Genomic DNA, 42,099 nt, shown 5'->3' on the forward strand with positions numbered 1-42,099 from the left:
AAGTAGTAGTGTTACAGCTACCTTCATATCTTACAAAATAAGTGGTGTTAGTAGTTGGAGAAACATTAATACTGCTTCCAGTTCCAACAAGAGTCCCGCCACACGAACCAGAGTACCATCTTGCAGTAGCTCCCGTACCAGCCGAACCACCATTTAAAGTTAAGGTAGTAGACCCGCCATTGCAAATAGTTGTTGTGCCTGTAATGTTAGTAGGAGCAACAGAGATTCCATTAACAGTAACGCTTATTGGATAAGTTGTACTAGTGCAGGAAGGAGAGTAAGTAATCACAGTTAAATTTCCATTATATGTGCCAGTTGCAATACTATATGGGACGTTAATAGTAATTGAACCTGAAGTGCCACTCAAGCTATTAGTTTGATCGCTAAAGCCCGCAGCATTTGCAGCAGCATTAAAATCGATACTCCATTGTGCTGGATTTCCAGTTGTAGCAGTATAGGGGAGTGATGCAGTTGTAGTTGTTTGACAAACCGTAGGGTTTGTACCTAGTGTTATAGTCAATGCAGGATTAACTGTTACCGAAAAAGCAGAAGAATAAACAGAGCTGCAATTGCCGCTTCCTACTAAAGCTCTGTATTCCCAAGTACCCGCAGTTGAGGGGGATTCAGAATAAGTTGTTGTCGTGTTTGCAATGTTGGTCCAAGTACCGCTATTCAATCTTTTTTCCCAGCGTACAATATTACCTACATATCCTCCTCCTAATGTCATAGTGCCTGTTGAGCTATTTAAGCATATAGGAGTTGTACCGTTATAAACACCTCCTCCAACAGGGGTGGCATCAACGGTAACTGTTTTAACAGCTGAATAAGTTAATGCGCAAGAACCACTTTGGATGATAGCTCTATATTGCCAAATTCCTGAAGAGTATGGTGTTTCAGAGTAGGTTGTGCTGCCACCATTACCTACATTAGACCATCCTGCTCCATTTAGTTGTCTTTCCCAATTTACAATTGTACCAGTATGCCCTGACAAAGTCATAGTTCCAGTTCCAGTTCCTTGACAGATAGAAGTAGAAGGTCCTCCTGAAATGCTTCCGCCAACACTTGTAGGGCTAACGGTTACTGTAACGGTATTAGAATTAACGGATGTACAACTGCCACTTGTTACAACTGCACGATAATATCGGGTTGCAGTCAATGATCCCATTTGAGCGCTGCTCAAAGTTGAAGATGTGGCTCCAGATATATCAGTAAATGAACTGCTGTTTGTTGAAACCTGCCACTGAATTGTTCCCGTATAACCTGATAAAGTAATGTTAGAGGGAGAGGTGCCACTACAAATAGATTGATTTGAGGACGCTGTTCCCCCTACACTAGTTGGGCTTACTGTTACTGTTACAGCTTTTCTAGGAGTAGTATAGCCACTATAAACTGCTTCAACATAATAAGTGGTTGAAGTACTTATGTACGGGGAGTAAGTATCTGTTCCTGAATTTGTTGTTCTAAATGCCGATCCTCCTGATGAAGTTGTATACCACTTAATTGTTGCACCAGTGGTAGGTGATGCCGTTGCACTAAAAGTATAGTTGCCTGCCCCACAGGCGGTCCCTGAGGTTGGAGTTGCATTTAATATATAATATCCACCATTAGTCATTATCTCGGCAAAAGTAGGTGTTGAATTTCCGCCTCCTGCACATACAGCTACTTCCACTGTGCCAATAAATAAAGAATTATTATTACTACAATCTCCAATTAAGCCTCCCGTAGTAACTTGGACGGGAGTACTTGCAGGTAGTTTTATGTCAGATTTTTTGTTAAAATCTATTGAGCCTAAAGAAGATGTGACAATTAATGATGTTGTATTAATTACATGACTTGTGTCATCTTGTAATACTAATTGACCACTAATAGTAAATTGACCAAAAGAATTTGGAATTGTTGCAAGATTTAACGTTATGATATGTGTTGATTGAATCAAGACCGCTCCAGTTCCAGTATTCTGTCCAGGATAGCCCTGACCTGAGGTAGGAGTTACCCATGAAGTACCATTGTACCGTTGCCAACTTGAAAGCGTTGTCCAGTTGCCATTTCCAGCGCTTCGATAATCTCCAGAGTTTTGTGAAAATGCAAGAATACTTATAAATAATAAAACAATTACAAAAATATTTTTGGAAAAGGTAGGTTTCATAAAAGGGCTTTGATTTCGTGGTTAACCAATTTTTTTTTACACTGCAAAAGTACGGTTTCTTTAGTATTAACGAATTAAAGACGATAACGGTTTTTTTTTAACGATTAAATACATAATTTAACTGTTTTAGTGCTTTTTTTAAATCCAAATTGGTATAGATGCGGTTGATTTTTAACTTTTTATATGGAATGTGTAAGGAGTTAAAAATTGAGTTTGAAGGTTATGGTCTTTTATAGCTTGATAAGCCTAGTTTTGTTTGTGATACAAATGGTTAATAAGGGTAAGTTGGATTTATAATGTTATTTGTTCGGACTGTTTTTTTGTTTAAAGCAGATTATATCCATGGAGATAGAAAAAGGAATTTAAATTTTTATCCGATAAATTGAAAGTGAAGTAATAGAGTGAACCGTCTATCTTAATGCTTTTGTAATTGTAGATATAGCTGCGTTTGAAAATTATACCTAGAGCATAATTTTCGATTAAGAAAGTGTTTTTATATGTCCGTTGGAGAGCTTGTTATAGAATAAGTTTTTTGCAATGACTTATGCCATTATTGCAGGTCACTTTAGCTAAAACAATTTTTTGTGAAATAGGTGTGACGTTAATTTCAGTTTTATTTTTTTGTATGTTTCTTTGTTGAAGGAGTATTTTTCCAGAAACATCAAACAATGTTACTTCTTGAATGAAATCAATAGGGGATTGAACTAAAATTTGATTATTAGTACAGGATATAATAAGGTCATCTATAGGTTTTTCTTCGTTTAATGGGTCAGGTGTTGTGGTTGTTTTGTAACGAATAACAAAGCGATTATCAAAAGTTCCTTTGCTGGTGGTAAAGGTATAAGGCGCATTTTTTAAATTGTGAATAGTTTGAGTCCATTTGTCTTCTAAGTAAATATTTTTAGCGCTTAACAAACCATCTGTTTTGTCAATAGATATAGTAAAAGTATCTTGGATACTAGAACGATAACCTAATGAAATAGTGTCGTTTTCTACAAAAGGTAAGGCTCTGCCTTGTATTGTTAGTTTGGTTGTGTCAAGTAAGGTGTAAAAATCAATGAAACTGTTTCCATCGTAACTTACACCGTCATACCCTCTGTCATAATCATTGCTCGCCCCAGTAAGGTATCCAATAAGGGTTTGTTTAAAGGCACCTTCAGCATTGGTAAGATTGAGCCATATTCTATTTTTTTCCTTAGGGATCGTTTGAGGTTTATTAGTTTTAATTGAGGATTTGAAGAACTGCGAATTATCAAATGCTGATCCATTAGTATCTACTCGCATACTATTCGTAAAGTAGGCATTTCCAGTAGTATAGCCTGTTGCCATAAAACCTTGTCCCGCAGCTATTTTACCATTAGGAGTTACTTCTCCAGTTTCAGCAGGCAATGAGGTGCTTGTACTTCCTGTGAGGTTGTAAGTAGCATAATCATCAGAGGTATAAGCAAATTTTCCGCTACCAGCTGATTCGTTAGTAATATTTGTAGCCAATTGAATAGCGGTATTGTGAGTCCAAAAATATAAAGTTCCTTCAAGGATTGATTGATTTGCAAGTATAAAAGCATCGGCATCAATGGCAGATGGATATGGGTTTCCTATAAGATTGGAGGCATTGGCACCAACAATTCCTGTGCTGATAATGCCGTTATGAGGTTTTTCAAAAAAAGAGGCGTTTACTGTAACAGTACCACTGTTAAAACCCGTGCCTTCTCCTCGAACAATATATCCTTGACCAGCCGTCATGATTGTTGAAGAATTTCCTTTGTTCCAAGAATTTCCTGCGGCGTTAAACATATAATAGAGAGTGCCTGTTTTTATACCACCCAATGTGAAATTTTCTACCGGAGATGACCAATAAATATAATCTGTTTTTAAAACAGGAATTGTACTTCTTATGTAAGTAATACTGCCTGTATTTGTAGCAGCATCATTGATTTGGATTAAATTAGCGGTGTTTTCAAAAGTGAGTGTGCCAATTACTTTTATTTCGTTGGCTATTTTCATGGTTCTACCTGAACGTATTGTGACATTTGCACCACCTGAAACAATACAGGAGCAACCTATAATGTTAACATTAGGATCTATTGCAGGGGGATAATCACCTGAAAAAACGAGTTTGTCATTTAGCGAAGTTGGAATACCAAAACTCCACGAAGTTCCATTCCAAGTGTTAGTTCTTGAAGCATGAATAGTTATGGATGTACTTGGATTTGAAGTGCAGTTTGCACTGTTAGCTGCAAAATTATAGCTGCCTTCACTCAGGCCTGAAATAACCATTGTAGTGCCTGTTATGGCATAGGTATTCGCTACAGTGCCTGTTTGATAAATAGTGCCTGTTGCTGGCAAATTAGTTAGGGTTATACTGCCTGTGTTGTTAATGCAATTGGGTTGTTCGACTGATTCAATGGTTGGTGTTGCAGGTGCAAGACAACTATAAGTGATTCTAATTTGTCCTTTGCCGCCATTGCCTCCTTTAGCATCTAATAAGAGGTTTTTTCCAGCACCACCACCGCCACCACCAGGTGTATTGCCAGAATTTCCGTCTTTGGAAATTTCTAATGCTAAAACTTGACCACTTCCTCCATTTCCTCCACTTCCACCATTTCCACCGTTTCCACCATCTCCTCCCATGAAGTAGAGTAATTCTAAACCTCCAATGTTTAGGATAGAAATCTTGCCATCATTGCCCTTTTGTCCATTTGTGGTTGTGCCTGTTCCTCCATTTCCTCCGTTACCAGTGGGAGATAACCAAGTAGCCCTTTTGCCTCCATTTCCACCATTCGCCGTAATGGTGCTAAAAGTGGTAGTTCCTCCATTTCCACCATCATTATAACCGCCTATGCCACCATCTCCTATTGTATAATTAATTGTAGCCCCTGGTGTTACCGAAATGACACCGGTAGAGTAGCCACCACCACCGCCACCGCCCGCTGCTTTTTCTACTAAAAGACCTGTTACACCACCTCCTGCACCACCACCTCCCCAACATTCTACTGTAATTGAAGTAATGCCGCTAGGTACAGTAAAAGCTCCTGAACTTGTAAAAGTTTGTGTTTGTGTCTGACTGTATGTAAAAATACACCACAGTAATAATCCGCAAATAAATGTAGTTTTATACATAAAAGAGTAGGTTAATATGAAAATAGAGACTTTGGGATGTCAAATTTCATCAAATTACACTAACTGTAAATATAAGATTTTTATTAGAATAATTTCTTGATAGTAAACAAAATATTACAGAAAAATAACATGAAAAACATCTATGTCCTTTTGTTTGTCTATCAATATGTTGGCATTCTTTGTGTTTTAAGAACAAATCTTAGTAGTTTTACTTTATGAAAGACTTTTACACCATCAAAGAAGCGCTCCGTAAAATCGAACAGTATTGCGCTTATCAAGACCGTTGTCACGAAGAGGTGATGGCTAAATTGCGTGAAATGAAAATGGATACTAATGAGATAGAACAAATTATAGCGCAATTAATCGCTGATAATTTCCTAAATGAAGAGCGTTTTGCACGCAGTTTTGCCAGAGGAAAACACCGCATCAAACATTGGGGTAAAAACCGTATTGTCAACGAATTAAAACTCCGTAAAATCAATCAAACACTTATTAATCTGGCTTTAAACGAAATCAGTCCTGAAGAATACGAAGAAAATTTTAACACTTTTACATTCAAACATTGGAATTCCCTAACCGAAACCAATCAAATGAAAAAAAGGAAGAAATTTTGCGATTATTTTTTAAGAAGAGGATTCGAAAGTTTTTTGATATACGATAGGATGAAGGAGTTGGAGAATTTGTAACCGCAAAGGATTCAAAGTTTTTTACCGCTAAGACGCTAAGTCACTAAGAATTGTTTCAGCCTAAACGGTATAAATCCTTTTTTATCCGCGTCCCATTAATTTAACCGCAAAGTTCACAAAGTTTTTCGCATAGTGCGCAAGGTTTTTTACCATAAACAGACACAAAGAAGACACGGAGGTTCAAAAAGTTTTTTACCGCTAAGACGCTAAGTCACTAAGAATTGTTTCAACCTAAACGGTATAAATCCTTTTTTATCCGCGTCGCATTAATTTAACCGCAAAGTTCACAAAGTTTTTCGCATAGTGCGCAAGGTTTTTTACCATAAACAGACACAAAGAAGACACGGAGGTTCACAAAGTTTTTTACCGCTAAGACGCTAAGTCACTAAGAATTGTTTCAACCTAAACGGTATAAATCAGTTTTATCCGTGTTTTGGCTTTAGCCGATCCGTAACATCCGCGGCCTAATTACCCACAAAGCAATTCAAAGATTTTAAAAATTTCTATAATCAGTGTTCCAGAAAAAATTAAATAGTCAATAAAACACTCACTGCATTTCCACCAAAACCAACGGCATTTACCAGTACTTTACGAATCGATTTACCTGTATTTTGTGGTTTAGCAAAAGGAACTTTAATGAATTTATTGTGTTGCATCATCATAATCGCTAACTCTATGCTTAGCATGCCTGAACTGCCAAAAGTATGGCCTATTTTCCATTTATTTGAGGTCAATAAGGGAAGGTTAGAACCAAAAATTTTTTCAATGGCACGGAATTCAGTACTATCTCCTTTGATAGTTCCAGGAGCGTGCATAACAATCGCATCTACCGAAGCCAAATCGATATCTTTGAGTGCCATCGTCATCGATTTTTGGAAACAAACCGCTTCCGCTGAAATCGAAATATTGTGTTCCAAAATTTCAGTTGCGTACCCAATGCCTTCTACATACGCCAAAGCGTTTTCTTTTTCACCCAATTCTAAACAACAAACAGATGCGCCTTCACCCAAAATCATGGTATTTCTTGTTTTATCTAAATCCAAAGCACGATTCGGATATTCATCCTCAAGTTGCGAATAGATTTTCAAAGCTCGCATTTGTCCAATAGTGAAATCCGTTAGAGGAGCTTCGCTACCGCCCACTAAAAACTGTTCTGCCATTCCTGAACGCAACCAAGCCACACCATTGAGCAATGAATGTAAAGCCGTGGAGCAGGTAATGGAATGAGAAATTTCAGGACCCGACGTTTGTAAATCATGTGCTACCCAAGAGGAAATGTTGCCTAATGTTGTAGTAGGTGAAGCGAGGGTTTGTGCTTTTCCATTTTCTAAGTATTCTTTGTAATGCTTTTCAAATAAGTCGGTAGCACCACGTGAAGAACCTATATTTATTCCAAAAGACGAACCTTTTTTCCAGCCTGCTTGCGCTATTGCTTCTCGTGAAGCTGCCATGGCTAGCAAAACACTTTTGTCTAACGATTTGTATTTTAAATCAGATTGCCGTAATTCTTCCAACAACAGTTCGTCTTCAGCAGAAAGGGCGCCAACAATAGTTTCTTGATGGTCTAAAAACTGTTTCGAAAAACAAGCTGTAGTATGGAGGTAGTTATTCCAAATCAACTCAGGTTCAGAGCCCAAAGGAGAAACAGACGCAAGGGCAGTAATCGCTATTTTTTGTGACAAAATATTTTTGTTTTATGAGTAATAATAATTTTAAAAAGACTAACCATGTGGATAAAAAAATAACCGCAAAGTTCACAAATTGATTTTTTATATTTCTTCAATTTATCAAATACGTGTTCCTTAAAATCAACCGCAAAGTTCACTAAGTTTTTTGTAAAGAAGGTGAAGTTTTTTCAAAGTTCTCAAAAGAGATTTCTTCAATTTTTAAAATCAGTGTTCCTCCAGAATTTTAAACAATTTCCAGTACATTTTCAATCACTTGATACACTTTATCGAGTTGTTCATCAGTCATCACATACGGTGGCAAAACATACACGATATTCCCCACGGGTCGCAATATAACACCATTTTTGATAAAAAAATCATACAATAGCGTACGCATCGAACCATAGTAGGTTTCTTGTATGGCTGATTTGATTTCGAGTGCCAAAATTACCCCTAAAACTCGAGTTGTTTTTATTTTAGGATGTGATTTTATTTTGGATTCAAAATCCAAATGGCGTTTATTGATTCGCTTCAAATTTGCTTGCATTTCTGCTGATTGCAACAATTCTAAACTCGCTAAGGCAGCTGCACAACCCGTTGGGTTTGCTGTAAAGGTATGACCATGAAACAAGGCTTTATTAGTGTCATCATCATAAAAACCATCAAAAATTTCTTGAGTAAAAGTGGTAATCGCCATTGGGATAGCACCTCCTGTTAGTGCTTTCGAAATACACATCATGTCTGGCATTTCAGTCAGATAATCACAGGCAAAATTTTTACCAGTTTTACCAAACCCCGTCATGACTTCATCTGCAATGGTAAATACCTTGTGTTTTTTACAAAGTGCGATTAATTGATTTAAAATTTCGGGGGCATACATCACCATTCCTGCTGCACCTTGCACCAAAGGTTCAAAAATAAAAGCAGCACATTCATCAGTAGTAACTAATTCGGTTAAGGCCTTCAGTGACGCTTCTTCATTTCCTTTTGTAGGAACAGGAATTCGCACTACTTCAATCAACGAATCCTTAAACGCTTCAGTAAAAAAGGAAATTCCACTCGCGGCCATAGCACCAAAGGTATCCCCATGAAAGGCATCTTCAAAGGCGATGATTTTAGTTTTCTTGATGCCTTGATTAAAAAAATATTGCATACTCACCTTAATCGCAATCTCCACTGATGTCGAACCATTGTCGGAATAAAATATTTTATTTTGATTGTCAGGCAGAATCGCCATCAATTTTTCCGAAAGCACCACTGCAGGTTCATGCGTAAAACCACCAAAAAGAACATGCTCAATCGTTGTCAGTTGTTTGTAAATAGCATTGGCAATAACAGGATTAGCGTGTCCATAAGGATTTACCCACCACGAGGCAATTGCGTCAAGGTATTCTTTCCCATTTTCATCCCATAACAAAGCACCCTCGCCTTTGACAATTGCAATGGGGATTGGAGCGGTTTTGTGTTGCGTATAAGGATGCCAATTGTGTTTTTGATTTCGTATTGCTAGGGTCATGATGGTATTTTTGAGTCACAAAGATACGCAGTCACATAAAAAAGACTTAAATTTTTAACAATTATTCCTGTCCAATGAATGATTTGGGCGTGCCACCACTAGGCTAAGGGGCTTACTGTAGTTTGCGTTGATACAGCCCCTTAGCCTAGTGCTGTCGGGCTTTCCACGCTACTTTGGTAGCCAGTTTCAATCCCTCACGCGGGGCAACTGCTTGAAATTAAAGATTTGTCAGTTCGACGGTGATTTTTTGTGCTAAAAAAAGCAATGTGAAATAACCTTACACGCTTGTTGAAGCTCTTTTTTGTCATAAGGCCAACCGTAATACAGGGAAGGCTTGCGATAGAAAACTTCACGAAGTGACAATAGTTTAAGGCAAATTACTATTTATAATTTTAATAAAACCTCCCTAAAACATTCAGCATATTCTTTAATCACATTCGCATCAAAATAAGGTTCTTGTTCTATGCGACCTATAAAGCGAACCCCCGTTTTGTTTAAAATAATCGATTCGGTAGCGGCATTTTCATCACCGCTAAAAACAATTCCAGCAATCTCAATTTTTCTATTTTGCAAAGCTTCAATTGTCAATAAGGTATGATTGATGCTGCCTAGATAATGCCGAGAAACTACTACAGCTTTATAATCGGGCTGAATCAAATCAACAACCATATCGGTATCATTCAACGGAACAAAAATACCTCCTGCACCTTCAATTACGAGGTGTTCATTAGTAATTTTGGGTTCTTTGATTTCATTCAAATCAATCCTAATTTGGTCTAATGCTGCTGCCAAATGGGGGCTTGCCGGAGTATGTAAGGCATAACTATTAGGGTGAAAAACGGATTTTGCATTCGATACGTAAGCACGAACTTTATGTGTATCCGAATTTTCTAAATCGCCCGCTTGTACGGGTTTCCAATAATCCGCTTCTAAAGCTTCCGTAATGATGGCCGCGGCAATTGTTTTGCCTACGTCAGTAGATATTCCTGTTATAAATAGTTTCATTTATTTAAATTCATTTTTGCATTTAGTGCATTGGTATTTTTGTTTAACATAAAAGGACATACTTCCCAAAAAAAACGAAACAATAAAAGAAAGCATAGATTTGGTATCTTTTATTGAAGAAATTAAAATTGCCTTTTTTGCACCGCATTTTGGACATTTTACCAAGTTGTTACTATCATCCAAAGAAAAATTACTTATTTCAGTTAGAATTTGTTTTGCCGTATTGAAGTCTTCTTTTTTGACAAATAATTTTACTCCCCCAATAGCATGACTGTACAATGGATTGGAATCTACAGTGTTGCTGTCTCTTATGAAAACATCAATACCTTCGGATTCTAATTTTCCTTTGAAAATTAATGCCTCAGAAGAGTATAAATAACTATTGAGTAATAAAAATCTATTTTTCATAAATTAAAATACAAACGTACTCAACAAATATAATAATTTCGAAATCTCTTCTTCAGTATTATAGCTGTGCAGGCAAAATCGCAAACGTTCTTGACCACTTGGTACCGTCGGGGAAAGAATGGGTTTTACATCATATCCTTTTTCTTGTATTTGAGTCGCTAAGGCTTTTACTTTTTCGTTCCCAGGAATAATAGCACATTGAATGGCAGAATTTGAGCGGACAAATAAGGGGTGTAGTCCTAAAAGCTTTTTATGTTGATTGAAATACGAGATGTTTTTTCTTAATTTATTTAATTCTGCAGATTGTTTTTTTAAATGTTGGTAGGCTGTTTTTATGGTTGCGATAGCATGAGGGCTAAGTCCAGTAGTGTAAATCAAACTTCGTGAAAAGTTTACGAGATACCGTTGTAATTCTGGACAACCTAAAATAGCGGCACCGTGACATCCCAATCCTTTCCCGAAAGTCATAATTCGTGCAAATACTTGATCTTGCAAACCTAATGATTGCACTAATCCTTCCCCATAATCCCCATATACGCCTAAGGCATGAGCTTCGTCAATAACGAGATAACAATTGTATTTAGTTGCAAGTTGTACGAGCTCTTCAAGATTAGGACAGTCGCCGTCCATAGAAAATACGCTTTCTGTAGCGATATAAATACTAGGGTTGGTAGTGTTGAATTTGAGTATGAGTCGCTCTAAATCCTCAAAGTCATTATGGTTGTATTTGTAAGCTTTGGCGTTTGATAATTGTATTCCGTCTCTGATAGAGGCATGGCATAATTCATCGTATAAAATAAAATCATTCTTTTGAGGAACACAGCTAAAGAAACCAAGATTAGCATCATAACCTGAGTTAAAGAGCAGTGCGGTTTGAGCTTGATGAAAAGTGGCTATTTCTTGTTCTGTAATAGTGTAAACACAATGGTTTCCAGATAACAATCGCGAACCCGTAGCGCCATTTTGTGTTAAATTAGAGGCGACAAGATAGTGATGTGTTTCGTTGAAAATAGCGGTAGACCTTGAAAAACCTATATAGTCATTTGAAGAGAAATCAATTCGAGAGTTGGCTGTGCCTAATTGGCGCAAAGCATTGGAATGAATTCTCTTTTCTAATTTAGACAAAATGGAAGGTGGGATTGTTTTCATGTTTCAAAAGTAAAAAAAAAGACTGTCTTTTGGAGACAGTCTTTTGATTTGGTATTTGAAAAAAAATTATTTTTTCTTTCCTTTTGCAGTAGCTCCTTTTGCAGCTTTTGCAGCTTCTTGAGCCGCTTTCCTGACTTCCGCACATTTTTATTTTTCAGCAAAAAACATATTATAACATGTTATCCATCAATTGGTTAGCGTTATTCTTGTTTTGATTTTGGGTGTCCCAGAGTAAAAAGTCCTATTTTCGTATATGTTTATACGTAAAAAAAGAAATAAAAGCGGAGTCGTCAGTATTCAAATTATAGACAAGAGTTCTGGGAAGTACAAACTTTTTAAAACCATTGGTAGTAGTAGTGACCCCGAAGAAATTGAAAAGTTGCTTGTTAAAGCAAATAATTTATTAAAAGAGCACAATGGCACTTTGGAATTAGATTTTACTGATTCCAATACTATTATTCATTCTTTATTGAACAATATTATCTCTCATAAGTTAGTGGGAATTAATTTGGTATTGGGCAAAATTTTTGATGAAATTGGGTTTAATCAGATTACGGATAAACTTTTTAAAGACCTTGTTTTATATCGGTTAATCTACCCCAAGAGTAAACTTAAAACAACAGAATAACTTTATCGATATGAGCAGAAAAATTACTCTGAGGACGATATTTATCGTTATTTAGATAAATTACATGACACACAAAAGCTAAAAATTCAGCAAATTAGTTATGAGCACACAAAAGCTGTTTTAGGTGAAGAAATCCAGATAGTTTTTTATGACGTAACAACAGTTTATTTTGAGGTAGATAATGAAGATGCATTACGCAAAACGGGGTTTTCTAAAGAAGGGAAACATCAAAATCCACAAATAGTTTTAGGATTATTGGTAAGCAAAAATGGTTATCCGTTAGCTTATGATATTTTTGAAGGGAATAAATTTGAAGGTCATACAATGCTTCCGATAGTTGATTCTTTTAAAACAAAATACAATTTAAAACAACTTGTTATTGTGGCTGATTCAGGCTTGTTATCCAGTCAAAATATAGATGAACTCCAGGCTAAAAAGTATGAATTCATTTTAGGGGCACGGATAAAAAATGAAAGTAGGGTCATTAAAGAAGAAATACTATCGTTGCGTCTGAAAGATAAAGAAAGTCAAATTATAAAAAAGGACAATTTAAAGCTTATCATTACTTATTCTGATGATAGAGCAAAAAAAGACAAATACAACCGAGAAAAAGGACTTAAAAAGCTAGAAAAGCAAATAAAAACTGGTAAGCTTACCAAATCCAGCATCAACAACAGGGGATATAATAAATATTTAAAATTGGAAGGAGAGCTACGTGTTGTTATTGACAAAGATAAATTTAATCAAGATTCGAAATGGGATGGATTAAAAGGATACCTGACCAATTCTAGATTAACAAAAGATGAAATTTTAGAGAATTACAGTCATCTATGGCAAATCGAAAAGGCTTTTAGAATAGCCAAAACAGATTTAAAAATAAGACCTATTTTTCACAGAAAGCAAAAACGAATCGAAGCTCATATTTGCTTAACATTTGTAGCTTATAAAATATACAAAGAACTGGATCGTCAACTCAAGTGTATGAAATCTGACTTCTCACCAGAGAAAGTAATTGAAATACTGCAAAGTATTTACCAAATTGAAATTATAAATCCAATAAACAACCAGTCGATAAAACAAACTATTTTACTAACAGATGAACACCGGAAATTACAAAAATTATTCAATTTTTAATTTTGGGTGTCCCAGTGCGAAAGTCAGGAGTAAAAAAAAAGACTGTCTTTTGGAGACAGTCTTTTGATTTGGTATTTGAAAAAAAATTATTTTTTCTTTCCTTTTGCAGTAGCTCCTTTTGCAGCTTTTGCAGCTTCTTGAGCCGCTTTCATTGCCGCACGAGAAATCTTCACTTGACAGATAACAGTATTGTCTGGGTGTAAGATTTTGAAATTCTCAGAAGGTACTTGAGTAACATATAATTTATTACCCATGTTAAGAGGTGTGATGTCAGCAACCACATAATCAGGAAGATTTTTTGGTAATGCTTTTACTTTCAATTTACGGTTGTTCAAACGTAAATCTCCACCTGCCATAACTCCTTTAGAGTTACCAACGATTTTTACAGGTACTTCAATAGCGATTTCTTTATCGTCATAAAGTTGGAAGAAATCAATGTGTAAAATTTTGTCAGACACTGGGTGAACCTGAATGTCTTGTAAAATAGCATTGAATGATTTTCCGTTACCCAATTCGATCACAACAGTGTGTGCGTTTGGAGTGTAAACCAACGATTTGAATGCTTTTTCTTCTGCCGAAAAGTGCACTGGTTGATCTCCTCCGTATAATACGCAAGGAACCTCTCCAGCATTACGTAAGGCTTTTGTAGCAACTTTGCCCACGCTTTCTCTTTCTGATCCTTTAATTGTAATCGACTTCATTTTAATATATATAATTGTTAATAATTCATTTTAAGGTTAGGGGTTAAAACCACTAACGAGGAATGTTACATCAAAAACTTTCCACTAATTGAGTTGTTGTGTTGTACCATGTGCATTACTTCTGCAAATAATGGCGCGCAACTTACCACTCTTATTTTTTTAGATTCTTTTTTCAACGGAATAGAATCTGTAACAATCAATTCACTCAATTGCGAATTTTCTATTTTTTCGTAAGCCCCACCAGATAAAATTGGGTGTGTACAGATAGCACGCACACTAAGGGCTCCTTTTTCTATCATCAAATCAGCAGCTTTGGCCAATGTGCCTCCTGTATCAATCATGTCGTCAACAAGGATTACGTTTTTGCCTTTTACCTCACCAATAAGCTCCATAGTTTCGATTACATTGGCTGCTTTTCGTTGTTTGTAACAGATAACTACCTCAGAGTTTAAGAATTTAGAATAAGCATAAGCTCTTTTAGAACCACCCATATCAGGAGAAGCAATCATTAGATTGTCTAATTGTAAACTTTCGATATAAGGAAGGAAAATAGTTGAAGCAAAAAGATGATCTACTGGTTTTTCAAAGAATCCTTGAATTTGGTCTGCGTGCAAGTCCATCGTCATGATGCGAGTTGCTCCTGCTGCTTCTAGCATTTTAGCAATTAATTTTGCTCCAATGGGAACTCTTGGTTTGTCTTTTCTATCTTGTCTAGCCCAACCAAAGTATGGGATAACAGCAGTAATGTGTCTAGCTGATGCACGTTTAGCGGCATCAATCATTAATAACAATTCCATTAAATTGTCTGCTGATGGGAACGTGGAGCAAACTAAAAATACGCGCAATCCTCTAATAGATTCTTCAAATGAAGGCTGAAATTCACCATCACTATAAGTTGACATGGTCATCTTTCCTAGTGGGATGCCGTACTTGGCAGCAATTTTCTCTGCTAGATAGACACTTTGTGAACAAGCAAATATTTTAGCTTCTGCTTCTGTGTGTGACATTTAATCTGTTGTTTTATAATTAGTTAGTGTCTCTTGTTTTAACGAGGTGCAAATTTAGGAAAAAATATCAACTCTGAAAGGGAAATTTTTAGTTTTTTTATTAGAATGTTTTGATTTTTTTTATACATTTGCACCGTGTTAAAGAAATAGGAATTGCAAGATTGCTATTTATTGCGTTAAAGAATGACTTTTTTAGTCTGCTACGCCCGGATGGCGGAATTGGTAGACGCGCTGGTCTCAAACACCTGTGGGAAACCGTGCCGGTTCGACTCCGGCTCCGGGTACTTAAAAAACCTCTTAATCAATTGATTGAGAGGTTTTTTTGTTTTTAAGTCAATTTGCTGAAAACTAATTGGTGCCAATAAAAAAAACAGTAACAAGTGAACGACTTATTACTGTTTTTTGTGTTTTTAGACCGGATAGGTCTGTATTTATTTTACTTTATTGGCTTCAACAATGTATTTTTCTAATGCCATGGTCATAGATGGTGTTTCTGGTGTTGGAGCGAGAATGTCAATTCGTAGTCCGTTATCAAGGGCTTCCTTTTGAGTAGTGCTTCCAAAAACAGCGATTCTGGTATTGTTTTGTTTGAAGTCAGGGAAATTTTTAAATAACGATTTGATACCTGTAGGGCTGAAGAATGCTAAAACATCATAATAAACATCAGCTAAATCAGATAGGTCGCTCATTACCGTTCTGTAGAATGTTGCTTGTGTCCAATCTACTTTTAGGTTGTTTAAAGTTGTCGGTGCGTCAGCGTTTAATTGGTCAGAGGCAGGTAGTAAAAATTTCTCGTCCTTGTATTTTTTGATTAAAGGGGATAGGTCAGCAAAGTCTTTTGCGCCTACATAAATTTTGCGTTTACGGTACACCACGTATTTTTGTAAATAAAATGCAACCGCTTCTGATTGACAAAAATATTTTAAGGTTTCAGGAACTTTGAAACGCATCTCTTCAGCAACTCTGAAAAAATGGTCAACAGCATTACGGCTTGTTAAAATAATTGCAGTATAGTTATTAAGATCGATTTTTTGTAGTCGAATCTCTTTTGCACTTACTCCTTCTATGTGAATAAAAGGCCTGAAATCAATTTTTATTTTATGCTTTTGTTGTAATTCAAAGTAAGGAGAATTCTCAACTTTAGGCTCAGGTTGTGACACCAAAATAGTTTTCACTTTCATATTTTAACAGTTTCTAAGCGCTACCTTTTGTGTATAAATAATACATAAAAAAATAGGGGGCTATTTCGAGAGTGCAAAGATATAAAATAAAATAAAACAACTTACTGAATATTATATTTTGATAATTTTTTATTGACAGGAGGTATGTTAAGGCGTTGGCTATCAGTATTACTGCGATGATGATTTGAGGAATAAGGATAGAGGTGTTGTCTTGGTAAAATAAAATAATGTTAAATGGTAATATCAATAACCCAATATATGTTCGATATGTAACTTTTTGAAGGTTAAATTGTTCTACAAATTCTTCAATATTGAAAGCAGTAGCAATGATTTTTTCGATTAAATATTTTGATAAAATAAAAAAGATAACAAAAGTTAGAATTTGGATATACAACAAGTAATCGGTCTTGGAGGCTAAACCAAAAATCGTTAGGGATAATTGAATGAAAAACGAAAACGAAATGGCTTGAACTATAAATAATGACAAAGTAAAGCTCCCCTTGAGATGACTTGGTTCCCGATACACTTTGGAGTATTTGTCTGAAAACATAAGGTTGAGAAAATCGGCAAATCGGTTTTCGTTAGTGGCTTTGGTAATGGCTATAATGATAAATGACACTACAAATAAAAGTGTGGCCCAGTCCTTATTTTCAATTATTCGAGGGTGAAGAATGTGTTCTGTCATAGTGAAGCAAAATTAGTAATTTTTTGATTCAAACTTTTTATTATAGTTTTATTATCATTCAAATGCTTTAAAAAGTTTACTTTTGCGGTGAAATTATTTGAAAAATGAGCGATAGTATTGTTATAATTCCTACCTATAACGAAATTGAAAATGTCGAAAGTATCATCCGGTCAGTGCTTTCACAGCATAAGAACTTTCATGTACTCATTATTGATGATAATTCACCTGATCATACTGCAGATAAAGTTGTCTTATTACAATCCGAATACGAGGGACGTTTGTTTCTTGAAAAAAGAGCTAAAAAAGCAGGATTAGGAACGGCTTATGTTCACGGTTTTAAGTGGGCAATAGCTCGAAAATATGAATTTATTTTTGAGATGGATGCCGATTTTTCGCATAATCCACATGATTTAGAAAAGTTATACAATGCATGTCATTTTGGAGATGCAGATTTGGCTATCGGGTCGCGTTATGTAACGGGAGTAAATGTTGTCAATTGGCCTTTAAATAGGGTCTTGATGTCCTATTTTGCTTCGGTGTATGTGCGCTTGATAACAGGAATGCAAATTCATGATGCTACTGCGGGTTTTGTGTGTTATAAACGAGAGGTGTTAGAGGCTATAAAATTGGACAAAATAAAATTTGTGGGCTATGCTTTTCAAATTGAAATGAAATACCGCACTTTTTGTCGTAAATTTCAAATTACCGAAGTACCTATTATTTTTACAGACAGAACCAAAGGTCAATCTAAAATGAGTAATTCAATTATTATTGAAGCTGTTTTTGGGGTGATTTCTTTACGATTAAAAAAAATATTTAATACATTATAAGCATACATACAATGAATAAGATTTTAATTAAGAATGCCAAAATTGTAAATGAAGGGGTGATTTTTGAAGGCGATGTTTTAATTGAAAATGACTTAATTGTTGAAATTTCAGAAAGCATTAGTGCTAAATCATCCGAGTACAAAATTATTGATGCCGAAGGTAATTATTTGATTCCAGGTGCTATCGACGATCAAGTACATTTTAGAGAGCCAGGACTTACGCATAAGGGCGATATTGAAACAGAATCAAAAGCAGCAGTAGCAGGAGGGATTACTTCGTTTATCGAGCAGCCCAACACCGTGCCGAATGCTGTAACTCAAGAGCTATTGGAAGAGAAATACCAAATTGCTGCTCAAAAATCGTATGCCAATTACTCTTTTATGATGGGGGCTACCAATGATAATTTGGAAGAAGTTTTAAAAACGAATCCTAAAAATGTAGCGGGTATCAAAATATTTTTGGGTTCATCAACAGGAAATATGCTTGTGGATAACGAGGCAACTTTAGAAAAAATATTTTCAAGCACGCCTTTGTTAATTGCGGTGCATTGTGAGGATGAAGCTACCATTAAAGAAAATACGGCTAAATATATTGCAGAATATGGTGATGATGTTCCAGTAACAGCACACCATTTAATTCGTTCAGAGGAAGCCTGTTATATTTCTTCTTCGAAAGCCATCGAATTGGCTAAAAAAACTGGAGCACGTTTGCATATTTTCCATCTTTCTACTGCCAAGGAGATGGAGTTGTTTACTAATAAAATTCCGCTTGAAGAAAAGAAGATTACAGCTGAAGTGTGTATTCATCATCTGTGGTTTACTAATGAGGATTATGCTACTAAGGGTAATATGATTAAATGGAATCCTGCCGTAAAAACAGCAGCTGATAGAGATGCGTTGTGGAAAGCCTTGTTAGACGATCGCATTGATGTCATTGCGACAGATCATGCACCACATACTTTAGAAGAAAAAAAACAGCCGTATTTGAAAGCGCCTTCTGGAGGCCCATTAGTGCAGCATGCTGTAGTTGCGATGTTTGAGGCTTATCACCAAGGAAAAATAAGCATTGAGAAAATTGTAGAAAAGATGTGTCATAACCCAGCAAAACTTTTTCAAATTGAAAAACGTGGTTTCATAAAAGAGGGTTATTATGCGGACTTAGTTATTGTAAATGCAGGCTTGCCATGGGGTGTAAAAAAAGAAAATATTTTAGCTAAATGTGGTTGGTCTCCTTTTGAAGGGTTTACTTTTAAATCGCGTATAACACATACTTTTGTTAATGGACAATTGGTTTATACGGCTTTTAAAGTGAAAAATATTAAAGCAGGTAAGCGTTTGTTGTTTGATAGAAATTTGTAGTCCAATGAGAAATTGTTTTATCTTACTGATTGTATTCTTGGTTTTCGGTTGTAAAAAAGAACCCATGGAGAAGCCAGAGCGTCTTATTGAGCAATCAGAGATGATTGAAATTATGTATGATTTGGCACTTTTGAATGTGATAAAATACCAATTTCCCGGAACGATTGAAAACTACGAAAAAGAAGATTTGGCGTATATTTATAAAAAGTATAAAATAGATAGCCTTCAGTTTGTGCAAAGCAATAGTTATTATGCCGCAGATTACAAAGGATATAAAAAAATGTATGATGCCATTGCCTTAAAAATTGAGACCAATAGTAAATTGTATGATTCGTTGTCTCAATTAGACCAAAAAAAATTAAAGAAGAAAGCCATTGTGCCCAAAAAGGATTCGTTGCGCAAAGGCACTCTTAAAGAACGATTAGAAAAAGGAGCACAAGAAGCCACACAAGGGGTGTTGAACTAATACTTGTACCCTTGGGTTAATTTCATAATATAGTAATGAATATCTAGAAAGCGGATTGGTAAATCCGCTTTTATTTTTTCATTTGAAAATAAAGATTGATGATAGGCAGCTCTTGCAATGTCTTTGGGTAAAGTTCTTTTTTTGAGTGATAAAAAAGACAATAAAGCATCGATTCTCCAGGCGATTTCAAGTTGCCAAGGTTTAATTTCAATCGAGGGCTTTTTTATTTTTAAACCCTCACACATACTGTTGATAACGGCTTGATAGCTGGTGTTTGACGCAATCAAAATATAACGTTGGTTATTGTGATTGCTTTTTAAGAGTTGGATGGCGATTTTTGCCACATCATCTACAGCAATAAAACCAGTGATGCCTTTGGTGTAAAACGAAAGTCCCTTGGCTACTTGATGGAGTAAAAGGCCACTACCTTGTTTATTAAAGCCGGGGCCTAGAATGACACCAGGGTTGATGATGACCGTTTGAAGGCCTTCTTGTTGACCGCGCCAAATTTCCATTTCACCACCGTATTTTGAAATAGCATAATCAGAATGGTGTTTTTCAGGATTCCATTCGGTTGTTTCTGTGATTATAGTTTCGTGTTCGGCTAAATCGCCCAAGGCCGCTACGGAGCTAACATGGCATAATTTTTTTATGTGATTTGCAATGCAAAGGTTGACTACATTAGCCGTTCCTTCAATATTTATTTTTCGAAGCAGTTGTTCATCGTTGCGATTGAAAGAGATGAATCCTGCACAATGGTACACATAATCAATCCCGATGAATGCTTTTTCTAAAGAAGGGATATCGGTAATATCTCCGTATTGCCAGTCAATTTTAAGAAACAACGTTTCTTTGTCGTAATGCGCAAAAAGTGATTTCGTTTTATCGATACTTTGTGTGTTGCGATAAATAGCACGAACCTTTTCTTCATTTTCTAACAAATGAAGTAATAAATGTGCTCCAACTAAACCAGTGCCTCCTGTAACTAATATCATAAGTGCAAATGTACTAAATCAATGGCAATGATGAGTTTTAATATCAAGTTTCAATGGCAATATTGAATATTCCCCTTGCTGTAGATTTTTTTTTTTCATTTGCATCGCCATTTTCATTGAATATTACCATTGTCATTGATTTTGTTTTCGGTTATTTGTAATGCCATTGAATATTGCCACTGATATTGTTATCTTTGCGCTCGCAAAGCCTAAATGGCTGGATTGACGAAAGTAAATTGACTAAAATAAGATGAAAAACATTATTTCCGAATTACAGTGGCGTGGGTTGGTTCACGACATTATGCCAGGAACCGAAGAGCAATTATTAAAAGAGATGACAACTACCTATATAGGATTTGACCCTACGTCAGATTCCTTACATATTGGGAGTTTAGTGCCTATTCTTCTTTTGGTTCATCTTAAAAACTTTGGACATAAACCCATCGCTTTAGTTGGTGGAGCTACTGGAATGATTGGAGATCCTTCTGGAAAATCGGATGAGCGTAATTTGCTGGATGAGGTAACTTTGGCAAAAAATGTTGAAGGGATTAAAGGTGTTTTGTCTCGGTTTTTAGATTTTAATGCAACAGAAGTAAATGCACCTGTTTTGGTAAATAATTACGATTGGATGAAAGGGTTGTCGTTTATCAATTTTGCCCGCGATGTGGGTAAAAGAATTACCGTGAACTATATGATGGCAAAAGATTCGGTAAAGAAGAGAATCAACGGAGAAGGTGAGGGGATGTCATTTACGGAGTTTACGTATCAATTAATTCAAGGATATGACTTTTTTCATCTGCATAAAGAATACAACTGTTTGTTGCAAATGGGAGGTTCAGACCAATGGGGTAATATTACCACTGGTACCGAATTGGTGCGTCGTATGAACGAGGAAGGAGCTAATAAAGCTTATGCTATGACTTGTCCGTTAATCACTAAAGCGGATGGTTCTAAGTTTGGAAAATCAGAAGGTGGGAATGTATGGTTGACCGCTGATAAAACTTCGGTTTACAAATTTTACCAATTTTGGTTGAATACAACCGATGTTGATGCTGAAAAGTACATCAAAATTTTCACTTTCCTTGATAAAGAAACTATTGAAGCCTTAGTGGTACAACATAACGAAGCGCCTCATTTGAGAGTATTGCAAAAAAGATTGGCAGAGGAGATTACTGCTTTTGTACATTCAAAAGAAGAATTAGAAAAAGCTCAAAAAGCTTCAATGATTCTTTTTGGAAATGCTACTGCGGATGATTTAAAAACATTAGACGAAGCTACCTTTTTAGAAGTTTTTGAAGGAGTGCCTCAAGCCGAAATTACAAGAGCTGAAATTGAAGAAGGAATTGAAATTGTAAAGGTTTTGAATGAAAAAACAGGATTTTTTAAGTCAAATGGTGAGGCGAGAAGAGCTTTGACGGCAAATTCTATTTCAGTAAATAAAGAAAAAATTAAAGAGGATTTTGTGCTGTCTGCAAAAGATTTGATTAATAACCAATTTGTGTTGTTGCAAAGTGGTAAGAAAAATTATTTTGTAGTGCGAGTGATGTAAATGGGGTTAATTGCTTAAGGGTTTAAAAAGGTTTAAAGGTTTAAAGGTTTAACTGTTTAAAATGGTTGATTTTTAAATAATCTAACTTACAATTTACCGATTAAACAAATAACCAGTTAACCAACTTTAACCAACCATCAAATTACAACCTCTTATATCCGAATTATCAAAACGTCCCAATACCTCGAAGGAGTTGTTGGGATTTTTTTTGCCCAAATCTTGAGTGGCGATAAAGGAGCAGGAATTAATGTTGGCCAGATCGATGACGTTGATGCCGCCTGTTTTGCCGTCTTGGATATACGAAAGGGCGTCTTCGGTGTCGCGGATAAGGATTTGCATCCAGGAAGGACATTCAAAGATGCCGTCGCCGAGAGAATAGGCTTGAGAAAGTAATTCGGTCATGCCGTACTCAGAATGAATTGTAGGAACTCCAAAACCTTGGCAGAGCAAGTCATGCAATTCCTCACGAATCATTTCTTTGCGTTTGCCTTTCATGCCTCCAGTTTCTATGATAATGGTGTTTTGTAATTGAAATTGTTGCTTTTCGATGATATCGAGTAGGGCGTAGGTAACACCGATTAGGATTACATTTTGTCCAGCTTCATCTAGGGAGATGAGGTTTTTAATGAGATCGTCGTGATTGTGTAAATAAAAGCCACTTTCAGGGCGATTGGTGCATTGTATTAAGTCTTCTACCATGTGGATTAAGGAAGAGCCTTCTCGTTCTAAATAAGAAGGTAGTAAAGCTAGTACAACATAGTCTTCGATATTGCCGTAAAATGTAGAAAAAGCTTTTTGGTAACTCTCTTTGTAAATAGATACATCAGTCACCAAATGTTTGCTGGTAATCAGTCCTGTTGTGCCACTACTAGTAAAAGTAGTTTGTATGGGGTGTGCGTTACTGACTACAGAATGTGTTTTAAAAAATGAAATGGGTAAAAAGGGGATTTGTTTTAAGGATTTTACCTTTTGGACATCTGTTTTTAAATGATTGCAAAATTCTTGATATACGAGATTGTTTTCATATTGGTAACGAAAGGTTTTCAAAGCTATTTTTTCAAATTGCTTTTGGTTGGAAATCGTAAATATATCAGTTGTTGGAATCAATTTTTTTTGACAAAAGTAATAAACTTAACTAAAAATGCTCCAAAATAATTTTGGAGCATTTTTAATATTTTTTTAATAATTATTATCGTACGATTAGTTTTCTAGTTGCCGATGCGTTGTCTTCTATAATTTTAATTAGGTACACTCCAGGGTTCAAAGTGGAGATGTTTAACTCTCTGCCACTAAGTTGTGTTTGAAGAATTTTTTTACCTAATAAATCAAAAATGATAATTTCTTTGTTAGAATCATTTTTAGTTGCGATAGAAACTTTACCATTATTCACAGGGTTAGGATACAAGTTCAAGCCTTCGATAGTGGTGCTTTCTTGCGTTTTTGGCTGTTGCTTAGTTTCCTGAGCATTCATACTCAAAGTACCAAATAAAGCCGATAAGAGAATAATATAAAAGTAGTTTTTTGCCATCGCATTTGTTTACAATATGTAAAAGTAGGAATAAAAAAAATAATAAACAAAAAAAACAGCCTCTCAAAATCAATATGAGAGGCTGTTTTAGTATATAAACAGAAGAATATTTATTATTTTATTAAGCTTGATCCATTAACTGTAGCCCAAGCTCCAGCTGTAAGTGAAGCTCCTGTTGTAGTAGAACTTGTTGTGAAGTTACCTACTGGGAAGCTAACAACGATTGAACCAGTTGCTCCTACAGGTACTATTTGAGTAGTGTTAGTAATTTTTACGTTTGTAAGTTTGATTTTACCACCGTTTACTTGGTTTGTGTTTGTAGTAGCATCTTGAATTTTAACAACTGCACCGTTATAAGTAGTAGGAGCAAGAGTGAAATTTCCGTAACCATCAACGATTACATTGTTGAAAATACCATTACCTTCTTTTTTAAATTGGAAAGCATCAATTTCGATAGCTGAATTATCTTCTGGAGTACATCCAGCTGCTCTTTTAAGTGTCACACCCTCTACTTTTGGGTTAAAAGTATTGTTGTTCCCTGAAGCTTCAATTTCCATTCCAAAGTTTCCTTTGATTTCTTGGTATCCGTACCAGTTGGTGTTCAATTGACCTTGCCATCCATCTTGCCAGTCAAAAGCGTCATCATAGTTACCATAAGAGATGGCGTTTGTCATACTTACAGTCCCACCAAAGAATTCAAAACCATCATCAGCTCCTTTGTAAGCAACTAAGTGATCTAAAGTTGTTCCTGTACCACAAGAATAGAAAGTAAAAGCATTGTTTTCTTTATTTCCGTCTCCTAATTTAGAACCAGCATATTCAACTCTTACATATTTCAAAGTACCACCATTATGAGCAGTGTTTGTACCGCCATAGTTTAAAGAGTTTCCATCTTCAGATAATAAAGTTGTTAAACCTCCAGCTCCTTTAATAGGTGCATCACCATATATAATGATTCCTCCCCAAGAACCTGGAACTCCAGATTTTTCAGTGAATACAATTGGCTCAGATGCTGATCCATTCATAATTGCTTTTCCACCATTTAAAACTACAAATGCATTATCACCAGTTGCTTTGTCACAAGTAATAGTTGAACCAGCATCAAAAGTAACGGTTACTCCAGAGGCTACTTTTACAATCCCTTTTAAGGTATAAGTTCCTTTAGGGTAAACCTTATTTGCGGTAATAGTTCCTGTGATTTCACCAACAACAGGTGTAGTGTTATTACCATTATCATCACTTGTACAGCTTGTGAATAATGCTGATACAATTGCTAAGCTTAAAATTAATTTTTTCATTGTTTTTTTTGTTAATATTTATAGGGCAAATATAGGTGTGGAGTTTAAGTTTTAAGTTAGCCTAAGGTTATACTACAGTTATATAAAATTAAATTTTAAATGAAGTTAATGTTAACTGTGTTAACTTATTATGTATAAAAAAGGCCGCTTATATAAGCAGCCTTAGATAAAGTTTTGTGGGTAAGTAGATTGATTAAAAAGTATATCCAATACTTAAAGAAAATCCAACTCCTTTTTTATATTCTTGAATGATACTGGAATCTGCAATAAAGTTAATATTACTGTTGTGATTGTTTCCAAGTTCTTGTTTTCTATAAGGGTTTAAGATATTGTTTACTCCAAATTTTAACGAATAGTTATCGCCAATTTTGCTGGTCCAAACAAAGTCAAGTTGTTGTACAGGTAATTCGTAAATATGATCTAATCCTAAAGAACCAACACTGTAAATTCGTTTACCAAAAACTGAATACACTAAGTTAGCTGTGTTGCTCCATTTTTCACTTAAGTTAAATTCGTATTTTAAATCAGCATTTGCTAACCATTTTGAGGCTCCTTGTAAATCTCTATTTTGGTGTGATTCGGCAGAAGCAATTTGGTTTCCAGTTGAAGGGTCAATGGTGAAAGGTTTTACGACAACTTTAGTTTCCATTAATGTTGCATTGGCACCTATCGAAAATTGGTCTAAATGTTCATTAATTCTTCCTAAGTTTAATATTCCTTCGATTTCAACTCCATATAAATCGGCTGTTTTTGAGTTTAAGAAGGTAGTAATGTTTCCACCAGCTTCTCCTCTAAAAGTTCTTTCTATAGGATTGTCAAGGTGTTTTGCAAAAGCACTAATAACGAAAAGTTCTTTACTGGTTGGGAAAAACTCATACTTTAAATCAAAATTTAAATTATCGCTATTTACTAAGAAAGGATTTCCTTGAACGCTAGTACCATCACCATTGATATAAGAGATTGGAATAACCTCCATAGTAACAGGTTTGGTGTAGTTTTTCGAAGCAGCGAAACGAAGATTAGCACGTTCAACTAAAGCATATTTTAAATTAATTGCTGGTAAAATATAGTTTTTGTCAAACGTTTTTTTATCAAATGGATCTGAGAATGAACCATTAAATCGATATTTGATATCTCTTGTGAATTTTTCTACGCGAATTCCTCCACTTACTTCCCATTTTTCATTCAATTTGAATAAAACATTCGTGAAAGCAGCATTCGTATTTTCGTTTAATGTAGTTTTATAACTAGCATTTGAGTTTTCTTGATAATTGAAATTTCCGGCTAGTAGGTCAGCGTTTATGATTTGGTCAATATCTGAATTGACATACCCATTAACCGTTGCATTTGATAATAAATTTGTTTTTATAAAACGGTATGAGGTTCCTGTTTCAGAGATATTCCCGTTGTAACCAAATGAAAGAGAATTATTGTCATCTTTACCAAATTTTAAATCATACTCTAGTAATCCTGAAAGATATGCATTTCCATCGATGCTAAGATATTGTCGGATAAAGTTATTGGCACCATAGCTAACTGTAATATTGTCATTGTTGTCAATGTTGGCTTTGTAAAATTTTCTATCCGGTTGTTCGTAAGATGTAGTGGCGAAAGATATACCCGCTTTGATGGCTTGGTTTTTGTCTTGTCCTATTTTATAATCAGCTAATACTTGTGAGTTGATATAATCTGATTGATCCAATTGATTGGTGCGCACTAATACATTTTTGTTTTCTAATAATCCACTAAAAGCACCTCTTTGATCTTGAATAAGATTGTCGGTTGAACGCAAATAGAAAGTATTAGAAGTTAAATTTAAACGTTCAGTTTTGTAGTTTAAATTCAATAAAGTAGCTAGGGCAGTTTTGTAGTGGTACTCAGACTTATAGGTATTGTTGTTGTACGTTCCGTTTACGTCAAACGTATTGCTAAGTCCTTTTGCTAAACTGTAGCTGTTATCAGCGTTAATAGATAATAAGTAAGCGAAACTTTTGCCGTCATTCAAATTGAATTTTTGAGAATGTAAAAATCCAATACTTGAGTTCAATGGGCTTCTGCTTTCTGATACGTTCCAACCTGATTTAAGGTCGTTCATTGCTTCATTAACTGTTAAAGTGTGGTTCGAAGGAATTTTTCCTAAAGAGGAAGGAATTGCTCTGTCTTCTCCAGACAATCCCAAAAATCCTTTAGTGTTTTTAATATCCGAAGCTAAAAGGAAAGGAGAAAGGTTGTTGTTTGTAGTGTAACCAATTCCAATATTTATTTTTGTTTCGCTTTTGTTACTTGTTGTGGTAGCGATATTAAATGTTGCTCCCGCAAAATCTCCAGAGATATTTGTGTTAAAAGTTTTGAATACGTCAATCACGCCTACAATATCAGTTGAAAATATGTCTAAGGGTAATATTTTTCTATACGGATTGTTTGAAGGTACATTAAGGTTGTTTACTAATAAGTTATTGTAACGGTCTTCAAGTCCGCGAACAAAGATTCCTCTTGAACCTACTTTGGTTACTCCAGTGATTTTTGTTAATCCTTGCTCAACGTTACTCACTCCTTTTCTTGACATTTCTTGTGCGCCAATACTTTGTTTAATTTCAACAGCCTTTTTTTGGTCTAATAATAAAGCTGTTTCTTTTTCTCTATTTACAGGAGCTGCTTTGATTACTACATCATCTAATTTATAACCGCCAGGGGCCAAAGCTTTGTTGATGGTTACAGTCTTGCCGCTAACTACTGTTACGGGAACTTCAATTGGTTCGTAACCTACGAAGCTAAATTGAATTACATAATTTCCAGGTAATACACTAAGAGTGTACTTCCCTTCTATATCTGTAGTGGTATTTGCTTTGGTTCCTTTTAAGATTACGTTAGCAAATGGTAATGTTTCGTTATTTAACTCTTTGTCTGTTAACACTCCAGTAATGGTACCTTTTGTTTGTGAAAATGAAAGTGTACAGATGAAAAGTGTAAAAATCAATAATTTAAGTTTCATATTCTTCTAAAATTTTTTGCAAAGTAATGACCCATCTGTAAAGTTCAGGTTAATCCGTTGTTACGAATGTGTTTTGGAAGTATTAATAAAATGTTACCATATTAAATTAGTGTAAACCCTACTTTTTAGCGATTATTTTATTGTTATATTTACAATCGCAATTGTAATCATTAGTTTAAAAACAGCTTTATTCTTAATGATTGAAACTTAATTTTGCTATTTTATATGAAAAACAAAAACACAAAGATTTTACTTGTAGATGACGAACCAGACATCTTGGAGATTGTAGGTTATAATCTTTCACAGGAAGGATATCAAATTTTTACTGCTTCTAATGGCAAAGAGGCCATCGCAAAAGCTAAAAAAGAAATTCCTGATTTGATTATTATGGATGTCATGATGCCTGAAATGGATGGTATGGAAGCCTGTGAGAATATTAGAAAAATCCCTGAATTAAGTAATGTTATCATTACTTTTTTAACAGCAAGAAGCGAGGATTATTCGCAAGTAGCAGGATTTGATGTGGGTGCTGATGATTATATTACTAAGCCTATTAAACCTAAGTTGTTGGTTAGTAAAGTAAAGGCCTTATTAAGACGCTTAGTAGAGGCGGAACAAGATAGCGAAACCCTGAATGTGGGAGGTATCGAAATCAATCGCGAGGAATATAAGATTGTTATGGAAGGTCAGGAAATTGCTTTGCCTAGAAAGGAATTTGAATTGTTTTATCTTTTGGCTTCTAAGCCTGGTAAAGTTTTTAAAAGAGACGAAATTTTAGACAAGGTTTGGGGAAATGAAGTCGTAGTAGGAGGTAGAACGATTGATGTTCATATCCGAAAATTACGTGAAAAAATTGGTGAAGAATTATTTAAAACCATAAAAGGAGTAGGATATAAGTTTGAAGTATAATTTAGATGTTCTATCTTTAGCATTCGTCAATACACAACAAATGGGCTTTTAGCCCATTTTAAATATAATGCATTTATAAATGAAGATTAATTTTAAGAAGACCTATAAATTTGCTATAAAATCCTCTTTTTATATAAGCCTTTTTTCAACTGGTTTTGTTGTGTTGCTGGTTGCTTTGTTGTTTTCTGCATTTGATTCCCGTTTACTTTGGTTTGGTGTTATCTTTAGTGTCATTCTTTTTGTGTTCTCTTTTTTAGTCATACAATATCGTGTAGAGCGTTTTATTTACAGACGTGTTAAGAAAATTTATGACGATGTGTCTTTGCTGGAAGCAAGTACTTTAATCAATCAGCCTATCACAACTGATATGGAAACGTTGTCAAGAGAAATAAAAAAGTTTGCCACTGATAAAAAATTAGAAATTGAATTATTGCAAGTTCGAGAGGAGTACCGAAGGGATTTTTTAGGGAATGTTTCTCATGAACTCAAAACGCCTTTGTTTACCGTCCAAGGTTATATTTCAACTTTACTAGACGGAGCGATGGAGGACAAGTTAATACGAAAAAAGTATCTCAAGCGTGCTGAAAAAGGCGTGGAACGGTTGATATATATTGTCGAAGATTTGGATATGATAACCAAATTGGAAGCTGGGGATTTGAATTTAGAATACTCTGAGTTTGATATCTATGAATTGATTCAAAATGTTTTTGATCTCTTAGAAATGAAAGCCGAGAAAAAAAACATCACACTCACATTTGATAATAGTACTGCCTTGCCTAATTATGTAAGGGGTGATAGAGATAGAATTCAACAAGTTATAGAAAATTTGATTGTAAACTCTATTAAGTATGGAAAAGAAAATGGTACTACTGAAGTTTCGGTAGTTAATTTGACTAAGAAAAAGGTTTTGGTTCGTATCAGTGATGATGGGGGCGGGATCGCAAAACAACATTTGCCAAGACTTTTTGAACGTTTTTATAGGGTTAATAAAAGCGGTTCCAGGGAAGAGGGTGGTTCAGGTTTGGGACTAGCAATTGTTAAACATATTATTGAGGCACATAAAGAAAAAATTTACGTTGAAAGTGAAGTTGGCGTGGGTTCTGAGTTTTCTTTTACGCTTGAAAAGCCTGTTGTTAAAAAGAAATCGGCTTGAATTTGATTGTAATTTTAAAGGATTAATATTGTTTAAGGAATCGTTATTGCGGTTCCTTTTTTGTTTTCTGTTTGTTTTTTCCGAGGTTTTTTTGTTTGCATTTTGTTAAACATTTCTTAACATAGTTAACTTTCTCTTAGTCTAAATTTGCCGAAAAATTAACAAAAATTTAATCGACATGAAAAAAAGTATTTTTTCAATTTTTACCCTTCTTTTTTTTGTAATCGCAATTCAGGCTCAAAACGGGACTGATGCGCCAAAAACAGCTACTTCATCTACAAAAAAATGGTATGAGGCAATAGGCTTACGAGGTTATATGCAAGTAAGATATAATAAGTTATTAGAGACTAATCCAGACTTAGGTTGTGAGCAGTGTGATAAATCATGGGGTGGTGAAAATAGTTTTTTTATCAGACGTGGTCGTTTGGTGTTTTCAGGTAATGTACATGACCGTATTTACATTTATATTCAGCCTGACTTTGCTTCTTCGGCCTCTTCAACAAGTAATCATTTCTTTCAAATTAGAGATGCTTATGTAGATATTTCATTAGATTCTAAAAAAGAGTTTAGATTTAGAGTAGGGCAAAGTAAAGTACCTTATGGATTTGAAAATATGCAATCAAGTCAAAACCGATTGACTCTAGATCGTAATGATGCTTTAAATAGTGCGGTAGCTAATGAGCGTGACCTTGGGGTGATGTTTTATTGGGCGCCAAAAGGAAAAAGAGAATTGTTTTCAAAGTTAATTAGTGACGGTTTAAAAGGCTCTGGTGATTATGGAGTAGTAGGTCTTGGAATATATAATGGACAAACAGCTAATAGGTCAGAGGCTAATAACAATCAACATGTAGTAGGACGTGTTTCTTATCCATTTGAATTTGATAACGGACAAGTGTTAGAAACAGGAATTCAAGGTTATACTGGTAAATATGTAGTACAATCCATAAGTACCTCTAAAAGTGTTGTTGTAAAACCAAATGGAGAGTATCTGGATCAACGTGCAGCAGCTAGTGTGATTTTATATCCTAAACCTTTTGGATTACAGGCGGAATATAACATCGGTACGGGGCCAGAATACAATAAGGCTAATAATACAATTGAACAAAAAAGATTGTATGGTGGGTATGTACAAGGGTGTTACAATATCAAAATAGATCAACAAGTGATGTTGCCTTTTGTTAAATACCAAATGTATAGAGGAGGTAAAAAACATGAACTTGATGCAAGAAGTTATTCTGTAAATGATTTAGAAATCGGTGTAGAATGGCAACCATTTAAAAATTTAGAATTGGTAGCTGATTATACTATTTCGAGTAGGAGATATGAAGATGCTGTAAAAGTGGATAATTCACAAAAAGGGAATTTATTGCGTTTGCAACTTCAAATAAACTTCTAAAAAAAGTATAGTACTTAATAAAAAATGTATTGACCTCTTAAGTGAAAACTTGAGAGGTTTTTTTGTGTTAAAATAGAATTTTGTTTTGCTCGGAAATAAGTTTTTTTTATGGAATCAGAGTGTTTCAAGTGGTTAGTGTTTGAATTTTTTTCAAATCTAAGATGGTTGAGTTTGATCTTCATTTAAGTATAGTTTTAATTTGTTGAAGAGTTCTAAGTCTTATTTTTTTTAAAAAAAAACTTATAAAATTACTAATTTCTATCGCTTTTTTGGTCTGTTGCTTTGAACTTTTATTTTGAGCTAACTATTTAATTTGCAATAAGTTAATAGTTTGTAATTGGTTTCTCCCTGTATTGGATTACTATTTGTTTTCTTTATGGTAACTTTAATTTAATATAGCCCTTTTTTATTAACATTAGCTTTGCATCGCAATAACGCAATGATAACGAATTGTTAAAAATGAAGAAAATTTTATGGGGTATTTCGCTGTTGTTCTCAATGATAATAATGGCACAAGAGGTAAAAACAGGAACTACTAAATCGAAATTAGCAGGATATTACACATCAGGTAAAAAACTTGGATTTACTGCTGCGGATAGTTTATTTCAAATGAATATTGGTTTCCGTGTACAAAGTAGGACTGGGTACGGAAAAGAAGAGGGAAAAACAGGAGTGGCTGAAGGTGAAATTAGGAGAATGCGTCTCAAACTAGATGGGTTTGTGGTGGATCCTAAATTTGGATACAAGGTAGAGTTAGGTTTTTCTGCTAGAGATATAGGTACAGTGGCTGTGGGTAACAGTGGAGATGTAATTTTAGATGGGGTGTTTTTTTATAAGCCGAATTCAAATGTTACTCTTGCTTTTGGTCAGACTAAGTTACCAGGGAATAATCAACGAGTTATTTCTTCTGGAGCTTTAGAACTTACAGATCGTAGTATTAATAATTCTAAATTTAATATTGATCGCGACTTTGGACTTTTTGTAGAATATGCTAAAGAGAAAAAAGAAAAATTTTATTATGGTTTAAAAGGAGCTATCTCCAAAGGAGAGGGGCGTAACTGGGTACGTACCTCTGATGATGGAATTGCTTTAACAGGGAAAATTGAATTGTTTCCTTTGGGGGCTTTTACTAAAAACGGTTCCAATTTTGAAGGCGATTTAATGCGTGAAAAAACACCAAAATTAATGCTTTCGGGTGCTTTTAATCAAAACAATAAAGCCTTGCGTTCTCAAGGGGAATTAGGAAGTTTGCTTTATGAAGCCAGAACATTGAAATCGGTATTTGTGGATGCGATGTTCAAATACAATGGTTGGTCGGCTACGGGAGCTTATATGTCAAGAACCACGAATAATCCTATCACAGTTGATGCATTGGATGCGGCTAAGACCCAAGCTGTATTTGTAGGTCATGGGTATGATGCTCAATTAAGTTATATTTTTCCTTCAGAATATCAGTTAATTGGTCGTTTTTCAACACAGACAGTTGAGGATGCAATTCGAACAAAAAGTCCTAATACTGATGAATATACGCTAGGGCTTTCGAAGTATCTCTTTGGTCATAAAATGAAAATTCAAACCGAATTGTCTTATGATAAAGTTGATAAGTTGGGTGTGGGGATTTCCAATAATTGGTTTGCTCGTTTCCAAGTAGAAATAGGGTTGTAGTAAACGGCTTATTTTTTAACTTTAAAGAATAAAGATTGAATAATATTAACTTAACATAGAGTTAATATTGTCAGGGTAATTTTGCTTGAAATTAAACAAAGAATTAAATAATGAATAAATTAAAATTATTTTTAATATTACCATTGATTGGTATGTTAAGTTGTGGTAAGGCTAAGACCGAAAATAATTCGGAAGCGAATGCAGGTGCTGAGGTAGCAGTAACCATCAAAGGTAGTGATACTGTATTGCCATTGGCTCAAAAAGAAGCCGAAGAATTAATGAAGAATGATGCTACAGTTAGTATTACTGTTGTGGGAGGTGGTTCAGGTGTTGGTTTGACTGCTTTGATTGATGGTACGACTGATATTGCAATGGCATCAAGAGATTTGAAAACTGAAGAAAAATTAAAGTTTTCTGAATCAAAAGTTGAAATCGAAAAAGTGATTATTGCTTATGATGCCTTGGCAGTAATCGTAAATCCAAATAATAAAGTATCTCAATTGACTCGTGAGCAATTAGAAAAAATTTATACCGGAGAAATTAAAAACTGGAAAGAAGTAGGTGGTGACGATGAGAAAATTGTAGCGTATTCCAGAGAGTCTTCTTCAGGAACGTATGAGTTTTTTAAAGAAGAAGTAATGGATAAGAAAAACTATGCTTCTGATATTTTGAGCTTACCAGCTACAGGTGCGATTGTTCAAGCTGTAGGACAAACTAAAGGAGCTATTGGTTATGTAGGTTTAGCTTATGAAACTAAGGAAGTAAAACAATTATCAGTTTCTTATGATCAAGGTAAAAACTATGTTGCGCCTTCAGTAGAAAGTGCTAAAGATAAAACATACCCTATTTCTAGACCATTGTTTTACATGTATAATAAAACAAATGCAGCCAAAGTAAAATCAATTATTGATTATGCTATATCTGCGGAGGGACAAAAAAATGTTTCTGAAATTGGATATGTTCCATTGAACTAAAAAACAATAGGTTGATTATAAATTTAGAAGGCTGTCTATTTGTTAGGCAGCCTTTTGTTTTTGCATACTATTTGTTTTACAAAATGCATATTGCTTAACATTAAGTTAACATAAGATTAATGGTCTGCAAACATTTGAGGCTTAGGTCTGGTGTAATTTTGTTGAAAATTTAAATTTACTGATTTGAAAACAAATTTAAAACAGATCAAAGAGAAAATAATTGAATCTATTTTGATGCTTAGTAGTGTAACTACCAGTATTACAGTAATTTTGATTGTCTTTTTTTTGTTTATTGAAGGGGCAGGAGTATTTAACAGAAAGCCTATCGATGACGGTTTTTTATTGGCAGTTGCAGCCTCTAATCCTGTAAAAAAACTGTCACCATCCCAAGTTAAAGATGTTTTTGATCAAAAGATTAAAAATTGGAACGAATTAGGCGGGCCTGATTTACCTATAGTTTTGTTTAGAACCTCTGATATCACGGATTATTATACCGAAGAAGAATTGGGAGAGAATTTTGAACATTTTCCACAAAAAATAAATGAACTCATCACTAAGAATCCAGGCGTAATTGCCTTTTTTTTAGAAAAATATAAAGCCCCAAATTTTACTGGAAGAGAATTAGACATTGATAAAATTACGGTAGCGTCCTTTTTATCCGGTGAAGAATGGTTTCCCACAGCTCAACCTATCGCTCAAATGGGAGTTAAGCCACTTATATACGGTACCCTTTGGGTTAGTTTTGGAGCTATTATTATCGCCTTACCAATAGGTTTAGCTGCTGCCATTTTCTTGAGTGAAATTGCTAGAAAAAGAACTCGTAATATTTTAAAACCTTTAATTGAATTGTTGGCAGGTATTCCATCAGTAGTGTATGGATTTTTTGGTTTAGTTATTATTGTACCATTAATTCAAGATACCTTCGGTTTGCCTGTTGGAGAAACAGCTTTGGCAGGGAGTGTTGTACTGGCCATTATGGCTTTGCCTACTATCATTACCATTTCTGAAGACGCAATGCGTAATACCCCTCGTGCCATGAAAGAAGCGAGTTTGGCCTTAGGGGCAAGTCATTGGCAAACAATTTATAAAGTAGTGATTCCTTATTCGGCTTCGGGTATTACTGCGGGAGCTATTTTAGGAATTGGTAGAGCTATAGGTGAAACTATGGCTGTATTAATGGTAACCGGTAACGCTGCAGTAATTCCAAATTCATTTTTGGCTCCAGTGAGAACCATACCAGCCACAATTGCTGCCGAATTGGGGGAAGCTCCTAATGGGGGATTGCATTACGAAGCCTTGTTTGCTTTAGGATGTATTTTGTTTATAATTACGTTTGGGATTAACATGTTAGTTGAATTAGTAACTAACAGAAAATCACATAAAAAGCACTAATATGAGTACTGAAGATAAATTAGTAAAGAAAAAGAGAAGAAATCAATATATTGCTTTTGGTATATTTAGTGCTATTAGTTACAGTATAGTGGCACTTTTATTTGTTATTTTGGCATTTATTGTTGTCAAAGGCATTGGAGTTATCAGTTGGGAATTTATCACGGCCATGCCTAAGGAAGGAATGACAAGTGGGGGAATTTTTCCAGCTATCATAGGAACCTTGTGTTTAGTGGTGGTTAGCATGCTTTTTGCGTTTCCAGTGGGAGTGTTGGCCGCTATATATATGAATGAATATGTAAAAGAGGGTTGGGTAAAAAAGATTATCAAACAAATGACTAATAATCTTGCAGGAGTTCCGTCCATTGTTTTTGGTCTTTTTGGAATGTCATTGTTTGTTAATAAATTAGGTTTTGGTGACTCAATTTTAGCAGGGGGATTGACACTTGGTTTATTAGTGTTACCCGTGGTTATCAGAACTACAGAGGAATCGTTAAAATCTGTAGATGATACTTTTAGACAAGCCAGTTTAGGATTAGGAGCTAGTAAGTGGCAAACGACACGCAATGTAGTGTTTCCTATTGCTTTTCCAAACATTATCACGGGATTGATTTTGTCGATTGGTCGTGTTTCGGGTGAAACAGCGCCTATTTTATTTACAGTAGCGGCTTATTTTTTACCTAAATTGCCTACCTCAATTTTTGACCAAGCAATGGCATTGCCGTATCATTTATATGTGATTTCGACCAGCGGTACCAATATCGAAGCATCTAGAGCCATGGCTTACGGTACGGCTTTAATTTTGATTTTCATTGTCTTAGTTTCTAATTTATTAGCGAACAAACTTCGTAAGTATTTTGGGAAAAAAGTAAAAATGAATTAAGAAACCATTTCTAAACAGAAAAATAGTTACTTTACCATAAATTTATCTCTCAATTTAGGATTAAATAATTTAACATGCACAAAATAGTATCACAGAACGTAAATTTTTATTACGGAGAATCACAAGCATTACAGGACATTTCCTTGTCTATGAAAGAAAACACCGTGACAGCTTTGATTGGTCCTTCAGGTTGTGGAAAATCAACTTATTTGCGTTTATTGAATAGAATGAATGATTTGATTGATAATACTCATATGTCGGGTACTATTTTAATTGATGGAAATGATATTTATGACAAACAAACCAACGTGGATGATTTAAGAAAAAATGTTGGTATGGTTTTTCAAAAGCCCAATCCTTTTCCGAAATCCATTTACGAAAACGTGGCTTATGGTTTAAGAGTAAATGGCGTTACGGATAAAAAAATCATTGAAGAACGAGTAGTGACTTCTATTGAACAAGTAGCACTATGGGAAGAAGTAAAAGACAAATTACACAAATCTGCATTTGAGCTTTCAGGAGGTCAACAACAGCGTTTGTGTATTGCTCGTGCCTTGGCAATACAACCTTCTATTTTATTGATGGACGAGCCTACATCAGCATTAGACCCTATTTCTACATCGAAAGTGGAAGAACTTATTTATGAATTAAAAGATAAGTACACTATAGTGATTGTAACGCATAATATGCAACAAGCTGGTCGTATTAGTGACAATACTGCTTTTTTCTATATGGGAGAATTAATTGAGTATGACAAGACCAAAACCATTTTTACAAAGCCAGCTAAAAAACAAACCGAAGACTATATAACAGGAAGATTTGGGTAATGGTAATAAAAAAATAGTTGCTGCGTTTGTAACTAATTGATAAATTACTAAATTGAAAATCTTAAAAACTAATTCTACACAATATGGCATCCTATTTAGAAACTGAACTAGGGAAACTTAGAAATATTATTATAAAAATTGGTGCATTGGCCGAAAGTCAAATTGCCGAAGCAGTGAAATCCATCCTTTCAGAGCCCTTTGCTGAGGTGAAAGAAGTAAAAAAAGTAGAAAATAAAATTGATAAACTCGATGTTAAAATTGATGATATCTGTCAAACCGTTTTTGCCTTACAGCAACCTGTTGCTTCTGATTTGAGATTCATTATGTCAGCAATGCAAATTAGCAATGAAATTGAAAGAATTGGTGATTTGTCTATGAGCATTATTAAATTATCTAAAAGCATTAAAGAAAAACATGAATTAATATCAAAATTTAATATCGCTGAAATTACAAGTGAAATTGAATTGATTACTTCTGAAACGAATAAATGTTTTAAAGATTTAGATGGAGCGAAAGTGGATGTAATTTTTGCCTTAAACAATAGTATTAAAAGTAAAAGTATTCAAGCTATTGAAAATATCATTAGCGAGATGAAAAATAATTCCAAGACAGTCACTTCAGGAACCAACCTTGTAATTGCATTAAAACATATGGAACGCATCGCTGACCATAATTCTAATGTTGCAGAATCCATCTATTTTATGATAAATGCAAAAATGATAAAACACGAAAAGTACATCGATAAAAAATAATTGTTTTAATTATTTTCAACACTAACCGATAGTTAATTCTGATGTCGAATTAACTATCGGTTTTTTTGTTAGAGCTAAGATAACAGAGGTAAATTTACAGGTTTTCTTAATGATTTTTTCATCTTTACTTTACATAAAATAGAGGTTTTTTTTAGGTCTTAGATATCTTAAATAAATCTTAATTATTTTAAGAGATAGCTGTTTTATTATTCGATATTGTCATTATTAAGTTTCATTTGATAAAGTATAATGAATCAAAAGTGCATTTTAACAATTAAATTGTTGTTTAATCGACTTTTATAATTGTATTCATTCTTGATGCCATACTTTCGCGCCGGATATTTAAATGTTTTTATATTAAAAAGTGAGGGCATTTAAAGAAGCAGCATGAATTAACTTGGTTTGAATAATGAATTACTTTAGGAAATAAAGTAAAAAATATTAAAATGTATTTATGAAAAAGAATTACACTAATTTTTCTGTTCCAAACAGTAAATTGATAAAAATTGTCTGTTTTTTGTTTATCATATTGTTTACTACTATTGTTGTTGCTCAAACACCAAAATTTACAACGCCAACTTTAATATCTGGAACGAATAAGCAAGTTGGTGCCAAATATTTATATCCAATTGTAACTACGGTTGATGGGAATAATGTTGATGCAATTGTGACAATTGTTTCTATAAATAATGCGTCAATCGTAGATGTTGATAATCCAACAAATGGAGGATTAATAGATCGTTTTCAGCCTGTTGTGAATACCTCTTCAGCAAATGGATATGTTGAATATGAATTTAGTTTTTACAAAAGTGGTACATACGGAACAGCTCAAGAATTAAAAATTGATTTGGGCTCGTTTATATTAGAAGCATTAGATCTGGATGGTAATGAGTTTTTTGATGTAGCAAGACCTAATAACGAAAGTTATACTTTAGAAAGTAATTCTTTCATAACGGTTTCTACGGTTGGTCCTTACACGAGATTTCAAGGCCCAAGTAATTCAGTGGACCCTATAAGCGTTACAAATACACGATACATTGCTGCAGTTAATTTTGGAACACTTAATTCAATTAAATTTAGATTAGGTAATAGTGGTACATCAAGTAATAGACAAAGTTCAATTAGTTTTGGGGAAGTTAGTTTTGTTATACCAAAAGCACCTATTGCAAACAACGATTCAGCATTATGTAAACCTTATGGAGCTGTATCGTTAGATGTAACGCTAAACGATACCGATTCAAATCAAAATATTGATAAATCTAAAGTTGATTTGAATCTAGCACTAACTTCCCCAGGTATTCAAAATTCATTAGTTGTAGCTGGTGAGGGTACTTGGTCTGTTACAGCAGCAGGAATTGTTACCTTTACTCCGTTAGCTACTTTTAAATCTAATCCAACACCTATTTATTATACAATAAATGATTTAACGGGTTTAACATCAAATGAAGCTAAGATAACCATAACTTACACTCCATCAGCACCAACAGTAAATGTGGTTGACAATTGTAATGGTACATCTACTTTAACAGCATCAAATTATACAGGAAGTTTGTTGTGGAGCAATAATGCTACAACAGCTTCTATCACCGTTAGTACAGCAGGAACATACACAGTTACCCAAACTGTAAATGGTTGTACGAGTGCTACAGGTTCAGGAGTTGCGACTCCAAAGACCACGCCATCAGCGCCAACAGTAAAGGTAGTTAACAATTGTAATGGAACATCAACACTAACAGCATCAAATTATACAGGAAGTTTGTTGTGGAGTAATAATGCTACAACAGCCTCTATAACAGTTAGTACAGCAGGAACATACACAGTTACCCAAACAGTAAATGGTTGTACGAGTGCTACAGGTTCAGGAGTTGCGGCTCCAAAGTCCACGCCATCAGCGCCAACGGTAAATGTGGTTAACAATTGTAATGGAACATCAACACTAACAGCATCAAATTATACAGGAAGTTTGTTGTGGAGCAATAATGCTACAACAGCCTCTATAACAGTTAGTACAGCAGGAACATACACAGTTACCCAAACAGTTAATGGTTGTACGAGTGCTACAGGTTCAGGACTTGCGGCTCCAAAGTCCACGCCATCAGCGCCAACAGTAAATGTAGTTAACAATTGTAATGGAACATCAACACTAACAGCATCAAATTATACGGGAAGTTTGTTGTGGAGTAATAATGCTACAACAGCCTCTATAACAGTTAGTACAGCAGGAACATACACAGTTACCCAAACAGTAAATGGTTGTACGAGTGCTACAGGTGCAGGCGTTGCGGCTCCAAAGACCACGCCATCAGCGCCAACAGTAAATGTAGTTGACAATTGTAATGGAACATCAACACTAACAGCATCAAATTATACAGGAAGTTTGTTGTGGAGCAATAATGCTACAACAGCCTCTATAACAGTTAGTACAGCAGGAACATACACAGTTACTCAAACTGTGAATGGTTGTACGAGTGCTACAGGTTCAGGAGTTGCGACTCCAAAGACCACGCCATCAGCGCCAACAGTAAATGTAGTTAACAATTGTAATGGAACATCAACACTAACAGCGTCAAATTATACAGGAAGTTTGTTGTGGAGCAATAATGCTACAACAGCCTCTATAACAGTTAGTACAGCAGGAACATACGCAGTTACCCAAACTGTAAATGGTTGTACGAGTGCTACAGGTTCAGGAGTTGCGGCTCCAAAGTCCACGCCATCAGCGCCAACAGTAAATGTAGTTAACAATTGTAATGGAACATCAACACTAACAGCATCAAATTATACAGGAAGTTTGTTGTGGAGCAATAATGCAACAACAGCATCAATTACAGTTAGTATAGCAGGAACATACACAGTTACTCAAACTGTAAATAGTTGTACAAGTGCTACAGGTTCAGGAGTTGCGGCTCCAAAGACCACACCATCAGCGCCAAATTATTTGATATCTTCTCTGCCAAGTTGTGAAACACCAGTAGGAAGTGTTTTATTAAGTGGATTACCAACTGGAAATTGGATTATAAATCCTGGGAATATAAGTGGTAATACGTCAACTAGAACTATTTCTGGATTAGAACCAGGTACCTATAATTTTACAGTGACTAATGCTCAAGGTTGTATTTCTCAAACAACTTCAAATGTTGTAATAACTAATTTTATTTGTGCTATTGACGATGCAGGAACAGCTGTAAACGGATTTACAGGAGGAACAGCTTTAGCAAACGTATTGGTAAATGATAAATTAAATGGAGCGATTGTTGACCCAACCAAAGTGAACACGACTTTTGTAAGTGCAACAAACGCAGATATTACCTTAGATGGTACAGCTGTAAAAGTAGCTGTGGGAACACCAGCAGGTAACTATGAGTTGGTTTACAAAATCTGTGAAAAAATAAATCCAACAAACTGTGACGAAGCGAAAGTAACCGTAACCGTTACTAAACCAGCCATCGATGCTATTGACGATGCAGGAACAGCGGTAAACGGCTTTACAGGTGGAACAGCTTTAGCCAACGTATTGGTAAATGATAAATTAAACGGAGCGATTGTTGACCCAGCTAAAGTCAACACGACTTTTGTTAGTGCAACAAACACAGGAATCACTTTAGACGGAACAACTGTAAAAGTGGCCGCAGGAACTCCAGCAGGTAACTATGAGTTGGTTTACAAAATCTGTGAAAAAATAAACCCAGCGAACTGTGATGAAGCAAAAGTTACCGTAGCGGTTACTAAACCAATTATTGATGCGATTGACGATGTAGCGAGTAGTCCAGTAAATGGATTTGACGGCGGAATTGCTTTAGCAAATGTATTGGCAAATGATAAATTAAACGGAGCGATTGTTGACCCAACGAAAGTGAACACGACTTTTGTAAGCGCAACAAATGCAGGTGTTACCTTAGAGGGTACCTCAGTAAAAGTAGCCGCGGGTACTCCAGCAGGAAACTACGAGTTGGTTTACAAAATCTGTGAAATAACCAACCCAACGAACTGTGACGAAGCGAAAGTAAATGTAACCGTTACCAAACCAGCCATCGACGCTATTGACGATGCAGGAACAGTCGTAAACGGATTTGACGGCGGAATTGCTTTGGCAAATGTATTA

31 protein-coding genes, 1 tRNA gene and 2 pseudogenes are annotated in these 42,099 nt (G+C 35.0%); 18 read left to right on the top strand and 16 right to left on the bottom strand.

Going from position 1 to position 42,099, the window contains the following annotated elements; translation table 11 throughout:
* Together K5R64_RS13670 and K5R64_RS13675 are read right to left on the bottom strand one after the other, a co-directional pair.
* A pseudogene (locus K5R64_RS13670) lies at positions 1-2,146 on the bottom strand (hypothetical protein); the annotation flags it as partial.
* Between the two features lie 516 nt (positions 2,147-2,662).
* Entirely contained in the window at positions 2,663-5,266 is a 2,604-nt protein-coding gene (locus K5R64_RS13675; RefSeq protein ID WP_220764219.1) for a T9SS sorting signal type C domain-containing protein, read from the bottom strand.
* 215 nt (positions 5,267-5,481) lie between these two features.
* On the opposite strand from K5R64_RS13675, the gene K5R64_RS13680 reads away from it, so the two are divergent.
* The gene (locus K5R64_RS13680; RefSeq protein WP_220764221.1) at positions 5,482-5,952 is read left to right on the top strand and encodes a regulatory protein RecX; all 471 of its coding nucleotides are present in this window, start codon (positions 5,482-5,484) and stop codon (positions 5,950-5,952) included.
* Positions 5,953-6,479: 527 nt separating this feature from the next.
* Here K5R64_RS13680 and K5R64_RS13685 read toward each other — a convergent pair.
* The 5 genes from K5R64_RS13685 to K5R64_RS13705 form a co-directional block, all read right to left on the bottom strand.
* Complete coding sequence (locus tag K5R64_RS13685) at positions 6,480-7,634, bottom strand: beta-ketoacyl synthase N-terminal-like domain-containing protein (protein WP_220764223.1); 1,155 nt, start codon at positions 7,632-7,634, stop codon at positions 6,480-6,482.
* A 229-nt stretch (positions 7,635-7,863) separates the two neighbouring features.
* Positions 7,864-9,135 carry an adenosylmethionine--8-amino-7-oxononanoate transaminase gene (gene bioA, locus K5R64_RS13690; protein WP_220764225.1) on the bottom strand — a complete coding sequence of 424 codons (1,272 nt, stop codon included), beginning with the start codon at positions 9,133-9,135 and terminating at the stop codon, positions 7,864-7,866.
* Between the two features lie 384 nt (positions 9,136-9,519).
* The gene (bioD, locus tag K5R64_RS13695; RefSeq protein WP_220764227.1) at positions 9,520-10,140 is read right to left on the bottom strand and encodes a dethiobiotin synthase; all 621 of its coding nucleotides are present in this window, start codon (positions 10,138-10,140) and stop codon (positions 9,520-9,522) included.
* A complete protein-coding gene (locus tag K5R64_RS13700) occupies positions 10,141-10,548 on the bottom strand; it encodes a DUF2007 domain-containing protein (protein WP_220764228.1) in 408 nt (135 codons plus the stop codon). It lies immediately after the preceding gene.
* Between the two features lie 3 nt (positions 10,549-10,551).
* A complete protein-coding gene (locus K5R64_RS13705) occupies positions 10,552-11,697 on the bottom strand; it encodes an 8-amino-7-oxononanoate synthase (protein WP_220764229.1) in 1,146 nt (381 codons plus the stop codon).
* Between the two features lie 253 nt (positions 11,698-11,950).
* Here K5R64_RS13705 and K5R64_RS13710 point away from each other — a divergent pair, with 253 nt between their 5' ends.
* Positions 11,951-12,325: a hypothetical protein gene (locus K5R64_RS13710; protein WP_220764230.1), complete on the top strand. Its 375-nt coding sequence runs from the start codon at positions 11,951-11,953 to the stop codon at positions 12,323-12,325.
* Between the two features lie 24 nt (positions 12,326-12,349).
* Positions 12,350-13,459, top strand: a pseudogene (locus K5R64_RS13715) (IS1634 family transposase); the annotation flags it as partial.
* 86 nt (positions 13,460-13,545) lie between these two features.
* On the opposite strand, the gene K5R64_RS13720 reads toward K5R64_RS13715, so the two are convergent.
* Together K5R64_RS13720 and K5R64_RS13725 are read right to left on the bottom strand one after the other, a co-directional pair.
* On the bottom strand, positions 13,546-14,160 hold the full coding sequence (locus K5R64_RS13720) for a 50S ribosomal protein L25/general stress protein Ctc (protein ID WP_220764231.1): 615 nt from the start codon (positions 14,158-14,160) through the stop codon (positions 13,546-13,548).
* Between the two features lie 65 nt (positions 14,161-14,225).
* The gene (locus K5R64_RS13725) at positions 14,226-15,167 is read right to left on the bottom strand and encodes a ribose-phosphate pyrophosphokinase (protein WP_220764232.1); all 942 of its coding nucleotides are present in this window, start codon (positions 15,165-15,167) and stop codon (positions 14,226-14,228) included.
* 204 nt (positions 15,168-15,371) lie between these two features.
* Here K5R64_RS13725 and K5R64_RS13730 point away from each other — a divergent pair.
* Positions 15,372-15,451: transfer RNA gene (locus K5R64_RS13730), tRNA-Leu, on the top strand.
* A gap of 147 nt (positions 15,452-15,598) precedes the next feature.
* Here the strand turns inward: K5R64_RS13730 and K5R64_RS13735 are convergent.
* Positions 15,599-16,348, bottom strand: coding sequence for a uroporphyrinogen-III synthase (locus K5R64_RS13735; protein WP_220764233.1), 750 nt, complete (start codon positions 16,346-16,348; stop codon positions 15,599-15,601).
* A gap of 13 nt (positions 16,349-16,361) precedes the next feature.
* Positions 16,362-17,033 carry a DUF4271 domain-containing protein gene (locus K5R64_RS13740; RefSeq protein ID WP_220764236.1) on the bottom strand — a complete coding sequence of 224 codons (672 nt, stop codon included), beginning with the start codon at positions 17,031-17,033 and terminating at the stop codon, positions 16,362-16,364.
* Positions 17,034-17,137: 104 nt separating this feature from the next.
* Here K5R64_RS13740 and K5R64_RS13745 point away from each other — a divergent pair, with 104 nt between their 5' ends.
* From K5R64_RS13745 to K5R64_RS13755, 3 genes are all read left to right on the top strand, one after another.
* Positions 17,138-17,863: a polyprenol monophosphomannose synthase gene (locus K5R64_RS13745; RefSeq protein WP_220764238.1), complete on the top strand. Its 726-nt coding sequence runs from the start codon at positions 17,138-17,140 to the stop codon at positions 17,861-17,863.
* An 11-nt stretch (positions 17,864-17,874) separates the two neighbouring features.
* Positions 17,875-19,221, top strand: a complete 1,347-nt coding sequence (locus K5R64_RS13750; RefSeq protein WP_220764240.1) for a dihydroorotase — start codon at positions 17,875-17,877, stop codon at positions 19,219-19,221.
* A 64-nt stretch (positions 19,222-19,285) separates the two neighbouring features.
* On the top strand, positions 19,286-19,687 hold the full coding sequence (locus tag K5R64_RS13755) for a DUF4296 domain-containing protein (protein ID WP_220764242.1): 402 nt from the start codon (positions 19,286-19,288) through the stop codon (positions 19,685-19,687).
* Here the strand turns inward: K5R64_RS13755 and K5R64_RS13760 are convergent.
* Complete coding sequence (locus tag K5R64_RS13760) at positions 19,684-20,682, bottom strand: NAD-dependent epimerase/dehydratase family protein (RefSeq protein WP_220764244.1); 999 nt, start codon at positions 20,680-20,682, stop codon at positions 19,684-19,686. The genes K5R64_RS13755 and K5R64_RS13760 overlap by 4 nt on opposite strands.
* A 250-nt stretch (positions 20,683-20,932) precedes the next feature.
* Here K5R64_RS13760 and tyrS point away from each other — a divergent pair, with 250 nt between their 5' ends.
* Positions 20,933-22,231 carry a tyrosine--tRNA ligase gene (gene tyrS / locus K5R64_RS13765; protein ID WP_220764246.1) on the top strand — a complete coding sequence of 433 codons (1,299 nt, stop codon included), beginning with the start codon at positions 20,933-20,935 and terminating at the stop codon, positions 22,229-22,231.
* Between the two features lie 126 nt (positions 22,232-22,357).
* On the opposite strand, the gene K5R64_RS13770 is transcribed toward tyrS, so the two are convergent.
* The 4 genes from K5R64_RS13770 to K5R64_RS13785 all read right to left on the bottom strand — a co-directional run bounded on the left by K5R64_RS13770 (position 22,358) and on the right by K5R64_RS13785 (position 28,049).
* Positions 22,358-23,338 carry an acyl transferase gene (locus tag K5R64_RS13770; protein WP_220764248.1) on the bottom strand — a complete coding sequence of 327 codons (981 nt, stop codon included), beginning with the start codon at positions 23,336-23,338 and terminating at the stop codon, positions 22,358-22,360.
* Between the two features lie 82 nt (positions 23,339-23,420).
* A complete protein-coding gene (locus K5R64_RS13775) occupies positions 23,421-23,759 on the bottom strand; it encodes a T9SS type A sorting domain-containing protein (RefSeq protein ID WP_220764250.1) in 339 nt (112 codons plus the stop codon).
* A gap of 113 nt (positions 23,760-23,872) precedes the next feature.
* Positions 23,873-25,057, bottom strand: coding sequence for a hypothetical protein (locus K5R64_RS13780; protein ID WP_220764252.1), 1,185 nt, complete (start codon positions 25,055-25,057; stop codon positions 23,873-23,875).
* A 193-nt stretch (positions 25,058-25,250) separates the two neighbouring features.
* Positions 25,251-28,049 carry a TonB-dependent receptor gene (locus K5R64_RS13785; RefSeq protein WP_220764254.1) on the bottom strand — a complete coding sequence of 933 codons (2,799 nt, stop codon included), beginning with the start codon at positions 28,047-28,049 and terminating at the stop codon, positions 25,251-25,253.
* Between the two features lie 225 nt (positions 28,050-28,274).
* Here K5R64_RS13785 and K5R64_RS13790 point away from each other — a divergent pair, with 225 nt between their 5' ends.
* The 10 genes from K5R64_RS13790 to K5R64_RS13835 form a co-directional block, all read left to right on the top strand.
* A complete protein-coding gene (locus K5R64_RS13790; RefSeq protein ID WP_220764256.1) occupies positions 28,275-28,958 on the top strand; it encodes a response regulator transcription factor in 684 nt (227 codons plus the stop codon).
* A 79-nt stretch (positions 28,959-29,037) separates the two neighbouring features.
* Positions 29,038-30,111, top strand: coding sequence for a cell wall metabolism sensor histidine kinase WalK (locus tag K5R64_RS13795; protein ID WP_220764257.1), 1,074 nt, complete (start codon positions 29,038-29,040; stop codon positions 30,109-30,111).
* A 178-nt stretch (positions 30,112-30,289) separates the two neighbouring features.
* Complete coding sequence (locus K5R64_RS13800; protein ID WP_220764258.1) at positions 30,290-31,507, top strand: porin; 1,218 nt, start codon at positions 30,290-30,292, stop codon at positions 31,505-31,507.
* A 459-nt stretch (positions 31,508-31,966) separates the two neighbouring features.
* Positions 31,967-33,172 carry a porin gene (locus K5R64_RS13805; RefSeq protein WP_220764259.1) on the top strand — a complete coding sequence of 402 codons (1,206 nt, stop codon included), beginning with the start codon at positions 31,967-31,969 and terminating at the stop codon, positions 33,170-33,172.
* A 110-nt stretch (positions 33,173-33,282) separates the two neighbouring features.
* Entirely contained in the window at positions 33,283-34,146 is an 864-nt protein-coding gene (locus K5R64_RS13810) for a phosphate ABC transporter substrate-binding protein (protein WP_220764260.1), read from the top strand.
* A gap of 183 nt (positions 34,147-34,329) precedes the next feature.
* Positions 34,330-35,538: a phosphate ABC transporter permease subunit PstC gene (gene pstC, locus K5R64_RS13815; RefSeq protein WP_255580387.1), complete on the top strand. Its 1,209-nt coding sequence runs from the start codon at positions 34,330-34,332 to the stop codon at positions 35,536-35,538.
* Position 35,539: 1 nt separating this feature from the next.
* Complete coding sequence (pstA, locus tag K5R64_RS13820) at positions 35,540-36,418, top strand: phosphate ABC transporter permease PstA (protein ID WP_220764261.1); 879 nt, start codon at positions 35,540-35,542, stop codon at positions 36,416-36,418.
* 74 nt (positions 36,419-36,492) lie between these two features.
* The gene (pstB, locus tag K5R64_RS13825) at positions 36,493-37,245 is read left to right on the top strand and encodes a phosphate ABC transporter ATP-binding protein PstB (protein ID WP_220764262.1); all 753 of its coding nucleotides are present in this window, start codon (positions 36,493-36,495) and stop codon (positions 37,243-37,245) included.
* Between the two features lie 83 nt (positions 37,246-37,328).
* Positions 37,329-37,997, top strand: a complete 669-nt coding sequence (phoU, locus tag K5R64_RS13830) for a phosphate signaling complex protein PhoU (protein WP_220764264.1) — start codon at positions 37,329-37,331, stop codon at positions 37,995-37,997.
* A gap of 454 nt (positions 37,998-38,451) precedes the next feature.
* A partial coding sequence (locus K5R64_RS13835) for a hypothetical protein (RefSeq protein WP_220764266.1) occupies positions 38,452-42,099 on the top strand: 3,648 nt, incomplete at its 3' end.

Source organism: Flavobacterium sp. UMI-01, assembly GCF_019656315.1.
Taxonomy (GTDB): Bacteria; Bacteroidota; Bacteroidia; order Flavobacteriales; family Flavobacteriaceae; genus Flavobacterium.

Coding starts and splice junctions, on each gene's coding strand:
- K5R64_RS13725 (WP_220764232.1), bottom strand. CDS start 15,167: ATGTCACACACAGAAGCAGAAGCTAAAATATTTGCTTGTTCACAAAGT.
- K5R64_RS13805 (WP_220764259.1), top strand. CDS start 31,967: ATGAAGAAAATTTTATGGGGTATTTCGCTGTTGTTCTCAATGATAATA.
- K5R64_RS13710 (WP_220764230.1), top strand. CDS start 11,951: ATGTTTATACGTAAAAAAAGAAATAAAAGCGGAGTCGTCAGTATTCAA.
- K5R64_RS13740 (WP_220764236.1), bottom strand. CDS start 17,033: ATGACAGAACACATTCTTCACCCTCGAATAATTGAAAATAAGGACTGG.
- K5R64_RS13735 (WP_220764233.1), bottom strand. CDS start 16,348: ATGAAAGTGAAAACTATTTTGGTGTCACAACCTGAGCCTAAAGTTGAG.
- K5R64_RS13790 (WP_220764256.1), top strand. CDS start 28,275: ATGAAAAACAAAAACACAAAGATTTTACTTGTAGATGACGAACCAGAC.
- K5R64_RS13810 (WP_220764260.1), top strand. CDS start 33,283: ATGAATAAATTAAAATTATTTTTAATATTACCATTGATTGGTATGTTA.
- K5R64_RS13720 (WP_220764231.1), bottom strand. CDS start 14,160: ATGAAGTCGATTACAATTAAAGGATCAGAAAGAGAAAGCGTGGGCAAA.
- K5R64_RS13680 (WP_220764221.1), top strand. CDS start 5,482: ATGAAAGACTTTTACACCATCAAAGAAGCGCTCCGTAAAATCGAACAG.
- K5R64_RS13755 (WP_220764242.1), top strand. CDS start 19,286: ATGGAGAAGCCAGAGCGTCTTATTGAGCAATCAGAGATGATTGAAATT.
- K5R64_RS13750 (WP_220764240.1), top strand. CDS start 17,875: ATGAATAAGATTTTAATTAAGAATGCCAAAATTGTAAATGAAGGGGTG.
- bioD (WP_220764227.1), bottom strand. CDS start 10,140: ATGAAACTATTTATAACAGGAATATCTACTGACGTAGGCAAAACAATT.
- K5R64_RS13760 (WP_220764244.1), bottom strand. CDS start 20,682: ATGATATTAGTTACAGGAGGCACTGGTTTAGTTGGAGCACATTTATTA.
- tyrS (WP_220764246.1), top strand. CDS start 20,933: ATGAAAAACATTATTTCCGAATTACAGTGGCGTGGGTTGGTTCACGAC.
- K5R64_RS13785 (WP_220764254.1), bottom strand. CDS start 28,049: ATGAAACTTAAATTATTGATTTTTACACTTTTCATCTGTACACTTTCA.
- K5R64_RS13780 (WP_220764252.1), bottom strand. CDS start 25,057: ATGAAAAAATTAATTTTAAGCTTAGCAATTGTATCAGCATTATTCACA.
- bioA (WP_220764225.1), bottom strand. CDS start 9,135: ATGACCCTAGCAATACGAAATCAAAAACACAATTGGCATCCTTATACG.
- K5R64_RS13745 (WP_220764238.1), top strand. CDS start 17,138: ATGAGCGATAGTATTGTTATAATTCCTACCTATAACGAAATTGAAAAT.
- phoU (WP_220764264.1), top strand. CDS start 37,329: ATGGCATCCTATTTAGAAACTGAACTAGGGAAACTTAGAAATATTATT.
- K5R64_RS13795 (WP_220764257.1), top strand. CDS start 29,038: ATGAAGATTAATTTTAAGAAGACCTATAAATTTGCTATAAAATCCTCT.
- K5R64_RS13705 (WP_220764229.1), bottom strand. CDS start 11,697: ATGAAAACAATCCCACCTTCCATTTTGTCTAAATTAGAAAAGAGAATT.
- K5R64_RS13700 (WP_220764228.1), bottom strand. CDS start 10,548: ATGAAAAATAGATTTTTATTACTCAATAGTTATTTATACTCTTCTGAG.
- K5R64_RS13775 (WP_220764250.1), bottom strand. CDS start 23,759: ATGGCAAAAAACTACTTTTATATTATTCTCTTATCGGCTTTATTTGGT.
- K5R64_RS13675 (WP_220764219.1), bottom strand. CDS start 5,266: ATGTATAAAACTACATTTATTTGCGGATTATTACTGTGGTGTATTTTT.
- pstB (WP_220764262.1), top strand. CDS start 36,493: ATGCACAAAATAGTATCACAGAACGTAAATTTTTATTACGGAGAATCA.
- pstA (WP_220764261.1), top strand. CDS start 35,540: ATGAGTACTGAAGATAAATTAGTAAAGAAAAAGAGAAGAAATCAATAT.
- K5R64_RS13800 (WP_220764258.1), top strand. CDS start 30,290: ATGAAAAAAAGTATTTTTTCAATTTTTACCCTTCTTTTTTTTGTAATC.